The sequence below is a fragment of the Acidaminococcus sp. AM05-11 genome (genome assembly GCF_003472805.1).
GTDB lineage: Bacteria > Bacillota > Negativicutes > Acidaminococcales > Acidaminococcaceae > Acidaminococcus > Acidaminococcus hominis.
On record NZ_QRMX01000015.1, the window covers coordinates 1 to 42,927 of the forward strand.

At 48.7% G+C, this 42,927-nt stretch carries 23 protein-coding genes; 20 read left to right on the forward strand and 3 right to left on the reverse strand.

Annotation, left to right across the window (positions count from 1 at the left end; genetic code table 11):
* The first annotated feature begins 1,108 nt into the window (after positions 1-1,108).
* The 4 genes from DW089_RS07980 to DW089_RS07995 all read left to right on the forward strand — a co-directional run bounded on the left by DW089_RS07980 (position 1,109) and on the right by DW089_RS07995 (position 17,694).
* Positions 1,109-5,950, forward strand: coding sequence for a hypothetical protein (locus DW089_RS07980; RefSeq protein WP_158572342.1), 4,842 nt, complete (start codon positions 1,109-1,111; stop codon positions 5,948-5,950).
* Positions 5,951-7,446: 1,496 nt separating this feature from the next.
* The gene (locus DW089_RS07985) at positions 7,447-8,685 is read left to right on the forward strand and encodes an autotransporter outer membrane beta-barrel domain-containing protein (protein WP_158572343.1); all 1,239 of its coding nucleotides are present in this window, start codon (positions 7,447-7,449) and stop codon (positions 8,683-8,685) included.
* A gap of 1,363 nt (positions 8,686-10,048) precedes the next feature.
* A complete protein-coding gene (locus tag DW089_RS07990; RefSeq protein ID WP_105325472.1) occupies positions 10,049-13,471 on the forward strand; it encodes a hypothetical protein in 3,423 nt (1,140 codons plus the stop codon).
* A 944-nt stretch (positions 13,472-14,415) separates the two neighbouring features.
* Positions 14,416-17,694, forward strand: a complete 3,279-nt coding sequence (locus DW089_RS07995; RefSeq protein ID WP_105325473.1) for an autotransporter outer membrane beta-barrel domain-containing protein — start codon at positions 14,416-14,418, stop codon at positions 17,692-17,694.
* 1,315 nt (positions 17,695-19,009) lie between these two features.
* Here the strand turns inward: DW089_RS07995 and DW089_RS08000 are convergent.
* The gene (locus DW089_RS08000) at positions 19,010-19,273 is read right to left on the reverse strand and encodes a LysR family transcriptional regulator (protein ID WP_105325474.1); all 264 of its coding nucleotides are present in this window, start codon (positions 19,271-19,273) and stop codon (positions 19,010-19,012) included.
* 165 nt (positions 19,274-19,438) lie between these two features.
* Positions 19,439-20,266: an amidohydrolase gene (locus DW089_RS08005; RefSeq protein ID WP_105325475.1), complete on the reverse strand. Its 828-nt coding sequence runs from the start codon at positions 20,264-20,266 to the stop codon at positions 19,439-19,441.
* Between the two features lie 253 nt (positions 20,267-20,519).
* Between DW089_RS08005 and DW089_RS08010 the strand changes: the two genes are divergently transcribed.
* The 9 genes from DW089_RS08010 to DW089_RS08050 all read left to right on the forward strand — a co-directional run bounded on the left by DW089_RS08010 (position 20,520) and on the right by DW089_RS08050 (position 30,584).
* Positions 20,520-21,800 carry an aconitase/3-isopropylmalate dehydratase large subunit family protein gene (locus DW089_RS08010; protein ID WP_105325476.1) on the forward strand — a complete coding sequence of 427 codons (1,281 nt, stop codon included), beginning with the start codon at positions 20,520-20,522 and terminating at the stop codon, positions 21,798-21,800.
* A gap of 13 nt (positions 21,801-21,813) precedes the next feature.
* Positions 21,814-22,335: a 3-isopropylmalate dehydratase small subunit gene (gene leuD / locus DW089_RS08015; RefSeq protein ID WP_105325477.1), complete on the forward strand. Its 522-nt coding sequence runs from the start codon at positions 21,814-21,816 to the stop codon at positions 22,333-22,335.
* Between the two features lie 14 nt (positions 22,336-22,349).
* A complete protein-coding gene (gene citD, locus DW089_RS08020; protein ID WP_118287055.1) occupies positions 22,350-22,658 on the forward strand; it encodes a citrate lyase acyl carrier protein in 309 nt (102 codons plus the stop codon).
* On the forward strand, positions 22,645-23,541 hold the full coding sequence (locus tag DW089_RS08025) for a CoA ester lyase (RefSeq protein WP_118287056.1): 897 nt from the start codon (positions 22,645-22,647) through the stop codon (positions 23,539-23,541). Before citD ends, DW089_RS08025 begins: the two co-directional genes overlap by 14 nt.
* Complete coding sequence (gene citF / locus DW089_RS08030) at positions 23,541-25,100, forward strand: citrate lyase subunit alpha (protein WP_105325480.1); 1,560 nt, start codon at positions 23,541-23,543, stop codon at positions 25,098-25,100. The genes DW089_RS08025 and citF overlap by 1 nt, the downstream gene beginning before the upstream one ends.
* Positions 25,101-25,140: 40 nt before the next feature.
* Positions 25,141-26,535, forward strand: a complete 1,395-nt coding sequence (locus DW089_RS08035) for an MmgE/PrpD family protein (protein WP_105325481.1) — start codon at positions 25,141-25,143, stop codon at positions 26,533-26,535.
* 71 nt (positions 26,536-26,606) lie between these two features.
* Positions 26,607-27,824: a sodium/glutamate symporter gene (gene gltS, locus DW089_RS08040; protein WP_158572346.1), complete on the forward strand. Its 1,218-nt coding sequence runs from the start codon at positions 26,607-26,609 to the stop codon at positions 27,822-27,824.
* Between the two features lie 19 nt (positions 27,825-27,843).
* Positions 27,844-29,208, forward strand: coding sequence for an MmgE/PrpD family protein (locus DW089_RS08045; protein ID WP_118287058.1), 1,365 nt, complete (start codon positions 27,844-27,846; stop codon positions 29,206-29,208).
* A gap of 2 nt (positions 29,209-29,210) precedes the next feature.
* Positions 29,211-30,584 carry an MmgE/PrpD family protein gene (locus tag DW089_RS08050; RefSeq protein WP_105325484.1) on the forward strand — a complete coding sequence of 458 codons (1,374 nt, stop codon included), beginning with the start codon at positions 29,211-29,213 and terminating at the stop codon, positions 30,582-30,584.
* Here DW089_RS08050 and DW089_RS08055 read toward each other — a convergent pair.
* Positions 30,581-31,546 carry a LysR family transcriptional regulator gene (locus DW089_RS08055; RefSeq protein WP_118287059.1) on the reverse strand — a complete coding sequence of 322 codons (966 nt, stop codon included), beginning with the start codon at positions 31,544-31,546 and terminating at the stop codon, positions 30,581-30,583. The genes DW089_RS08050 and DW089_RS08055 overlap by 4 nt on opposite strands.
* 132 nt (positions 31,547-31,678) lie before the next feature.
* On the opposite strand from DW089_RS08055, the gene DW089_RS08060 reads away from it, so the two are divergent.
* The 7 genes from DW089_RS08060 (at position 31,679) to DW089_RS08090 (ending at position 42,181) form a co-directional block, all read left to right on the forward strand.
* On the forward strand, positions 31,679-32,857 hold the full coding sequence (locus DW089_RS08060; RefSeq protein ID WP_118287068.1) for a 2-methylaconitate cis-trans isomerase PrpF family protein: 1,179 nt from the start codon (positions 31,679-31,681) through the stop codon (positions 32,855-32,857).
* A 1,899-nt stretch (positions 32,858-34,756) separates the two neighbouring features.
* Positions 34,757-36,619, forward strand: coding sequence for a DUF2075 domain-containing protein (locus tag DW089_RS08065; protein ID WP_118287060.1), 1,863 nt, complete (start codon positions 34,757-34,759; stop codon positions 36,617-36,619).
* A 203-nt stretch (positions 36,620-36,822) separates the two neighbouring features.
* The gene (locus tag DW089_RS08070) at positions 36,823-37,512 is read left to right on the forward strand and encodes a hypothetical protein (protein ID WP_118287061.1); all 690 of its coding nucleotides are present in this window, start codon (positions 36,823-36,825) and stop codon (positions 37,510-37,512) included.
* 220 nt (positions 37,513-37,732) lie between these two features.
* The gene (locus tag DW089_RS08075; protein WP_147351157.1) at positions 37,733-38,347 is read left to right on the forward strand and encodes a hypothetical protein; all 615 of its coding nucleotides are present in this window, start codon (positions 37,733-37,735) and stop codon (positions 38,345-38,347) included.
* A 5-nt stretch (positions 38,348-38,352) separates the two neighbouring features.
* A complete protein-coding gene (locus DW089_RS08080) occupies positions 38,353-38,916 on the forward strand; it encodes a zinc ribbon domain-containing protein (RefSeq protein WP_118287063.1) in 564 nt (187 codons plus the stop codon).
* Positions 38,917-38,967: 51 nt separating this feature from the next.
* Positions 38,968-39,666, forward strand: a complete 699-nt coding sequence (locus DW089_RS08085; RefSeq protein ID WP_118287064.1) for a hypothetical protein — start codon at positions 38,968-38,970, stop codon at positions 39,664-39,666.
* Positions 39,667-39,826: 160 nt separating this feature from the next.
* Entirely contained in the window at positions 39,827-42,181 is a 2,355-nt protein-coding gene (locus DW089_RS08090) for a DUF262 domain-containing protein (RefSeq protein ID WP_118287065.1), read from the forward strand.
* The last annotated feature ends 746 nt before the right edge of the window (positions 42,182-42,927 follow it).

Sequence of the window (42,927 nt, forward strand, 5' to 3'; positions counted from 1 at the left end):
ATTATTAGGAACTGTCTACTTGACGGGGAGCACACCAAGCGTGAAGGAGGTGGCAGCCACTACCTTCCACGTTTACGGGGAAGGGGAACAGCCCGTAGGGTGGTGGAAAGGGGGCTGACGGAGAAAGTTTCTAATTGTAAGGACGCTGCTGATTGGAACACGGCGAACCACTCGAGAGGTGGCACCGGAAGGTGACGAAGAGAGTTTCATAAAGGAACAAATAGCAAAATAAATATATTCTGTTTGATAAAAAAGTGTTGCTTTTCCGCAGCCCTTGGCCGCAGAAGGAACCTTCCCCACCCAGGGCCCTTGGATTCTTGGTGTGGCCCGTCCCTCCCCTTCCTGTTAGGCGGGGAGGGCATCGGGTAGTGCTGGCCGGTTCTGTAGGAGTTTTTGATTGTGAATGTAGTGGTAAAGCTATCGTAACGATGAGCAATTGACCAGTGGTGGTCTGGAAGCCTACCACAAGCGTGTGGTAGGTGTCAGCCAAAGGCTGACGGAGGAAGTTAATTACTGCCTTCCACTTACCTGTTCGCTATGCGAACAGGAAAAGGGGAAGGTGCCGGCGAACTCGCCGGCGGATGGGGTTCAAAAGTAGAATGTCTGCACTACACCCGTTGAGAATGTCGACCAAAAATCCGGGTACAAAATTTTCTGTAGTTGAGTTACCATTCTCACTGTACTAGCCCCAGCGGGGACAGACCTTTCCCTTAGGGAAACTGGCCCCAGCAGGTGCCAATAGGGAAATCACAACAGCAGTTTTGCCTATCCCCTCCACCCACACAATTTTTTGTACTCTTTAACGCTCTACCACACACTCCCTTGTATCATGTACCTTTCTGTACACTTATCCTTTCATGCAATTTAGTTCCTGTCTATAACTATTCTTTCCTTAGACTTTATAAAAGAACAAGACTATAATAAAGTAGAAAGATGTGATAAATATTATAACAAAAACCTTATAACTCAAAGGTTGCGGGAAAACCTTTGCTTGCCTTGCGAAAGGGGGAAAGTCGGTGCCGTAGGGGGCACTGGCATAAAAATGGGGAATAACAATGGTAGAAAACAACACAGTTTTAGACAAAGAAAACAGCTTTTGACGGTATTGGTGCTTAGCAGTATTCTGGGGATGGGTCTGTACGCAGTACCTGCTTGGGCAGAGACGAAGACCATCAGCGGGGACGAAGTAAAGGTCGAAACCAAAACCAGCGGCGTGCAAACGACTGCGATTAATCTGGATAACGGCGGTATTGGCAGCAAAACTTCTGCCTCTGGCAATACGCTGACCATTTCCGGGGGAACAATCCCAGCTTCTGGCCCCGGCTCCAATATCTTTGGCGGCGTGGTGGCTTCTAATCTGAATTCTGCAGCAACGACGGTGAGTAATAACAGTCTGACCATTGCCGGCAATACTGCTATTGGGCAGGAAGGCGGTAAGGTTTTCCTTTTTGGTGGCTTTCTCAGTGATTATAAAGCAACAAAAGAGCCTACTGTTGAGACAGTAGGCGAACCCCAGGTCGATAACGATAAGGAACAATTTACGATTTCTGGAAATACGGTGACTGCTGCAGCAGTTAAAAATGCTGGTGAAGTATCAGTCTATGGCGGCGCCCAGGGAATACCTGACGATCCTCAATCTATTTGGATCCATAGGTACTATTTTGACGCGGGAACTGCTTCGGTGGTTAAAAATGCTGTGTATCTGGGGACTACTGCCCAAAAGGAAGCAGACGGCACCTATAGCAAAGAAGGTATTACGGAGAATACCATTTCCACAATAAAGGACAACTTTTATAGTAAGGTGTACGGCGGCTATGCTACCCAGGGCACGGCTGCAAATAACACCATAATAGCCAGAAACATCGGTCTAAACGATATTATGGTAGGCGGCATGAATTACTTCGGAGAAGCCAATTCCAATGCTGTAACTTTTTCTGGTTCCTATGGTTACGATGCCGTGATTATTGGCGGTTTTTCTGAAGCAAACTATCTCTGCCCCAATGGGGATGTAAAATACAATACGGTTTCCATCACGGATAGTATTAGCCATATGGTTATCGGTGGTTCTGCTTATGCCAATGCCAATAGACAGGGCGGTGATTTCGAAACCGCTTACTTGGGCTTCAGCGCCATTGAAAACCACGTGACAATCCAGGGTGATTCCAGTATTGACGGCGTATTTGGCGGCATGAGCCATGGCGGTGCCGTTTCTAATACAGTAGATGTAATCAGTGGAAGCGTCGCCAACATTTGGGGCGGATATTCAGAGGGCATGTTTGAATGGAATGGCAGTTCCATTTCTGCCGAAAAAAATAGCGTGACCATTGGCAAAAAAGATGGTTCTACAAAGCCTATCATTGGGTCTACAGTAATTGGCGGCCAGGCCACGTTTGAAAATGCCATACAGAATCAGGTCCAGATTTACAGCGCAAGTGTAGGGGATGAAGAGGCCTCTTTGCCAGTTACAGTAAGTCGGTCGGATTCCTATAGCCATTGGAGCGAATTCCGTCAAATCACCCATACGATTGCCGGCGGGGTAGCAACCAATATTTCGGATGGAGATGACTTTGATGGAGGACAAGCCATTGATAACCACGTTTCCATCAATGACAGTACCATCGGGACCGAAATCTCCAACATCTACGGAGGCTACAGCGGTTTAAATGCATCAACTAATACAGTAACCTTGACCAATACAACCGCTGCTTTGGGAACAGAGACACCAGACTATAACTGGACGAAACTTGAAGCGAGGGGTATTTTTGGCGGCAAATCTGAAGAAGGAAACGTCAGTCAGAATACAGTCACCTTAGACAATTCCTCGGTGTACGGGGATACCTCCTTATATGGCGGACTCTCTTTTGAAGGGAATGTATCGGACAATAACGTCATTGTTAAGAACAATTCAGAAGTAGGTGTTGATTCCTTGTATGGCGGCTATAGCCATTTTGAGGGAACCGTTGAAAAGAACTCCATACAACTGGAGAAATCCACACTTACAGAAAATGCGTCTTTGTATGGCGGGTATGCAGGTCATGACGCTGTTTCCAATAACAAAGTTTCGCTTTCCCAAATGGATAAAAGCCAGGTTGCGGCAATCTATGGCGGCTATTCCCATGGTTATAGTAAGGATGACTTTTATGAAGCTAAAAACAATGAAGTGAATATAGAAGCCACAGAGCTGACAAATCTGGAACAACTTTATGGGGGTTATGCCTATAATGGAAATGTTTCCGGAAACAAAGTCAACCTGAAAGAGGCAACCATTACTGGAGATAACCTTGAATTAGCTGTGGCTAGCGGAAATAACAGCTATGCCAAGGACAATGCATTATCTATTGATACTTCCACCATTACAGGCCTTAGCCAAATCTATGGCAGCAAAAACGACGAAACCACCAGTGATAACAAATTTTCCATTACAGGCAGTGATTTGGCTTTTTCCAACAGCAATTCCTCTACTCTTATAGGAGCCTATGGCAGGACGGTTTCCAATAATACGTTTTCCATCTCCGATTCTAGAGTAAGCAATATGCTTATGCTTGTTGCGAATAATGCCAATGAAAATGCCCTCGACAATTCTACAACCCTGACCAATGCCAAAATCTCGGGTTTGCAGATGCTTGTTAATGCTTATGCTAATGAAACTTCCGAAAACAACAAACTTACTATCTCGGGAGGTTCTCTGACCTATGAGACAGAAACGAACGGCGAGCCAATTCCACCAGAAGCTTCACTTCTGATAGGCGGCAAAGGAAACATTATGGCCCATAATAACCAATTGGAGATTACGGGAACCTCTATAACCGATGCACAAACCATTTATGCTGGCGAAAGTGACAATGTTGCCCTTGAAAATCAGCTGACCATTACGACGGCCAATATTTCCGGTGCTTCTACGATTGCTGGCGGCAAATCTTCCGGGCTATCACAATACACTTACGAGGGCCTAACTGTTCTCAGAGATCCCTGTGCCTATTGGAACAAGGTGGATATTAGCGGCGGCAGTGTTACCGCAGAAAATATCTACGGCGGTTATGTAACCAAAAGCACAGAAGAAAGCTCGGCTGACGTGAGCAGCCATGTGTTTGAAAACGAAGTAACCCTTGGCAGCGGCGTAACGGCTGATAATGTCATTGGTGCGTACACGACTATGCCTGGTGATACCTATGGCAATACTGTTACGGTGGAAGGCGGTACCATCCAAAAGAACCTGATTGGCGGCAAAACGCCAAGTGGTGAAACTACTGGCAACACCCTGAATATTTCTGGCGGTACCATCGGCACCACCGAGGCTGTAGATGATGACGGCAATCCCATTACCAACGGCAACCTGATTGCCGCAGGCTATACGGATAACGGCGCAGCCGATAGCAACACCGTCAACGTCTATGCCGGTACTCTGGGCCACATGATGAGCCTCTACGGCGGCTACAGCACCACCGAAAGCACCGGCAATACGCTGAATCTCTACACCAAGGACAACACGGTAGAAAATCTGGGCTATTTCCAGACCCTGAACTTCTACGTGCCAGCAAACGCCAAGGCTGGGGATACCATGCTGGAGGTTACGGGCACCGCCGACGTTCACGGCGCAGCCATTAACGCCGGGGTGGAGGATACCACCCAGCTGAACCCGGGCGAAGTCATCAACCTGATCCACGACGGAAATAGCGAAATCAACACCAAGGACACCAGCTACGCCATGATGGACGGCAAGGACATCGTTACCGACGCCGCCTTCCTCCAGCGTCGGGCTTACATTAAGCCCCAGGACGCCAACACCATTGTCCTGTATGTGCCCATCGACAGCCAGCCCATTCTGCACCCGGATACAGAGGTGATCGCTGACGGCCAAGCCAATGCTGCTAGCACGGTAGCCAATGGCTCCGATGCCGCCGTCACCGACGGTCTCCAGGCAGCCCTGACCGCCTGGGCCGAAAGCCACGAAGCCGCTCGGCTTCGGGAAGACGACCATGCCGCCATGGATATGATGGGCAGCCCCTACATTTCCAGCCCGGCAGGTATGAGCATCAGACAAAGCACTTCCATGGTGGCCGCTTCACCCCTTGACGCCGCAGACGCCAAAAACGCCAACGTAACCCTCAGCGCAGAAGAAATCGCAGCTAGAGAAGAACGGGATGTAGAAGCCAAGTTTACCCCCTACGTCATGCTGGGTGGTCACAACCTGCGCTACAACAGCAGTTCTACCGTGGATACCAATGGTTTCAACGGCGAACTGGGTTTTGTCCGGAGAATCTTCAAGAAAGACTACGCCGACACCATCATGCCCTTTGTAGAATACGGTACCGGCAACTACACCATCTACAAAAACGGTACCCGGGGCGACGGCAGCCAGCGGTATGTAGGCGCCGGCATCCTCCTTCGCAGAGACCAGGAAAACGGCGTCCACTACGAAGGCCTGGTGCGGGCCGGCCGCCTTAACGGCGACTATGCCGGCCGCATTGCCGGCTACCGCACCACCTATAACTCCGGAGCAGGCTACATCGCCGCTCACGCCGGCCTGGGCAAGATTTACCGCCAGGACAGCAACGACTACAACCTGTACGGCAAATTCTTCTATTCCCATCTGGGCGGCGACAGCGTCACCCTGCACAGCAGCTTAGGCAGCGCCGATTACGAACTGGACAGCGTCAATTCCTATTGGACCCGCTTGGGCTTCCGGTGGACCAAACATCTGGATGAAGACACCACCACCTTCTACGCCGGCTTAGGTTGGGATTACGAATTTGACGGCAAAGCCACCGCCCGGTATAGAGACTACACCACCCCCGACGCCAGCATGAAAGGATCCAGCGAATTCCTGGAATTAGGTTGGCAGAGCAAAGTTACGAAAGAGAACCCCTGGGGTGCCGATGTGAGAGTCACCGGGTGGAACGGAGTGAAACAAGGCTTCACATATGGTGTAACGATTACAAGACGTATGTAAATGTGAAATAAGGTAAAAAAAGCATTCCGCCAGAAGTATAGAACTTTTGGCGGAATGCTTTTTTGTGTGAAATCGGGGGATTGGATGGGGGCTGACAGGTAGTGCTGAAGAAAAAGGACGACGTACTACAGTTTCTACGAAACTGTGCGGTGCTTTTTCAGAATATATGGCGGCGCCAGCGCCGCAGAAGGAGCCTTCCCCACCCAGGGCCTTGGATTCTTGGTGTGGCCTGTCCCTCCCCTTCCTCATAGGCGGGGAGGGCATGGGGTAGTGCTGGCCGGGACTGTAGATGTTTTTGATAGCGAATGTAGTGGTAAAGCTATCGTAACGATTAACAATTGACCAGTAGTGGCTATAGAACGCTTCCTGCAAGCGTGTAGGAAGTGTCGCCATAGGCGACGATAGAAGTTTATCAAAGCTTTTCGCGGCGCCGGCGCCGCGTCTGCCTTCCACTTACCAGTGCACTGCTTGGCGTGCACTGGAGAAGGGGAAGGGTGGCTGCGCCCAAGAGTAAAACGCAGCCGGGATGGGGTTCAAAAGTAGGCTGCCTGCACCACACCCGTTGAGAACGTCGACCAAAAATCCGGTACAGAGTTTTCTCCAGCTAAAAATTGCCCTTGGGCAATTTTTCTGTAGTTGCTTCTCAAACCCCGGCACCAGTGCTAGACCCTGCCGACCGTACTGTTATTAAAAATTCGCGAGGATTCCCTGCACCAGCACCAGGAAGTTCGCTGACCGTACTGCATCTCCCCCCACAACCAAAAAAGACAGCCTGTGTGCCAATGGGGGTGGCAACACAGGCTGTCTTTTTCAAAAACAAAACGGGAAAGGAGGCAGGATTCGTTCCAAGGGGAGGGAACATACCTGCGGGGGATAGGTTATCGCCGCAGAACTCCATGGGGGAGAAGCTCTGCTAAAGCCGTGGATTTCTCGTCCTCCGTCCACAAGTGAAAAACGCATGTCCGTCAATAATGAATTACCTATACCTTGTGAAATCGGTTCCTAGAAATTCATTGCTTGTATCTTTATTATAACATGAATAAAATGAAATACAACACACTAAAGTGTTAACAAAGCAATTTTCCAGCTTTTCCAGGCTAATACCTGGACCAGCAACCCCAGAACCCGTTCTAATCGCTTCTGACAGCCCAAACACTGCCTTGTCCGCAAGTCCCATTCCCGGCATATTTTATTTTCCTTTATCGCATAAAAAGCAAGAAAAAACGCATAAAAACTGATAAAAAGATAAAAGTGTATACTTTCGTATAATTGAAAACCACTTTTATTGCTGTTATGATGATACTAGAGCTTCAACAAGAGCGTATGGGTTAACCACCCAACCACCCTGAGCACGTTCATACCGATGGTTGGCTCCCCCTGGGAGCATGATCATAATTCCCACTTTGTGAAAAGCAGGCAGACCTCCTTAATCCCGTTTGGTGGCTGCCTGCTTTTCGTTATGCTGGGCAGCTGTTAAAAATGCGTCTTTCCTTGGGTTGAACTTTTCCGCCAATATCCTCAGCGGCGGCAACGTCCAAAGCGGCAACAACGCCTACGCCGCAGCTGGAGCCGGCGCCGGACAGGTACTGGCCCACAACAAGCTGCTGAAATTTGTGGGCGCAGATGACAACAGTGCCAGCAAGTTCTCTGTTACCACAGAAAACCAGGACGCTAAAAACGTCTACGGCAATGCCCTGAATGCTCCGAATGTAGTGAATGCAGCCATCGCCGGCACCGGCGCAGCAGCAGACTACTTTAACGCAGCCGCCAACGACCAGATTAACCCCACCACCGCTGGCCAGGCAGCCGCTATGAACAGCGTCAACGCAATGAGCGAACTGGGCGGCGTGCAGCATAGCCTGTATGCAGCAAACAACCTGTTTGACAACGCCGTGATGAACCATCTGGCAAACCACGACGAAGATAAGGACGTTTGGGCCCACTACATCCACGACAAAGAAGACATCGACGGCCTGTCCTTGGACGCCATGGGCGGAGCAAACTACGACAGCCAGTATAACGGTATCGTAGCCGGCGCCGACCTGTACAGCAAGAACGGCGTAACCGCCGGTGCAGCCCTGACCTACATCGATGGCGACATCGACGGCAACACCCTGGGCACCAGCGTGAAGAACGAAGCCAAATACTACGGTGCCAGCCTGTACGGCAGAGTGGAGCAGGGCCGCACCTCCTACTTGGGAGACATCTCCTGGCTGCGCGGCAAGAACGACCTCACCCTCAACGGCAGCGGCAAAGAAGTCACCGGCTCCGTGGATTCCAACGCCTTCAGCGCCGGCGTCCGGGCAGAGCAGCACTTTGACGTAGCCGGCGGCAGCCTGACCCCGTACGTAGGCATCCGCTACGCACACCTGGACTACGGCGACTACACCGACAGCCTGGGCATCCACCACGACAGCGACGCCTCCAACCTGTGGCTGGCACCCTTGGGCGTACGGTACACCAACACCGTAAAGACCGGTAGCTGGACCCTGAAACCTGTGGCTGAAGTAGGCTACCTGTGGACCTTCGGCGACAGAGACGGCAACGACAGAGTCAGCCTGAACGGCGCTGCCGATACCTTCGGGTATGAAGTCGCCGACGACGGCAGCTTCTACGGCAGATTGGGCCTGGAAGCCGAACACGGCCGCATGACCTACGGCATCGGCTACCAGTACCAGAAAGGCAGCAGCGTGAAGAGCAATGCGTTCACATTTGCACTGAAGTATAAGTTCTAAGGTAAAAGTAGGAAATAGAGAAATAGTACAAGGGGAGAACGTCCAACAGCTTGAAGCCTAAAAAACAGACTTCAAGCTGTTGAGGAATCAAGATAGAATATACGAAATGGCTGGAGACAATCCGTGATGGATTGCCTCCAGCCATTTTATTGCGGCGCCAGCGCCGCAGAAGGAGCCTTCCCCACCCAGGGCCCTTGAATACTTGGTGTGGCCCGTCCCTCCCCTTCCTCATAGGCGGGGAGGGCAGAGGACGTGCTGGCCGGTTCTGTAGGTGTTTTTGATAGTGAATGTAGTGGTAAAGCTATCGTAACGATTAACAATTGACCAGTAGTGGTTTGGAAGCCTACCACAAGCGTTGCGTTCACATCCAAGAGCCAAAAGGCTCTTGGCTAATGTGAGCCATGCGACAGCCGTCCAGGAGCCAAGCCTGTAAGGCGATGGCGAATGGAATACGGCGAACCGCTGTGGTAGGTGTCAGCCAAAGGCTGACGGAGGAAGTTTAACCAGCCTTTTCACGGCGCTAGCACCGCATATGCAAGAACCAAACCTCTATCGACGCCTTGCGGCGCCACTTCCTACACGTTTGCAGGAAGCATGCATAAACACCACGGTTCAGTTTCTTATCAGCACTATATTTTAGATTTTACTTGGCCAGTAGTGGTTTGGAAGCCTCTTTCAAGCATTGCGGTCGTGTCCAAACAGCGCTACAAGTATTCTAAAAGCTGTTTGGTATACACGACCCATGTGATAGCGGCCTGCAAAGCAAGTCCATAGGACGCAGCTGCGCAGCTAGCCGCGAACCACTAAAGAGGTGTCAGTCACTGCGTGACTGACGGAGAAAGTTTAATTATTGCCTTCGCCTTACCAGTGCACTGCTTGGCGTGCACTGGAAAAGGGGAAGGTGCCGGCGAATTCGCCGGCGAATGGGGTTCAAAAGTAGGATACCCGCACTACACCCGTTGAGAACATCGACCAAAAATCCGGTACAGAGTTTTCTCCAGCAAAAAATTGCCTAAGGGCAATTTTTCTGTAGTTGAGCTACCGTCCTCACCGCACTAGCCCCAAATGGGGACAAACCTTTCCCTTAGGGAAAGTGGCACCGTAGGTGCCAATAGGGGACACAGCGAGCCCCACCCAAAACCCATAATCCCTTTCCACAAATAACCACTCCTAGAAAATTGTCCGAAATATAATAACTACATTTCTACTCTCATGCTATAATACGGGTATAAAAAAGTATCTCACTCTTTAACAAGCAATTTGGCCACATTGGAGGTTTGGTGCGAAAATGTCTTAGGGGGCATTTTCGGTATAGGTGAAGGGAGGCAGGCCAGCTGTCCTAAGGGGACTTCTGACAATTTTTATGGGGAGTAAAGAGCAGCGCAGCTGCACAGCGGTGATTCTTTCCAGCATTTTGGGTATGGGGTTGTATGCCGCTCCGGCTATGGCGGATCCGGTTACCGTGACGGGTGCTATTACCCAGGCGGAAACGACCGGCAACAGCGATACCGGTACAGCCAGCGGCAATACACTGACCGTTACGGAGGCTACGCTGGACCTGAAAAGAGCAACCGTTTATGGTGGTAAGGCTGCTGATGAACAAGCAGGCAGCGCGTCAAAGAATACGGTAACTGTCACAAACAGCAGCCTTACCAGCCTGGATATCGTTGGAGGTTACTCTTCTGGACCAGCTGAGGGGAATACCGTCATCATTGCTAGTACAAGTGCCGTTGGCTCTATAACAGGTGGGAATGGCAATAATGCCAGCAATAACCGGGTGGAAATCTATGGTTCTTCAGGCCCAAACTACGGTGGGTTTGTTGATGCAGGCGATGCGCTGGGAAACTACGTCCTGATTGATACGGCAGCCGATAATATCGGCACTACCTATGGCGGTTTTTCCCTAAAGGGTGACGCCAATGCCAACACGGTGGAAGTCAAAAGCGGCGTTGTGAACCAGGCAATCGGAGGCAATGGGGAAAACACGGCAAACAATCGTGTGATTATGAGCGGCGGAACGGATCATTATATGCTGATAGGCGGCTATGCAAATGGTTATGGAGGAACGTCATCCAACAACCAGGTCACCCTCACCGGCGGTGAAATTACCTATAATGACAGCCAAATGCCCGCTGCCAGCGGTGGCTGGGCTCCCTTTGGCAGCGCCGACCAGAATAGCGTAGAAATCAGCGGCACAGCAGCTGTTGCAGGCAATGTCTATGGCGGCGGCTCCCTTTTAGGCAATGCTGCCAATAATACCGTCAAAATTTCCAGCGGCACCGTGGGAGGAAATGTAGCTGGAGGCGCGGCACTCAATGCCGGTACTTCCTATTCCCTTACCCCCAATCCCACAAATGCCACCGGCAACACCGTGGAAATCAGCGGCACAGCAGCTGCTGCAGGCAATGTGTACGGCGGCTATGTGAACCTTTATGTTGATTATTATATTCCCACAGCGACCGCACCGGTGGGTGATGCGTCCCAAAACACTGTCAAAATTTCTGATGTCTCCCTTTCTGGCGATGTCTACGGCGGCTATACTGTTTACGGCGATGCCACGGGTAACACCACCAGCCTGACGAGCACCACCCTAAGCGGCGATGCCTATGGCGGCTATACTGCACATGGTACCGCTTCGGGCAATACCGTTTCCCTTACCAATGTCACCGCCGATACACAGATGAAAGAAATCGTCGGCGGCCGGGCTCTCATAGGCACAGCTTCTGACAACACTGTAACCGTGGAGGGCGGCACTTATTTCAATGTGTACGGCGGGGCTACAGGCTCAGCCGCCGAATACGAACCCATTGCCTCACTGCCAGCGGGTGTGACAGAGACCGGCGACGCCACCGGCAATACTTTGATCATCAAAGGCGGCACTATTTTCACCGCAGCCGCTGGCCGGGCCAATGAACTGGAGTATACCAATGCAGAAGGAAATACGGAAAATCTAGCAAAAGGCGATACTACCGGGAATACCCTCTACGTCTATGACGGGGATATTACAGCGGCCGTAGGCGGCTATGGCGGCACCAACGTCAAAGATAATACCGCCAGCATGAGCGGCGGTACCGCTGCCAGACTGGTAGGCGGGGCCACCATCCTGGGCGAAGAAGGGACCATTTCAGGAAACCATGTTTCCCTTAGCGGCGGTACTGTCACTTATTATGTAATTGGCGGCGAAGGTGCCGAAGCCGAAGGCGCCAGTACCGTCTCGGACAATAGCGTTTCCATCTCCGGCGGCACAGTCGCACAAAACGTAGCTGCCGGCACCACCGTCAGCGGCGATGCTACAGGCAATACCCTGACCATTTCCGGCGGTACCATTGGCACGACGGAAGGGGACACCAACTACATCGTGGGCGGCGCATCGGTACAGGGCGCAGCCAACGATAACACGGTCACCATCACCGGAGGCACCTTAGGCACCATGATGAGCCTCTACGGCGGCTATAGCGAACTCGAAAGCACCGGCAACACCCTGAATTTTTACACCAAAGACCAGACCGTCAAGAATCTGGACTACTTCCAGACCCTGAACTTCTACGTGCCGGCCGGCACCGTTCCGGGAGAGACCATGCTGGAAGTCACGGACACAGCGGATGTCCATGGAGCAGCAGTGAACGGCGGCATTGACGACAGCGTGAAACTGAGCCCTGGCCAGGTCATCAACCTGCTCCACGATGCCAATACCATCAGCACCACCGGCACCACCTACAGCATGATCACCGGCAAAGACGTGGTCACGGACCCCGGCTTTGTCCAGCACAAAGTCCTCATTAAAGAACAGGACCCCAATACCATTGTCCTGTACATCCCCGCCGGGGACAAAGGTTTCCTGAACCCCGATACCAAACTGATCCCCGAGCAGCGGGAAGCCGCCATCAGCGAACTGGTGAACGCTTCCGACCTGGCCGCCACCCAGGGCTATGCCTCGGCTGTGGCAGCCTACGAAGCAGCCTGGCTGGAAGACCATTCCGTGGAAGCCAAATTTATCCCCTATGCCGTCATCGGCGGCCACGACCTGCGCTATGACACCGGCTCCTACGTGGACAGCCAGGGCCTTAACACCGAGTTGGGCTTTGTGAAACGCACCTTTGACGGCAATCACGCCGATACCCTCATGCCCTTTGCTGAGTACGGCAACGGCAACTACACCAGCCACCTGGACAGCGGCGCCAGAAGCGACGGCGACCAGCACTACCTGGGAGCCGGCCTGCTGCTTCGCAGAGACCTGCGCAGCGGCCTCCATTACGAAGGCATGCTCCGGGCCGGATACCTGTCCGGAGATTTCCGGGGCGTGCTAGCCGGTCACCGAGCCTCCTACGATACCGGTTCCCAATATATCGCCGCCCATTTGGGCCTGGGGAAAATCATCTCCAAAGGCCAGGACGACTTTGACTACTACGGCAAATTCTATTGGACCCATCTGGGCAGCGATACCACCGCTATTCATACCAATCTAGGCAGCGGCGACTACCATTTGGACAGCGTGAACTCCTATCGGACAAGACTCGGCCTGCGCTGGACCAGACATTTGGGCGCCCAGAACACCATCTATGCCGGCCTGGGCTGGGATTACGAATTTGACGGAGAAGCCAGAGCCCAGTACAGAGAATTTAGCACCCCCGCCCCCAGCGTCCAGGGAAGCAGCGGCATGCTGGAGCTCGGTTGGCAGAGCAAAGCAACGAAAGAGAACCCCTGGGGCGCAGATCTGCGAGTGACAGGCTGGACCGGAGCACAAAGAGGGGTAACATATGGGGTGACAATAAGCAGAAGACTTTAAACGTAAGCAAGAAAGTTTAGAGCGTACCGTAACAGTCGGAATTCAGGAAAACGGAGCACTTCCAACAGCTTGAAGCCCGAAAAGCAGGGCTTCAAGCTGTTGAGGAATCAAGATAGAATATACGAAATGGCTGGAGACAATCCACGATGGATTGCCTCCAGCCATTTTATTGCGGCGCCAGCGCCGCAGAAGGAGCCTTCCCCACCCAGGGCCTTGGATTCTTGGTGTGGCCCGTCTCTCCCCTTCCTGTTAGGCGGGGAGGGCAGAGGACGTGCTGGCCGGTTCTGTAGGTGTTTTAACAGTTAATGTAGTGGGAATGCGATTGTAACGACTAACAATTGACCAGTAGTGGTCTGGATGCCTACCACAAGCGTGTGGTAGGTGTCAGCCAAAGGCTGACGGAGGAAGTTAATTACTGCCTTCTCCTTACCAGTGCACTGCTCAGCGTGCACTGGAAAAGGGGAAGGTGTCGGCGCACTCGCCGGCGGATGGGGTTCAAAACCAAGATTCTCGCACTACACCCCGAAGACCGCACGACCAAAAATCCGGTACAGAGTTTTCTGCAGCTAAAAATTGCCCGTGGGCAATTTTTCTGTAGTTGAGCTACCATCCTCACCGCACTAGCCCCAAAAGGGGACGGACGTTTCCCATTCGGGGGGAGTCGTATCCATTTCTCAAGGCCTTAGCCGCTGAGAAATGGAATATACGACCCCTGCGACAGCCGTCCAGGAACCGAGCCTGCAAGGCGATGGCGACTGGAATACGGCGAACCGCTCGAGGATTCCCCGCACTAGCACCATGAAGTCCGCTGACCGCACTATTCCGCAAGCCACCCTCTATCGTGCCAAGAATCCCCAAAATTTATGTAAAATTCCCTATAATCCTGCTATAATAGTATTATGTAATAACTGTCGTAACAAGATGTTTGTAAGGGAGGGTGTATTATGGGGAAAGAAAGTAAATGGCTATATGCTTCTATCATGGCTGCTGTTTTTGCTGCGGGGGCAGGCTTGCATCCAGCCCTTGCAGCGGATGTTACCGGAAAGACCACGACGGTTGACACGGAAGTAAAGGTAGACGTCTACGGCGGTCAGGGCACCGAGGCAGGGGACAATGTCACCAAAAACACGGTGACCATCACCGAAACGGGCTATGTCACGTGGGGCAGGGTCTACGGCGGCTATTCTCCTTATGGCAAAGCCGATGAAAATACGGTGGATGCAGAAAATGCGTATGTCAAAGGCACGGTCTATGGCGGCTACGTTTTTCTTGATGAAGACAATACAAGCATCACTGCACCTTTTACGGCAGACGCCAGCGGCAATACGGTTACGCTGAAAAATACCACCGTGTTTAGCCTAATATATGGTGGTTCTGTAGAGCGTATCGGCGAAGACTCTGACCTGTTCCCGTATCTGCAGCCTTCTGCTGCCAGTAACAACACAGTGACCATCACCAATGAATCAACTACACCTATTACCTATCAGGATATCTATGGCGGCTACACGACTAAGGGCGATGCCAGCGGCAATACCATCAGACTGGAAGGGACCCTCAGCGGCAGTGGGGCGGAAGCCCAAACGAATGTGTTTGTGAAATCTAGATTTCTTAAACAATCTGCATATGTAACCGGCGGTGAAACGTGGGGTGGCAGTGCCAACGGAAACAAGGTCAGCTTGGAGAACATCGGCATTAACGATAACGTTATTGGCGGTTATACAGAAAATGATCTGTATGTATCGGACGATAGGAGGGCCTACGTCAGTACCAATGGAAACAGCATATATTTAAAAAATGTGTATGGCGCAGATGACGACTCGGGAAATAATCATTGGTCCGAGGCCCTCGGTGGCTATGTGCTTGTTTTTGCAGATTTAGACCCGGAAAACGAAGGAGCACAGCTATACGGTGAGAGCAATGATAATACGGTGACTCTGGTTGGCTCACCTGACATGCCCCAGTTGGCACACATCAAAACCGCCAGTGGCAGCTATACAGAATCCAATGCAAATTTCAATGTAAACGATACGAGTTCGGCTGAGCGCTATGCTGTATCCTTGAGCAGCAATGGTAATACGGTTTCCTTAAATCACTACCAGGCAGGAAATGTCATAGCCGGCAACTCCGGCACTGCCGTATATGTTTATAAGGAATATGGTTCTCAGAAGAACTCAAGTTCTCTATCCATAATCGCAAGTGACAGGGCAAATGACAACCGCGTCTTCTTGACGGACAGCACTGTTACCCGCAACGTCATTGGCGGTGGGACCGCTGCCTATATTGAAGCGGATGAGGCCATTGACCTGGGAATGACGCTTACACAGAGCATGAGCGATACGGCCACGGGCAATACAGTCGTTCTGACAGGAAGCAATGTGACAGGACAAATTGACAATGAGGAACTACGCTATGGGCACGTGGTTGGCGGCTTGGCCTTCCAAGGTACAGCCGCAGGCAATACGGTCAACCTTTCTGACAGCACGGTAACCAGTGCCTATGGCGGCGCTGCAGGTGAGTTGGGAACAGATGGCACGTTGAGAGACGACTTGAATGAAATAGCATTCCTGAGCGACACCTACGTAGGTGCTGAGACTCAAGCTAAGCTTACCAGCAAGGCCAAAGACAATACAGTCAACATGATCAGCGGCACCGCAGATTCCCTCTGGGGCGGCTACGCAAAAGCTTTTGAAATAACACAAAGCGATTATGTAAACCATGTAGAAGTTTTCACTACCACAAACTACGACAGCGGCTCCGCCAACGGCAACACAGTCAACTACTACGGCGGCACGGTGAATCAAAGTATCATCGGCGGCCAGTCCGAATCCGCCGCAACCAACGACAACATCGTGAACCTGTATGGAACCCTGGTGGGCAGCAGTGTCAGCCTCTCCGGCGGCATTGGCAAGACCGAAAGCACCGGCAATACCCTGAACGTCTATACCCTGAACAACAGTGTTGCCAACCTGGACCACTTCCAGAACCTGAACTTCTACGTGCCAACTGAGGCCGTAAACGGAAATACCATGCTGACAGTAACGGGTACGGCAGATGTGTCCGGGGCGTCCATTCAGGCTGGCGTGGAAAAGACCACGGCCCTTAAAGGCGGGGACGAAATCAACCTGCTGTATGATGCCAAGGGCATCACTGCGGACGGGGCGACCTACGGAACCCTGGCTGGCTTGGATACGGTTATGGATGCCGGGTTTGTGATCCGGCCGGTGGAGGTAAAGCAAAAGGACGCCAACACCCTTGTGCTGCACGTCCTGGAGGGCCAAAAGGCCACACTTTCTCCGGATACCAAACTCATTGCTGAATCCAGTGCCGCAGCCCTGAACTTCATTGGGGCAGGAGCGGATACGGCCCTGGATGCCGGCTTTATGGCAGCTTCCCAGGCCAGCCAGAACAGCGAAAGCCAGAAGAACTTTACGCCCTACGTTACTATCGGCGGGCAGAACATGCGCTACGATACCGGTTCCTATGTGGACAGCAACGGCTACGCCGGGAACCTGGGCCTGGTACGGCGCATTGCCAACGATAATTCCGTAGATACCATCATGCCCTTTGCCGAATACGGCAAAGGCAACTACACCAGCCACCTGGATAACGGCAGCCGGGGCGACGGTACCCAGCACTATGGCGGCGTAGGCCTGCTCTTGCGCAGGGACCTGAACAACGGTGTATATTACCAGGCCAGCCTCCGGGCCGGCGTCATGGACGGCGACTTCCGGGGCGCCCTGGAAGGCTACCATACCACCTACGACACCCATGCCCGGTACGCCGGCGCCAGCCTGGGTCTGGGCCGGATCTACCAACAAACCGACAAAGATAGCGTGGATGTATATGGCCGATTCAATTATACCCATCTCACCAGCGATGACGTAACCCTGCACAATGCCCTTGGCACGGCGGACTATAACCTGGATGCAGCCGATTCCTACCGCACCAGATTGGGCGCCCGCTGGACCCATAATTACCAAAAGAACCAGTCCTACTACGCAGGCCTGGGCTGGGATTACGAATTTGACAGCACTGCCAGAGCCACCTATGATGGCCTCAGCACCCCGTCCCCGGAGAGCAAAGGCTCCAGCGCCCTGTTAGAACTGGGCTGGAAGAGCGACGCCACCAAGGAAAACCCCTGGGGCGCAGATCTCAGAGTGACCGGGTGGGCAGGGAAGCAAAGAGGTTTGGTGTTTAATGCATCCCTCACACGGAGACTGTAAATGTGAAAGAAAGTAAAAAGCCGCTCTCCAAAATCATGCAGATTTTGGAGAGCGGCTTTTTTGCTTGAAATCGGGGGATGAGTGGGGCGCTGACAGGTAGTGCTGAAGAAAACGGACGACGTGCTACGCTTTCTACGAAAGCGTAGAGGTGTTTTTGGGAATATATTGCGGCGCCAGCGCCGCAGAAGGAACCTTCCCCACCCAGGGCCCTTGGATTCTTGGTGTGGCCCGTCCCTCCCCTTCCTGTTAGGCGGGGAGGGCAGAGGACGTGCTGGCCGTTACAGGTAGTGATTTGATAGCTCATGTAGTGGTGACGCTATAGTAACGATTAACAATTGACCAGCAGCGATATAGAACGCTTCCTGCAAACGTTGCGTTCGCGTCCAAACAGCGCTACAGTTTTTCCAAAAGCTGTTTGGTATACGCGAGCCATGCGACAGCCGTCCGGGAATCAAACCCGTAGGGTGCTGATGACCGGAATACGGCGAACCGCTCAGGAAGTGGTGCCGGTAGGCACCGATAGAAGTTCATTAAAGCTATTTTTCGCGGCGCTAGCGCCGTAAATGCTGGGGTGAACTTCCTCAGTCATCCCTACGGGCTGACGGCCCCTACACGCTTGCAGGGGCCAGTCTTAGGCCCATACGAGTCATGTGCTAAACGGGGTATAGCAAAGCAACATGGTTCGTAAATATCATCACTACTCTAGTCTATTACATGACCGGTAGGGGCCTGGAAGCCTTCTGAGTGGTTCGCCGTACTCCAATCAGCGGCGTCCTCGCGGACTTGCTTCTTGGACGGCTATCACATAGGTCGCATATTCCAAATGTCCTTGAAAACTGAATTGACATTTGGATGCGACCGTAAAGCGTTGGAGAAGGTGTCGCCAGAGGCGACGGATGAGGTTCACTACGACTTTTTCTGCGGCCGTAGGCCGAATGCCTTCTCCTTACCTGTTCGCTATGCGAACAGGAGAAGGGGAAGGGTGGCTGCGCCCAAGAGTAAAACGCAGCCGGGATGGGGTTCAAAAGTAGGATGTCTGTACCGCACCCGTTGAGAACGTCGACCAAAAATCCGGTACAGAGTTTTCTCCAGCTAAAAATTGCCCTTGGGCAATTTTTCCGTTGTTGGACTACCTAACGGTCCGCACTAGCCCCAAATGGGGACAAACCTTTCCCCACACAGGGGGAAAATGCCGCAACGCGGCAAAAGGGGCTTTCCCAGCCGTCACCCAAGCCTTTGCGGCCGACCGCCGCATACACCTAGCCCCGCTCCAGTTATAGAGCGGGGCTAGTATGGGGTCATACCTCACCCAGTATTATTCTTGCGGCTGAAAATTTTCAAATGCCATGTTCACTGATAACCAAGATTGGGCCAAGGGCAGGAGTCGTTTGCCGTTGGGTGTCAGTTGGGTGCCCCGGGAGCCTTGCTGCCGCAGGACCAGCTGAGCACCTACCTGGCGTTCCAGCTGCTTTAGCCGATAGCTGACGGTAGCCTGGGATACATAAAGCACCCGGGAGGCTTCACTGATATTATTGACCTTAGCAATGGTCAAAAACGTTTCTACCAAATCTTTTTCCATAGGGGATGCCTCCCATCTCAAATTATGGCGGTTTCGTTTTGGGTAACAAGAAGCGATGCTTCGGCAGAGGGGTTCAAGAAATAGAAACAGAGGGTTTTGAACAAGTCCAGAAGCATCGCTTTCAAGTTTCACAAGCAATAAGCCAATAAGGCGGAAGAAAACAGATTAGAAGCCGTATAGTTCGGCGGGATTGTCGGTCAGAGCCAGGCGTCTCAGCCGGTCACTGGGCAGCCATTGGGCTAGCAGTTCCACCAATTGGAATTCGTCCGGCTTTTTCTTTTCCGTAACATGGGGGAAATCCGTCCCCCAAACAATCCGTTGGGGAGCAAACTCGGCAATGGTACGGGCAGTTTTTGTAGCATCCACCCAAGGATATACGCTGGTGGTGTTCAAATAGGGACCGGTGAGTTTAATCCAGGTGTTGCCTTTTTCCAGCATTTCCTGGATGAACGTCCAAGCCGGGTCTTTGGTGCCCAGCACCGGATCCAGGCGCCCCATATGGTCAATGACAATTTTGCAGTCCATTTTTCGGATGACGTCAGCATGCTCGGCAATTTGGGCGGCGCTCATATGCAACTGGATATTCCAGCCCAGGTCTTTTACCCGTTCGCTGAGAGGGTAGCAGTCATCAAAGGAAACAACTGCATTTTTTGGGTTCCATACGCTAAAACGCAGCCCCCGTACCCCGCCTTCATGGAGCCGTTCCAATTCCTTATCGCTGACAGTGGCATCTACGACGGCAATGCCCCTTACGTTGGCCGGCCCGAACTTCTGGATGGCGTCTAGCAGGCAGGTATTGTCCTTCCCAAAGGGTTTCGCCTGGACAAATATGGCTCTAGGCAATTCCAGCTTTTCTGCAAGATATTTATAGGTTTTCACAGTGCCAATCTGGGAAGCTGCCTTACCATCATTGGGGAAAGCAGGATCAATAATGTGCAGGTGTGCATTGCATGCCTGGGGCGGCATGGTGAAACTGAATTTGTTTGTGCTCATAATACCCACAACCTCCGTTATTTTGTTAAGACCATGGTATCATGAGTGCTATGTAATAAAAAAGCAGTTAAATGGAACGATACCGCAACTTTAGGTTGCGGATTTTTTATGTCCTTAGATGCAACCTTTGGTTGCAGACTTACAAATACAAAGTGCTTTTCATTACATGGATGAAACGGTAGCATGTAGGTGAAGGCAAGATTCGGTTGATAATTCACTGAATTTTAGAAATGCAATAAAAGGAGGCAGTTCAATGGGAAAGACAGCCATTGTAAAAATTATGGAGCGTGCATCTGGCCATCCTGTCAAGGTAGGGGAACGGGTCTGGTGCCATGTGGACCTGGCTTCCGCCAGAGACTTCGGCGGTGCCAACTGCGTGCTGCAGTTTGAAAAGGAAATGGGCAAGGATGCCAAGGTATGGGATCCCAATAAAGTAGCCTATACCTTTGACTTGCAGACACCCTCCCATTCGGAAAAGGTATCCAATAACCAGAAAATCATCCGGGAATTTGCAAAAAGACAAGGTATTCCTCATCTGTTTGACATCAACCACGGCATCGGCCAACACGTTATGCTGGAAGCCGGCCTGATCAAACCGGGGGATGTGGTCCTGGGCACGGACAGCCATATGAACCTGCTGGGTTCCGTAGGCGCCTTTGCTACCGGCGTTGGCAACTCTGACGTAGCAGCTGCGTATGTGAAAGGCCTGTGCTGGTTCCGGGTTCCGGAAACTATGAAAATCAACATCACCGGTCATTTCAAAAAAGGCGTGTGTATGCGTGACCTGCTTACCAAGATTGTAGGCGACCTGGGTGCCGGCGGCATGGACTACCTGGCAGTGGAATTCACCGGCGATACGGTAGAACGGGCTACTCTGGCAGAGCGGATTACCCTGTGCTCCATGGTAACCGAAATGAGCGGCAAGGTTCCCCTGATTATGCCCAATGGCCCTGTACTGGATTGGCTGGTAGAACGGGCTGGGAAAGAAGTGGTGGACCGGGTGAAGGCGTTGTCTGCTGACCCCGATGCTGAGTACTGCCAGGTTCTGGAATACAATGTGGACGAATTGGAGCCCATGGCCTCCTGCCCCGATGCACCGGATAATGTAAAGACTGTCCGGGAAGTTGCTGGTACCCATGTGGACCAGGTTCATATCGGTTCTTGCTCCAACGGCCGCTACGAAGATATTAAAGCTGCCCATGACGTGCTTATGGCAGGCGGCGGTAAGATCAATCCGGGCACCCGGGTAATCATCACCCCCTGCACCACGGAAGTGGAACTGCAGTGCCTGAAAGACGGCTTCGTTACGGATTTCCTGAATGCCGGCATTGTTTTCACCAATCCCACCTGTGCCCTGTGCACAGCAGAACATTACGGTGCACTGCCTGCAGGGGATGTGGGCGTAGCCACCAACAACCGGAACTTCATAGGCAAAGTGGGCAAGGGGAGCCATACCTATCTGCTTTCTCCCATGTCTGCCATGGCTACTGCACTTCGGGGCTGCATCACTGACCCCCGGGATATTTTGAAATAGGGAGGAACGCAGAATGAGCAAACAAATTGGCCGTGCCTGGGTATTAAGCGATAACGTAGATACGGATTTGATTTATCACAACAAATATTTGGCGGAAACAGACCCCAAGCAAATGCCCCAATACGCTTTTGAATATTATCCGGGCATGGAAAACTTTGCCAAGGAAGTAAAACCTGGGGACTTTGTTGTAGCTGGTAAGAACTTTGGCTGCGGTTCCAGCCGAGAACACGCCGTATACTGCTTGAAATACGCCGGAGTACCCTGCATTTTGGCAGAAACCTGTTCTCGAATCTACTACCGGAATGCCATCAACAACGGTTATCCGGTCCTGTTCGTCAAGGGCTTGTCCCAGGGCATCAAAGACGGCAAGATCAAAAACGGCGATACCCTGGAAGTTGACCTGTCCACCGGGGAAATCAAAGACCAAAACACCGGTGTGGTTTTCCACGGAGATGCCGTCAGCAACCTGGAACACGAAATCATGGAAGCCGGAGGGCTGTTCCCCTATATGAAAGCCCACGCCAAAGAAGACTAAGGAGGCACACGAGTATGGAATTAAAGAAACCGGCCCTGGTCGGTACGCTGGAATCCAGCGATGTGCAGATTAAACTGTTTCCCAATCCGGGAAAAGGCATTGATATCGATTTGCAGAGCGTTGTAAAAACCCTGTTTGGTGATGCTATCGAAGCTACCATCCGGGAAGTCCTGAAGAATTTTGACGTAAAGGACGCCAGAGTAGAAGTGTACGATAAAGGCGCCTTGGATTTTGCCATCCGGGCCCGCATGGAATGTGCGGTCTGCAGAGCAGCTGAAATCCATTACGATTGGGGAAAGGAGGATCAACATGGCCAAAACTGAGCTGATGCGGACCTCCCTCTATGCTGGAGGTACCAGTCCTGTGAAAATGATTCAGGCTGGCTTCTATAATGAAGACTGCCTGGTTTACGACCTGGAAGATTCCGTTTCTTCTGGCGAGAAAGATGCTGCCCGTTTCTTGGTCTACAACGCAGTGAAATACCAGCGCCCGGCCGGCAAATATATCCTGATCCGGGTCAATGGCCTGTACTCCAAAGAATTGGACGAAGACCTGGAAGCAGCAGTACGGGCACAGCCCGACGCCATTCGCCTGCCCAAGGTGGAATATGCTGAGGAAGTCAAACGGGTGGATAAAAAAATTACTGCCATTGAAAAGAAGGCCGGCCTGCCTGTTGGCGGAATAGCCCTGTGGTGCAATATCGAATCCTATTTGGGCGTACTCAATGCCCGGGAAATTGCCAAGGCCAGCCCTCGGGTGGCAGCCATGGCCCTGGGTGCCGAAGACTTTACTGCCAGCATGAGCGCCCAGCGCACCAAGCCGGGTTGGGAAATCTTCTACGCCCGGAACACCATCCTGATGGCCTGCCGGGAAGCCGGTATTTCCGCCCAGGACGCCGTGTTTTCTGATATCAACGACAGCGAAGGCCTTCAACGGGATCTGGAAATGACCAGAACCCTGGGCTTTGACGGCAAAACCTGCATGCATCCCAGACAGATTGACAAAGTAAACGCTTGCTTTACCCCTTCCCGTAAGGAGATTATCAATGCAGTCCGAGTGCTGGAAGCTTTGAAGAAAGCTGCCCGGAATCATACGGGCGTTTGCACGCTGGACGGTGGCATGGTGGATAAACCCATGGAACTCCGGGCCCGCTCCACCTTGGCCAAAGCAGAGGCTGCTGGAATCAAGATCGGGGGTAACTTGTGATGATAGAAAATAGTTTAGGACGCAAACTGCCGGAAAAAATCGGCGATTATGTAGTAAAACCCTATCAGGGCGCCTATGTAACCCCAGCCCGGAAAGGTCCTGTGGTTACCAAGCGTACGGCAGGCCATAGAATTCCCGGAGATACCAAACTCCTGGGAAGCTTGGAGGAAGCTATCAAAGCCTCTGGCCTGCAAGATGGCATGACCATCTCCTTCCACCATGCCTTCCGGGAAGGGGACAAAATCATTGGTCAGGTACTTCTGGCCATCCGCAAACTGGGCATCAAGCATCTGCGTTTTGCCCCCAGCGCCGTGGTCAACATTTCCCAACCCTCCATTGTGGACTTTATTGAAGACGGAACCATCGACCGGATTGAAGCCAGCGGTATCCGCGGCCAATTGGGGGATGCTGTGTTGGCCGGTGAAATGGAAAAGCCGGTAATCCTCCGTACCCACGGTTCCCGGCCCCGGGCTATCGAAGCCGGCGAACTGCAGATTGACGTAGCCTTCATCGGCGCTTCTGCTGCAGACGATAACGGCAACTGCACCGGCCAAATCGGCCCCAATGCCTGCGGCTCCCTGGGTTACTCTTTCGTAGATGCCCAAAATGCCGGCTGCGTGATTGTCATCACCGACAACCTGGTGGAATATCCCTGCTGCCCGGTAAGCATCAGCCAACAGTACGTGGATTATGTGGTGAAGGTGGATTCCATCGGCGATCCTGCCAAAATTGGCGCAGGGGCTGCTCGGCTCACCAAGAACCCTCGGGATCTGATGATTGCTGAACGAACTGTGGACCTGATTTCCGCTTCCCGCCGCTTCAAAGACGGCTTCTCCTTCCAGACCGGCGCCGGCGCCATCCCCATTGCCATTACCAAATATCTGGCAGAACGGATGAAAGAACGGGGCGTCAAAGCCAGCTTTGCCCTGGGCGGCATTCCCGCAGCCATCATCGATATGTATGATGAAGAACTGGTGCGGGTGGTTGCCTGTAGCCAAAGCTTCGATAACGTAGCAGCCAGGGCCATTGTGGATCGTCCTGGGGTTATCGAAATTGACAACGCCGACTATTCCAATGCCTATAACAAAGGCGGCTATCTGAACCGGGAAGACTTCGGCGTACTGGGTGCCCTGGAAATCGATACGGACTTTAACGTAAACATCCTCACCGGATCCTCCGGCGAAATGATGGGCGGACTGGGCGGCGGCCCGGATGTAGCCGGCGGCGCAGCCATTTCCATTGTTACCATCCCCATCATCAGAGGCAGAACTCCTTCCGTGGTAAAACATGTGTTTACCCTGTGCACCCCCGGTGAAACCGTGGCAGCAGTAGTAACCGAAGCCGGAATTGCCTTGAACCCGAAACACCGGAATTACCAGGAACTGAAAGAAGATTTGGAAAAGACCTCTTTGAAACTGGTAACCATTGAAGAACTGCAGCAATTGGCTGAATCCCTGACAGGCGTCTATAAACCCATTGAAACCACCGACAAAGTAGCCGCCATTGTAGAATATCGGGACGGCACCGTGCTGGATGTAATTCGCCAAATCAAAAAGTAAACAGGATTATCCACACGGATGCCCCTTGAAGGCTGGTGCAATGATGAGAAAAACATTAGCTCAAGTCTTGGCGGACTATGCAGTGAATCTGCACTATGACCAATTGCCAAAAGCCTCCATCGAGCGCGCTAAAGAAGTTATTCTAGATGCCAGTGCCAACTTCATCAATGGACGATTTGATGCAGCTGCAGTACCCCTCCTGCAATATGCAAAATCAATCAGCGAAGAAGTTAAAACTGAAGCTACTTTCACTTTTTTGAGCGAGCAGGATTACGCACTTTCTACACGTGCAGCGATATTCGCTTATTGCGCAATGGGCAGAATGGCAGATATGGATGATGGCTTTAGTAAGGCAATGGGCCATCCTGGTTCGTTTCTGGTTCCAACATTACTGATAATGGGCAAGCTGCATAAAATCTCAGGTAAAGAAGCTATTGCAGCCCTTGTTGCTGCGTATGATGTATACGCACGGATTGCTGAAGCTTTAAACCCCTATATGCATAGGGAAAGGGGATTTGATGCAACCGGTGTATGTGGTTCTGTAGCAGCTGCGGCATTATTGGCCAGAATAATGAAATGCGATTCTGGCCAGGCCGCAAATGCTATGGGTTTAGCAGGGACTTTTTCTGGAGGAATTATAGAATGCCAGCAAGATGGTACCTCAGGAAAGTATCTCTGTGGAGCCTGGGCTGCGCTTAATGGTTTGCGTGCAGTAGATTTGGCAAGAGCTGGATTTACTGGATCACCGCAAATTTTAGAAGGGAAAAGGGGACTTTTCCAAGCCTTTCAAAGCAGCCATGGTTTTGAGACTGATCACGTATTGGATAGTTTAGGGAAGTTGTTTAAAATTAATGAAGTCTATTTTAAGCGGTTTGCCTGCCTGCGAGGTGTTCATGCAACTTTGGATGCAGCTTTGCAGTTAAAAGAAAGCTATCACCTGGTTCCTGAGCAGATTGAAAAAGTGGAAATCAGAGCATCCAGTTATTTGCTTCGTTTTGCAGAACCTTATCCCAAAACTGAGATTAGTGCACAATCCAGCCTGCCTTTTACAACAGCGGTAGTACTGCTTTATGGAAAGTTGGATTCCGCAGAATTTTTGAGAGAATGTTTAAAAGATGAAACTGTGTCTCGCTTTGAAGAACGAATTATCGTAAAATATGATTCTGACTTAGAAGCATATTTAAAAGAACATCCTTCACATTTTAGTGCCAGTAAAGTAGTTGTCTATACAAGCAGTGGGAAAATTCTGACCCACACTCAGCATATACCCATAGGAGAAACAAAAGAGACGAAATTCGGCTGGGATATGGTGGCATCAAAATTTACCCATCTTGTAGAAAAAACTCCATTTGGAGTTCTAAATCAGCAATATATTCATCAAATCCAGCAGTTAGAATATTGTAATGCTTTATCAGAAATATTTGTACTAAAGTAATAATCTGATTTGTTCTTACCCAAATGAAGTCAAGCTTTTATGAATACCCTATTTTTAAGGAGATGTTGAGCGTGAAAGTCACATTAGATTTGTATGCAACTGTTGCTTTGGCACTGTTCTTTTTCTATATTGGCAGCATTATCAAAAACCATCTGAAGTTCTTGCGGAAGTTTTGTATTCCTACACCCGTTGTTGGTGGTATCCTTTTCGCCGTCATTAATCTGATTTTTCATCAATACAACATTTTGCACTTAAAGCTGGATGCAGTCTTTCAAAACCTTTGCATGGTAGCCTTCTTTACCAGCATTGGGTATTCTGCTTCTATGAAAACTGTGCGGAAAGCTGGAAAACCCATTATTTTGCTGACTGTAAGTACTGCCATTCTTATTACTATGCAGAATATTATCGGCGGTTATACTGCTGTTGCTCTTGGCCTGCCCAAATTGCTAGGGCTCTGCCTTGGGTCTATTCCTCTGGTTGGCGGTCACGGCAATGCTGGCGCTTTTGGTCCGCAAATTCAGAGTATGGGTATTAATAGTGCTACAACGGTTGCAATTGCAGGGGCAACGTTTGGCTTAGTATTCGGTAGTTTATTAGGCGGCCCAGCAGCTGACTTTTTGATTAGAAAATTTAAGCTCAGTGGTACGAATGTAGTGGAAAAGACCTTAGAAGTGGAAAACGAAGGCGAAGGCTCTACAGACGAATTGAAAATTTCTGAAAAAGAATTTATCTCTCATGTGATGCTGATGGCTTTCCATATTTTCATCTCGATGGCCTTTGGTGTTGTATTGAACGTATTGATCAAAAGATCCACTGGCATTACTATTCCAGTTTTCCTTTGCTCCATGCTGGTGGCTGTGGTTATTCGAAACATTTCCGATTATACACATCTCTATCCCACCTACGAACGGGAAGGAAATATCGCAGGTTCTATTTCCTTGAATATTTTCCTGGCTTTGGCAATGATGTCTGTAGAACTGTGGCAGCTGATTGATCTGGCTGTTCCCATGGCAATCATTTTGCTGGTGCAAGTGATCACCACTACCGCTTATGTAGTACTGGTTACCTTCCCGCTGATGGGTAAGGATTATGAAGCGGCTGTAATGTGTGCAGCTCAGATTGGCTATGGTTTTGGGGCAACCCCGAACGCTATGATGAACATCGCTACTGTTGAAGAAAAATACAGCCCCGCACCACAATCCAGATTGGTTGTACCCTTTGTAGGCGGCCTGTTCACTTCACTGATTAATGCAGCATTGATTACCACCTTTATCAATCTGTTTGCATAAGGTATATGGAGGCATTCGAATGGAAGAAACAAGTGTAAGCAAACTGGTGAATTTGTTTGATGATATGTCTTATGAGCAAATTCCCCCAGATATTCTAAAGTTAACCAAAGAATACGTTGCCGATTTTATCGGAATCTTTTGTGCCAGCACCAAAAAGAGTATGTCTCGTCAATTGCATGAGGCGTTAAAAGACAAACTGGGCGAAAAGCCTGTTGCTGAGGAACTTGCCATGTGGATGGCAAGTTCCGCCAGAATGTTGGATATGGATGATGGCCATCGTTTTGCCATGGCTCACCCTGGTGTTGTAATACAGGCCACAGCTGCTGCCATGGCTATGACTCTGCCCAAAGAAAAGGTGGATGGGAAAAAATATCTGGAAGCCATTATTAAGGGCTACGAAGTATATTGTTGGCAGGGCCGGGTGATTAATCCGTCTGCTTATTTGGAAAGAGGCATAGATGCCACCAGTGCCTGCGGCGCTGCTGCTGCCGCAGTGGTTGCTGGAACCTTGATGGGCTTTTCCAAAAAACAGCTGGTGGATGCCATTTCCTTGGCTGCAGCCGTAATTGGCGGGTTAAATCAAAGTGCAATTGATGGATCTGCCCAAAAGTATCTTGTGGCTGGCTTTGGCGCGAAAGTGGGAATTGCCGCAGCTCAAATTGCAGCTTATGGTTTAGGCGGGCCTTCCCACGTATATGAAGGAAAATTAGGCTTTGTTAACGCCTTCTCGGCTCATCCAGACCGCGAACTGTTGGAAGAACCGAAACTGCGCTGGGATATTCAATATGCATATATGAAGATTCATGCCTGTGTACGACGTATCCATGCCACGTTGGATGCTGTGAACAAGATTATGTCGGATCACCAGCTGCGGTTGGAAGATGTAAAAACGGTTCAGGTATTTGGCGGACCTTTCCTTTATGATGCAGGAACCTACGACTCCAAAGACAGTGCACAGGCACAGACCAGCGTTCCTTATGCGGTGGCAAATCTGTTAAAGTTTGGGGTAGTACGCGATGACTATATGGAAGAAAATTTGCAGAACCCTGAAATTGCTTCCCTGTCCAGGAAAGTAATCGTATTGCTGGATTCAGAAATTGCAGAGATGGCCAAAAAAGATAAAAGTTTGTGGGGCGCAGCCAAAGTACGTATTACGACAAACGAGAACAAAGAGTATGAAGTCTTGAAGAAAATTCCTGATGGTGATCGCGAATCTCCGTTCCCTCCAGGTACCATTGAAAAGAAATTCCTGGGACATGTTCAAGAAATTGCTGATGCAGAGTATGCAAAGCAACTTTGGAATACCCTTGAGTCGTTGGAACAAGTGACAAGTCCTTCCGATGTATTGACAGAAATGCTGCATCGGATTAAGGAGGCTAACTAACAATGGATTATATAATCCCTAAGCGTTTTGCTCATTTTATTGCGGAGACCACATACGAAAAGCTTCCGCAGGATGTTATTCAGATTGCCAAAGAAAGAATTATGGATACCTTGGGAGCTGCACTGGCTGGTGCCTCCCATTGGGAATATAAAGAAAACTTCCTGCAAGCCTGCAGGAAGTTTGGAAAAGGCGATACTGCTGTTATTACGGGTGGTGCAAAAGAGTTCCCGTTGGCAAGAGCGGCTATGATCAACGCTACCTTTGCTCATGGTATTGAGTTGGATGATGGCCATAAAAATGCAGGCGTACATTGCGGCGCCGCGATTATTCCTACAGCGTTGACGTTAGGCTCTGCACTGGGCTGCAGCGGTAAGGAAATTTTGACAGCCATTGTTATTGGCTATGATATTGTCTACAGATTAGCTTCAAATATGGCACCTTACCAAATCAAGAAGGGGTTTCATCCTTCTGGTAATGATGACACAATTGGCTCCATGGCTGTGGCCGGAAAATTGCTGAATTTGACGGAAAATCAATTGGAGCAAGGTCTGGGCCTTAGCGCTTTGTATGCCTCCGGTTTAATGGAAGCTACTGTAACAGGTCAGGCTTCTAAATGCATTCAGGTAGGGAATGCTGTATATAACGGCATTGCAGCCGCTTATTACGCTCAGGAAAATATGGAAGGTTCCCTCAGCGCCTTTGAAGGCAAGTCTGGATTCTTTAAGGCCAAGTCAGAAAATGTTGATCCTGAAAAGGTTTGTGAAGGACTTGGGGAGAAATTCCTGATTGGTGATACCTATAGTAAAATGTATCCTACTGCCAGACATTCCCAGCCTGCAATTGAAGCTGTCCTTGATTTGGTGGCTGAACATGGCTTCTCTTGGGAAGCTGTTGAAAAAGTATGGGTAGGGACCCACCAGGTAGCCTACGACATGACCGGTATTATCAAAGCTCCGAAGGATGCCGGAGAAGCTAAATTCAGCTTAGCTTACGGCGTTGCCCTGGCCTTGCATGAACACTGCTTTGGCATTGCCCATTTGGATGAGCGTTATACACAGGACCCCATTAATATTAAGCTCGGTAATTTGGTTACTGTCGCAGTTGATCCTGATGTTCAAAAACTTTATCCAAAGCGCAGAGGTGCCAAAGTAAAGGTCTATTTAAAAGATGGTACCGTGTATGAAAAGGAATTGTATGATTTGAAAGGGTCTCCGGGTAATCCCATTGGTTGGAAAGAACTGGAGCAGAAATTCCGGATTAATACTGAATCTGTGCTGCCTAAGAAGGAAGCAGATACATTGCTGGCTTTGATTCAATCCATGGATGAAGCCAGTCAAATAAACCCGCTGATGGATATCCTGAACACCGCCCGCTAAATGGTGGACGGGTTCAAGTCAGCAAACGAAGCACATTTTCGTTGTACTAAACGGATAAAGTTTTTCCCATAATCCGGAAGGATCTTTTCCTTTAAGGTAACCAAGGAAAATTGATTGCGAGCATCCAAACCAGCAATGGGGAATACGTTTAAATGATGTTCCGGATGAAGCTGATTCATTTCTGCAATGGAGGGAAGATACATAGTCCAGCAAATGCTGGCTGCATAATCCCGGGCGGACATCATAAAATGGATATCCAATTGGGTTAGCTCCATGACACAATTCAGCTGCAGGTTCCGTGCTTGAGCGTAATTTTCCAAGGCAATTCGAGAATTAAAGGTCTTGCGATTGAGAATAAATGGCACCTTCTGAAACATTGCCAGATCAACACCTTTTGCAAATTGCTCTTTGCAAGCAGGATAATTATCCGGAAAATATTGTGCCAGCATATTGTCAGAGATGACCAGGTACAACTGTTCATTCAGCAGCGGTTTGGATATTAACTGATGATGATCGACACCATCTTGATTAATGAGGACAAGATCCAATTCATTTTTTAAAACCCGATCCGTCAGTTCTTTTGAAACAGCGTACTCTACATCTAACAACACCTCTGGATAGAGAGCTTTGAATTCAGAAATCAACTCAGGAATTAACACCCGGTAGCGGCCTTCCGTTGTCCCTACACGGATACGGCCCTTCTTTGAAAGGCGGATATCTTCCAATTGGTTGTCCAGATTCTGTTCGAGAAATTGAACTTGCCGGAGCGTGTCTAACATCGCATGGCCTGCTGGCGTTAAAGTGAGTTTGGGGGTTCGTTCAAAGAAGGCAACATTATATTCCTGCTCCAGATTTTTAAGATATTTACTGAGACATTGGTGGGAAATATAAAGCTTATCTGCTGCATGGGAAATGCTCTTTTCTTCCGCAAGTGCAATAAAGTATTTGTAGTTGTTAAGCATAATGTGCTCCTTTCAAGATTTATATACTTATTTTATCGTTTCAAAGGCCTTCTTGCAATTATAAATTGCAAGAAAAAATAAACCATGAAATAAAAAGTTTCAGAACAAATTCTGAGAAAGAGGGTAATGATCATGACGAATTATAAACCCAATCGTAAAATCCCTGCTGTGTATATGCGCGGGGGCACTTCCAAAGCTGTTTTCTTCCATGCGGAAGATCTGCCGCAGGATGAAAAGGAACGGGATAAGGTGATTCTGAGTGCCTTTGGCTCTCCTGACCGCCGGCAGATCGATGGTATGGGCGGCGCCAACACATCCACCAGTAAGGTTGCTGTCATCAAAAAGAGCAGCCGTCCCGGTATTGACGTGGACTACGACTTTGGCCAGGTAGATGTTATGGCCCCCATTGTAGGCAAGACCATGAACTGCGGGAACATTTCCTCTGCAGTTGGCCCTTACTCCATTGATGAAGGTCTGGTCAAAGCCGTGGAACCTATCACCGAAGTGCATATCTTCAACACCAATACTAAAAAAGAAATTATTGCTCAGGTCCCTGTTAAAGATGGCAAAGCTGTAACCGAAGGAGATTTCGCCATTGACGGTGTACCGGGCACTGCTGCCAAAGTAACCCTGAAATTCGTTTCTCCCCAGGGCGCTGCCAGCGGCAAACTTCTGCCCACCGGCCATGTAAAGGACACCATTGAAGTAGAAGGCAAAACCTATGAATATAGCTTTGTAGATGCTGCCAACCCTGTTATCTTTGTGCATCCCGAAGACTTCGGCGTAAAGGGCACGGAAATCCCCAGCGAATTCAATGCACTGCCTAATTGTGCAGACATCTGCCGGAAACTGGAAGTCATTCGCGGCACTGGTGCTATTACCCTGGGCTTTGCCAAAGACCTGGAAGACGCCAAAAAGAACAGCCAAACCCTGCCGAAGATTGCTTTTGTAACCAAACCGGTGGATTACACCGCAGGCAGCGGCAAAGCCATTGGCAAGGACCAGATTGATATCGTGGGCCGCCTGTTCTCTGTAAATATGAAAATGATTGATGCCTATATGGGTACCGGCGCCATCTGCACCGTAACGGCTGCCAATACCCCTGGTACCATCGTCAATGAAATCGTTTGCGGAGACGGCAAGAACCCTTCCAATAAAGTAACCCACATTCGCATTGGGCATCCTTGGGGCATTATGGATGCTTACGCAGACCTGAAGGATAACCCGGATGGAACCCATACCGTGCTCAGCGGCAACCTGGATCGGACTGCCCGCCGTATTATGGAAGGCTATGTATACGTCCGTGATTGATGCAGCCTAAAGAAGCACCAGCTGCCTGCCTAGCAAAATACAAAAACACTCTCTTTAGGCAGGCCATAGGGGGAGCTGGGTGGAAGTAGAACGCAGCAATTGAGGAATATAGCAAAAGGACGAGAACAGAAATGCTCTCGTCCTTTTGTAATGTTTGTCATTGAAGTTGAGGCTGGGGGCCCGACCCACACCAATACCCCGCAGACCGCACGACCATTTATAAGCTCCAACCTTTATGCGGCCGCATCCAAACAGCCAAACAAATTCTGCAAGTGGCTGTTTGGATAATAAGGCCCATGCGATAGCCGTCCAAGAAGCAAGTCCGTCAGGACGTAGCTGATTGGAACACGGCGAACCGCTGGGGGAGCTGTCACCGCAGGCTGACTAAGGGAGTCGTATCCATTTCTCAAGGCTTTGGCCGTAGAGAAATGGAATATACGACCCCTGCGACAGCCGTCCGTGAACCGAACCCGCAGGGTGAAGGCGAATGGAATACGGAGAACCGCTAAATGCCGCAAAGCGGCAATGGGGGCTTGCCCAGCATTCCATATATTCTTAAAAATCCAGTACATCTTAAAAAATATAAAAATATTGATATTTATTTCTTATAATACATGTTTCAAATATTCGTTTTGGCAACCAAGTGACAACCAAGTGACAACCAAGTGACAACCCAATATAAGTTAAGTTAAGATAATGTAAGTTAAGATAATATAATATAAAAAACATAAAAGCTTGGTGTTTTATATTTACATAGCACTACGTAGCTACAGATATACAGTTTTACTCTCCGTATAGCTTATATTTACCCGCTTACAGTGTATTACTCCTTCTGCTCTACAGAACGTTTACCACTTCGCTGCTTACCCAGAAAGCGCTTGCACACAGGCTCTGCCTGGGCTTTGCGGCACTGGTCTGGGTAATCCGGGTAGGGAGTCCTGGCGGCTATTTTGCAGTCGGCAAATGGAGATCTTACCAAATTTCGTTTTTAACGGGCGAAAAGCGTGAAATATGACCTCGGGTATGGACTGTATACAAAATACTGTTTCTGGACTGATTTTGGGCGTAATAGGGCTATTTGTACTTTTAAGATATACCCCATATTTATATTTATCTGGATTTTATTATAGCTAGCAGGGCCATGTCCTGGGGAAAATATTTCGTTAACCTGCTATGTGCAAGTATGAAACATAAGGCGCTCTTTTTGCCAATCGCAGAATAATAAGCCAAAATCAAGGCAGCTTCGAAGGGCTGAAACAATCGAGAAACCTAGGCACAGCCTATTGTTGTGTAGGGAATGCAAAAGTGAAAGAGCGACAATAAAAAACATAGAAAAGAATATTTTGTTACGCAAAGTACGTTCCGCGAGGAGCAAGTTTCACTGTGCATTTTTGACAATTTCGATTATATCATGATATTGCGTAATTGCAAAGAATGTCGAAAAATAAATTTGGGGTGAGGATTGAAAGGCCAAAATAGGAAAAGGTGGAAGTGATGAAGTATTGTATTTGTTGAAAGGCTGCCAAAATGAAGGCGGGTATTAGAAGGAAATTGTTTAAAGTCTGCTATTACGCATTGTTTCTGCAGGAACAGTGAGTATAGCAGGAGATTCTACTGTCATTTTGTTTTTGATTGTGTATTTACCAATTAATATAATTGGAAGCATACAAAAAATGGATATTTTACAACGTTAGATTTCTAAATATTCATTAAATACTTATTTGCCTTCTGTACTTAACTTTCCTACTCACTAAATCGACTTTAATAATAGGGAAGCCGTATTATACACTTGTATGTTTGGTAGCCTGGGTGATAAAATTGACAGTATAAAATGTATATAAAATACTAGCTATAGTTTAATTGCACTAATGGTTTTACTCAGGGATTGAGGGGAAATGCATGATTCTTTATAAGAATACGGCTTCTGCTTTTTGTAATGCTGTTGATGATAATCATATTGTGGATGACCTGGAAAATGCTTTCCTGACTCAGGTAGGGCATGGGGTGTCACCCAATGAAAAGAATTCCTGGAATAATTCCTTGCAGTTTATGGAGCGGGTAATTCGTAAGTCTGCGATTCCTGCGGATAGTGGTATTTTGTTGGAATACAATATTCCGGCTACTTCCAAGCGGATTGATGTGGTAGTCAGCGGTCATGATGAAAAGGAACGCAAGAACTTTGTCATTATTGAGCTGAAGCAGTGGAGCGAAGCAGAAGCAACGGATATGGACTTTTTGGTTCGTACGTATGTTGGTGGAGGCAAACGAGTGCTTCCGCATCCTGCTTATCAAGCCTATTCCTACAAGCAATTTCTGAGGGATATGAATACAGCGGTTGCGGATTCAACTCTGAATCCGTATTCTTGTGCCTATTTACACAATTATCATAAACAGACGCCGGAGCCGTTATTGGAAGAACAGTATGCTCCTATTTATGAGGATACCCCGCTTTTCTTTGCTTCGGATACCAAAAAACTGGAAAAGTATCTGGCGGAACGAGTGGGCAAGGGCCAGGGGATGGAAATCCTGGACGATATTGATTCCGGCAAAGTCAGACCTTCTAAGAAATTTATTGAATACGTTGCGGATATGCTTGACGGAAATCCGGTGTATACCTTGCTGGATGAACAGCAAGTGGCTTATGCGACTATTTTGTCCTATGCTATCAAGGCTGCGAAACGGACAACTATCATAGTGAATGGGGGACCGGGAACAGGGAAATCGGTAGTAGCCATGAATGCTTTTGTTGCGCTGCTAAAGAAAGGAAAAAATATTCGTTTTGTAGCGCCCAATGCTGCTTTTCGCTTGGCGATGGTTGATACCTTGGGTAAGGGTCGGAGAAATAGTAAAAAGCGGCTGAATGAACTTTTTATGGGTTCCTCAGCTTTTGCGGCTGCTGCTCCCTTGAGTTACGATGCAATTTTAGTGGATGAAGCTCATCGGCTGAAAGCTAAGGGCGCCTATATGTATAAGGGTGAAGGCCAGGTAGAGGATATCATTCGTTCTTCAATGGTCAATATCTTTTTTATTGACGATCATCAGCGCATCCGACTGGAAGATGAGGGTTCTGTCGCTTTGATTAAGGCGATGGCCCAAAAGTACGGGTCCGAAGTACATGAAGTAAAATTGGAGGCTCAGTTCCGCTGCGCCGGAGCAGAGGGCTTTTTGAATTGGGTGGAACATACTCTCCAAATTCGGGATACGGCCAACTTTGACGGTTGGGACAAGGAAACCTTTGAGTTCCAAATTATGGATTCTCCTCTTGCGTTGGAAAAGTATATACAGGAGAAAAATCAGCAGCATTGGAAGGCAAGAATGCTGGCTGGTTACGCCTGGCATTGGTCCACTGCAAAAGAAGGGAATCCTGATGCGGAGATTCCCGATGTCTGTATTCCAGAATTCAATTTTGCGCGGCCTTGGAATAGCCGTAAGAATTCTACTAATTGGGCTATTGATCCAAATATGCAGAATCAGGTTGGCTGTGTGCATACGTCCCAGGGACTGGAATTTGACTATGTAGGTGTCATTATTGGCAAGGATTTAATCTATAATCCGGAAACCTATGCCATTGAAGCGGTCTACAAGAATTATTGTGATGCTACGGGAAAGAAAGGTTTGAAAAATAAACCTGAAGAGTTGACCAAGCTGATTAAGAATATTTACCGTATATTGCTGTCCCGGGGAATGCGCGGCTGTGCAGTTTACTGCTGTGATAAGAATCTACAGGAATATCTGAAGAGTCGTCTGAAAAACATAACTTAAAAGGGTGGAAGGAAATCTTGGATTAGCATAGGCCGGAATATTCCGGACCATCTCTTTCACCTTCCCGGACTTTTTAGGCCACCTTGCCGGAGGCAGTAGTCCAGGTGGACTTGTAGGAATTTGCAGGCCCTGTGTCGCTTTCTGGGCGACCCACAGCTGGGGAAAGCTTGCTATACTAGGGGCAGAAGGGAAGGTGTTGTGTTATGAAGAAACTATTGTGGCTGGTGCTGCTTCTGTGTCTGAGTACTGGAACGGCGTTTGCGGCAGACTGGCAGCGGTTGGAAGAATCGGAATTAGGTGATGGCGGTGGCTTTATCGATATGGCATCCCTGCAAAAGGATGATGAAAAAGCCGTGGTGTGGCAAAAATACATCTATCCGGATGGGAAAATTGCCTTGCAGCAACTTGTCATAAAACATAAAGAAAGAAAAGATGCGCTAAAGGCAAAGTATGTTTTCGATGCTAATGGGAAAAGGAAAACAATTTATGAGGCTAAATCTGAAGCCGCTTTGTACTTCCGTGATATTTACCCCGAATCAGATGGTGAAATACTTTACACTCATTTTTGGCCTAATGAGATCAATACTTTTCCCGACCGATGGTATTATTTGGGAATCAACGACAGAGGCAATAGTTTTTATGTAGATAATTCCACAGTACAAAAAGATTCCGCATACGCTTTTGTATGGACAAAATCTGCGAGCCCAAATGGAACCTGGACTATTGCACACTATTTTATGAGACGCAAAGAAAGAACGTATACGGTACCAATCGCCTATTCTCTAGTTTACCCCGGAAAAGACGGGTATATAGATGCTGAAGGCTTTCCCAATGATGTGGAACTCATTCTGCCAGATTCGCTGGAAGAAAAGTTGTATGATGCGATTTGGTGAGGAGAGGCGTTGGGCGTAAGGTGCTGAGATATTGCTGCGGGCAATGTACATTATAGGCGTGGCGCTGGGGGGGCCTGGAGCCTTGGGGTTTTGCGAGGGCATTTTAGTGGGAAGATGGGTGTGCGATTTCTAATGTAAAATACGTCCCTGGATGAACAGAAAATTGGAAAGAAGCTGTTCTTTGCAAATTGAATAGCTAAGGAATTAAGGAAGGATGTAAGTGATGATTAGAACAAATATTATTACATTACTTATCACATTGATTATGGGAGTTTGCGTAAGCTGCAAAACAGGCGGTCTTGTCCAAATGGTAAAAGATGGAAGGTCTGCTGCTTATAAAGAAGTGCAATTGCATGGCACTGCATCAACTATGGAGGTAAAACTTCCTTTCAAAATAGCATCTGAAGGGGAAACATATCCGATTCCGGAAAATGATGTGCAGCATATGTCTCATCGTAAGGCCTTTGTAAAAGATAATGGAATTTTATGTTTTTATACTATAGCAGATAAATATAAAAACGATGATGTAAACAAACTAATAGAAGATGATAATACAAGTAATATCATACAAATGTTTGAAAAGCGTTTACAGAGTAAGGGAAATGAATATTCAAATTTAAAAATAAACGGCCAAAAATTAACAATTAGCGGAATTCCAGCTTTATTAATAGACATGACAGTTGATTCAGATAGTCTAGGAAAAAAGAAGGTAAAAATGCTAGTTATTATAAAGAACAATGAATTATGGGCCGCTGCATATGTGTACTCAGAGGATGATAAAGAGACAGAGGCGAAAGTCATTGATTCTATAAAGAATATCAGGGTTAAGGGGTAGTTTTTATGTATTGCTCTAAATGTGGGAAGAAAATAAAGGATGATTCTGTATTTTGTTCATATTGCGGAGCCAAAGTAATTCCACTGGCCGTAAAAATGGGTGATTCTTCTAGTATCGGGACACAAGAAGAACCACAAGAAAAGGATGAGATCAATTTAGATTTGACAATTCCAGATGCGGTTGAATCTTCTAATAATGGTACACAAGAAACGGAATTGGGGCACGAGAATGATGAAGAAGAGAAAAAACCTTCAAACCAGAGGAATGGCTGTTTATTATGGATCGGCTTTTTTGTGGTTTTTGCGGTTATAAGGAGCTTAGGAAACTTGGTTGCTGAAGGCGATTTAAATGTAAATCCACGGGTTGAATATACCGTCCCTGGTATTTTTACGGCAGTAATTGTAGCCTATATTTTATGGTATTATACCGGATATAAAGATATTTCGTCAGTCACTAAAAAAATAGCCGGGATCATACTTCTTGTAGCAAGCGTTATATGGGGTGTAGAAGGGGCAGTAGGATGCGGGATTTTCTTTTATGTTGTATATCGTTTATCTAAAAGCCGATAAAATCAGGTTGCAGGTGGGGAAAGCTTGCTATATTACTGGAAAGAAGGGAAGATGTTTATTGTGAAGAAACTAATGGGGCTGGTGTTGCTTCTGTGTCTGTGTACCGGGACAGCGTTTGCGGCGGATTGGCAATACTTGGGGGAATCCCAGGATGGGGCAGCCAGTGAATTTATTGATACAGCTTCTGTGCAAAAAGATAACAATGAGGCCGTGGTGTGGAAAAAATATATAACCCCGGAGGGTAAAAGTATACTGCAGCAGCTGGTACTAAAACGGAAAGTCAAAATGGCTGCGGTAAAGGCAAGGTATGTTTTTGCGCCTGATGGGACAAGAAAAATTGCCGACCTGGTGAAATCTGATTCAAAGCTGCGCTTTTTTGAGTGTTACCCTGAATCCGACAATGAAGTGATTTACGCCTATCTGTGGCCCCAGGATATCCATACTTCTCCTGACAGATGGTATTATTTGGGGACCGACAACGGGGGATGTAATTTTTATGTGGATAATTCCACCGTGGTAAAAGGCACCGAATACGCTTCGGTATGGACAAAAAGGCTGAGCCCGAAAGGTACCTGGACCATAGCGCACTATACTATGAGACGCAGAGAAAGATCGTATACGGTACCGATTGCGTATTCTCTTGTGCGGCTGGGAAAAGGCGGGTACATTGATGCGGAGAGTTTTGCTAAGGCCGCGTATCCGATCCTGCCGGATTCGCTGGAAGAAAAGCTGTATGATGCGATTTGGTGAGGGGAGTCGTTGGGCGTAAGGTGCTGAGATAGGGGTTGTATTGTTAAAGGTTCTTAGTGCTGGTACAAGAAGAACCTGGATGCGCTGGAAGGATCCCAGAGTCTTGGGTGCATAATTCGAGAGGTATCATTTTCGATAGGGCACAGATAGGGGGTACGACTTGAAAAAGATTGATAAAACGGATACGTTGCAGAAGATTTTGGAGAACCGGCATTTTTCGGTGGATTATTTTCAACGGGAGTATCGGTGGGGCAGAAAACAGATTGAGCAGATGTTGTCGGATTTCCAAAATACGTTTGAAGAATATTATGATCCGGAGAATCACGATTCTACGGTAGAAGTGGCTCATTATGGCTACTATTATATGGGGTGCATTATTTGCACTGAGGGTGACAACAAAAAAATCATTGACGGCCAACAGCGATTGACTTCGTTGACGCTGCTGCTGATTTACCTGCAAAATCTTCAAAAGCAACAGGGTCTTTTTGGGTTGGATAAAGGTGTAGACTTAAAGTCTCTGATTTATTCCGATGCGTATGGGCAAATGAACTTTAATATATACGTACCGGAACGTATTCCCTGCATGCATGCTCTGATGGAAAATGATGCTGTGTATGAGCCTGACAACGAAAGCACCAAAAACCTGATGAATCGGTATCAGGATATTGAAGAGTTGTTTCCTGAGGAACTAAAAGGGGAAGCGCTGACCTACTTTATCTATTGGCTGAAGGAGAAGGTTCTGCTTTTGGAAATTGATACGCCTTCTGAAGATGAAGCCCATACGATTTTCCTGACCATGAATGACCGGGGCTTGAGCCTGAACAGTGCGGAAATGCTGAAGGCATACATTATCCAGCAGGTGGCTGAAGCAGACCGGCTGGAAGTAAATCGCAAATGGCAGGAGAATATCAATGCCATCAAAGCCGCCAGTGCCAACGATACCAGTGGCCAGGTCAATACGGAAGATGTGGAATTTATCTCCATCTGGCTGCGGGCCAAGTATGCTATGACCCTGCGAGAAAGCAAAAAGGGGTCCAAGGATAGGGACTATGAGCTGCTGGGGGAAAAGTTCCATTCTTGGGTGCGGGATTATGCCAAGGAAAAAATGCATTTGGCCAAAAGCAGCGACTTTAAGTATTTCGTTATGAAGGAAATGTCCCGCATGACAGGACTGTACCTACGGGTAAAACAATACGGGGCAAAGCTGACTCCCGGCTTTGAGGAAGTTTTCTACAATGCCAACCGGGATTTGGGCTATCAGACAATGCTCATCCTGGCGACTGTGAAAAATGATGATCCGGACGAAATTGTCGATAAGAAAATACGGATGGCTTCCAAATTTGTGGATGATTTTGCGTCTGTGCGTATTTTTAATTTTAGCCGGGTCAATTGGAATACCAATAAATATCTATTGTTTAGGGTGCTCATAGATACCCGCAACCAGGATTGCAAAACCATGGGTCTGGTATACCTTCGGGAATTAAGAAGAATGGATGCAAACCTGGACGGAATTACCAATTTTGGCCTGAACCAGTTTACTTCCCGTTACATGCTGCACTTTTTAGCCCGATTTACTTCTTATGCCAATGTGCTCATGGGAAATCAGTCCGATTTTAATGTCTATGTAGACCGGAAGCGGAAGGGAAACACCTATGATATCGAGCATATTATGCCTAATAAACACCAGGATTATCTGGAGGCTTTCCCCGACGAAGAAGACTTTCAGAAAGCTCGTCAATCCATTGGTAATCTGATAATCCTTACCAGGGATAGAAACCGCAGCTATCAGGCTATCCAGTATGAGGAGAAGGTTAAAAACTATAGTGCGGATAATGTTCTGGCAAAAGCGCTGAATCCAGACTTCTATAACCATAATCCGCAATTTATCAACAAAGTGGCAAACGTCTATGGCTTCAAACCCATGCCTAAGATTACAGCGGATAGTATTGCGGAACGGACAAATATTTACCTGCAAATGGCCAGTGATATATGGAATCCGTTGGATATTAAGGAATTGGCAGGAGGCTGGACGCCGGAAGAAGAACGGGAATTTTTTAAAAATGTCCAGCCCAAGGAATTTACTGTCAGCTACAAAGACCGGAGCTGGGCGGATGCACTGCAGTACGGTTTCTTGTCCGCTAACAATGAAGCCAGCGGGCGCTATTTGAAAAACATTCAGACAGGGGATTTGGTTTTCTGCCTGATTGCTGGTTTTGGCTTTGTTGGTATTGGGAAATGTGTGGATTCTGCTGTCGAGATGACTAAATTTACCGTAACGGTAGCTGGAAAGCGGGTCCCTGTGGCACAAGCACCTTGGATCTCTGAACCGGACAAACAGAAGTTGAACCCTGAAAAAGAAATTTTTATCCGGGTCCAATGGCTGAAAACAGTGGCTGATCCCGCAGACGGGTATTGGGAGAAAGGCCTTACCAGCGTGCCGTTGGTGGCCTATACTTTGTCGAAAAAGGATACGTACCAGAAAGTCAAAGCGCATTTTGGGTATGAAGAAAAGTAAAGGAAAAGCTTGATAATTGCAGGGATGGGTGATGAGCGTTACTTAGCCCTTCGAGCATTTTGGATTTGAACTCCATCCGCCGGCAAGTTTGCCGGCACCTTCCTCTTCTCCTGTTCGCATAGCGAACAGGTAAGTGGAAGGCAGGCGGCCGGTGGCCGCAATACTTGGGCAAACCTCATCCGTCGCCTCCCGGCGACACCTTCTCCAACGCTTTACGGTCGCATCCAAATGTCAATAAAGTTTCTCAAGGACATTTGGAATATGCGACCTATGTGATAGCCGTCCAAGAAGTGAGCTCGAAGAGCGAAACTGATTGGAGCACGGCGAACCACTCAGAAGGCAGTCTTAACCACTACTGGTCAATTGTTAATCGTTACGATAGCTTTACCACTACATTCACTATCAAAAACACCTACAGTACAGGCCAGCACTACCCATGCCCTCCCCGCCTAACAGGAAGGGGAGGGCCGGCCAATCTAAGAATCCAAGGGCCCGGGGTGGGGAAGGTTCCTTTTGCGGCGCTGGCGCCGCCATATATTCCATCTTGATTCCTCAACAGTTTGAAGAACCTGGATTCCAAACTTCAAACTGTTGAAAGTGCTCCTTTTCCTTCATTGCTGCAGCTTATCGTGACTCGAATCTCTTCGATTTCACGCAAAAGTATTCTCATTTGACCAATTTAGCTGTGTGGGACTCCTTCTGCGGCGCTGGCGCCGCTATATATTCCATCTTGATTCCTCAACAGT

Bases quoted from the DNA above. Each gene is read 5' to 3' on its own strand.
- DW089_RS07990 (WP_105325472.1), top strand. From the start codon at position 10,049: ATGGGGAGTAAAGAGCAGCGCAGCTGCACAGCGGTGATTCTTTCCAGC.
- DW089_RS07995 (WP_105325473.1), top strand. From the start codon at position 14,416: ATGGGGAAAGAAAGTAAATGGCTATATGCTTCTATCATGGCTGCTGTT.
- DW089_RS08000 (WP_105325474.1), bottom strand. From the start codon at position 19,273: ATGGAAAAAGATTTGGTAGAAACGTTTTTGACCATTGCTAAGGTCAAT.
- DW089_RS08005 (WP_105325475.1), bottom strand. From the start codon at position 20,266: ATGAGCACAAACAAATTCAGTTTCACCATGCCGCCCCAGGCATGCAAT.
- DW089_RS08010 (WP_105325476.1), top strand. From the start codon at position 20,520: ATGGGAAAGACAGCCATTGTAAAAATTATGGAGCGTGCATCTGGCCAT.
- leuD (WP_105325477.1), top strand. From the start codon at position 21,814: ATGAGCAAACAAATTGGCCGTGCCTGGGTATTAAGCGATAACGTAGAT.
- citD (WP_118287055.1), top strand. From the start codon at position 22,350: ATGGAATTAAAGAAACCGGCCCTGGTCGGTACGCTGGAATCCAGCGAT.
- DW089_RS08025 (WP_118287056.1), top strand. From the start codon at position 22,645: ATGGCCAAAACTGAGCTGATGCGGACCTCCCTCTATGCTGGAGGTACC.
- citF (WP_105325480.1), top strand. From the start codon at position 23,541: ATGATAGAAAATAGTTTAGGACGCAAACTGCCGGAAAAAATCGGCGAT.
- DW089_RS08035 (WP_105325481.1), top strand. From the start codon at position 25,141: ATGATGAGAAAAACATTAGCTCAAGTCTTGGCGGACTATGCAGTGAAT.
- DW089_RS08045 (WP_118287058.1), top strand. From the start codon at position 27,844: ATGGAAGAAACAAGTGTAAGCAAACTGGTGAATTTGTTTGATGATATG.
- DW089_RS08050 (WP_105325484.1), top strand. From the start codon at position 29,211: ATGGATTATATAATCCCTAAGCGTTTTGCTCATTTTATTGCGGAGACC.
- DW089_RS08055 (WP_118287059.1), bottom strand. From the start codon at position 31,546: ATGCTTAACAACTACAAATACTTTATTGCACTTGCGGAAGAAAAGAGC.
- DW089_RS08060 (WP_118287068.1), top strand. From the start codon at position 31,679: ATGACGAATTATAAACCCAATCGTAAAATCCCTGCTGTGTATATGCGC.
- DW089_RS08065 (WP_118287060.1), top strand. From the start codon at position 34,757: ATGATTCTTTATAAGAATACGGCTTCTGCTTTTTGTAATGCTGTTGAT.
- DW089_RS08070 (WP_118287061.1), top strand. From the start codon at position 36,823: ATGAAGAAACTATTGTGGCTGGTGCTGCTTCTGTGTCTGAGTACTGGA.
- DW089_RS08080 (WP_118287063.1), top strand. From the start codon at position 38,353: ATGTATTGCTCTAAATGTGGGAAGAAAATAAAGGATGATTCTGTATTT.
- DW089_RS08085 (WP_118287064.1), top strand. From the start codon at position 38,968: ATGTTTATTGTGAAGAAACTAATGGGGCTGGTGTTGCTTCTGTGTCTG.